This window comes from Paraburkholderia sp. LEh10 (assembly GCF_017814945.1).
GTDB lineage: Bacteria > Pseudomonadota > Gammaproteobacteria > Burkholderiales > Burkholderiaceae > Paraburkholderia.
This window is the reverse complement of sequence record NZ_JAGIPX010000054.1, coordinates 1-53,679: the sequence shown is the minus strand read 5'-3', so window position 1 is coordinate 53,679 and position 53,679 is coordinate 1. Positions and strand designations below refer to the sequence as shown.

At 64.2% G+C, this 53,679-nt stretch carries 53 protein-coding genes, 1 pseudogene and 1 riboswitch; of the genes and pseudogenes, 31 read left to right on the top strand and 23 right to left on the bottom strand.

Features of this window, described 5'->3' with window-relative positions:
* Positions 1-691: 691 nt before the first annotated feature.
* On the bottom strand, positions 692-1,657 hold the full coding sequence (locus J8I87_RS32775; RefSeq protein WP_209936363.1) for a LysR family transcriptional regulator: 966 nt from the start codon (positions 1,655-1,657) through the stop codon (positions 692-694).
* A 148-nt stretch (positions 1,658-1,805) separates the two neighbouring features.
* Here J8I87_RS32775 and rhaM point away from each other — a divergent pair, with 148 nt between their 5' ends.
* From rhaM to rhaS, 6 genes are all read left to right on the top strand, one after another.
* Positions 1,806-2,132, top strand: coding sequence for an L-rhamnose mutarotase (gene rhaM / locus J8I87_RS32770; protein ID WP_209936362.1), 327 nt, complete (start codon positions 1,806-1,808; stop codon positions 2,130-2,132).
* Positions 2,133-2,178: 46 nt separating this feature from the next.
* Complete coding sequence (locus J8I87_RS32765; protein ID WP_209936361.1) at positions 2,179-3,072, top strand: amidohydrolase family protein; 894 nt, start codon at positions 2,179-2,181, stop codon at positions 3,070-3,072.
* Between the two features lie 31 nt (positions 3,073-3,103).
* Complete coding sequence (locus J8I87_RS32760; RefSeq protein ID WP_209936360.1) at positions 3,104-4,630, top strand: sugar ABC transporter ATP-binding protein; 1,527 nt, start codon at positions 3,104-3,106, stop codon at positions 4,628-4,630.
* Positions 4,627-5,688 (top strand): ABC transporter permease, encoded by a 1,062-nt coding sequence (locus J8I87_RS32755; protein ID WP_209936359.1) that lies wholly within the window; start codon positions 4,627-4,629, stop codon positions 5,686-5,688. The genes J8I87_RS32760 and J8I87_RS32755 overlap by 4 nt, the downstream gene beginning before the upstream one ends.
* On the top strand, positions 5,681-6,709 hold the full coding sequence (locus tag J8I87_RS32750; protein WP_209936358.1) for an ABC transporter permease: 1,029 nt from the start codon (positions 5,681-5,683) through the stop codon (positions 6,707-6,709). Before J8I87_RS32755 ends, J8I87_RS32750 begins: the two co-directional genes overlap by 8 nt.
* 80 nt (positions 6,710-6,789) lie before the next feature.
* Positions 6,790-7,797, top strand: coding sequence for a rhamnose ABC transporter substrate-binding protein (gene rhaS / locus J8I87_RS32745; RefSeq protein ID WP_209936357.1), 1,008 nt, complete (start codon positions 6,790-6,792; stop codon positions 7,795-7,797).
* Positions 7,798-7,875: 78 nt separating this feature from the next.
* Here rhaS and J8I87_RS32740 read toward each other — a convergent pair whose 3' ends face one another.
* Both J8I87_RS32740 and J8I87_RS32735 read right to left on the bottom strand, forming a co-directional pair.
* On the bottom strand, positions 7,876-8,532 hold the full coding sequence (locus J8I87_RS32740; RefSeq protein ID WP_209936356.1) for a response regulator transcription factor: 657 nt from the start codon (positions 8,530-8,532) through the stop codon (positions 7,876-7,878).
* A gap of 134 nt (positions 8,533-8,666) precedes the next feature.
* Positions 8,667-9,161 (bottom strand): hypothetical protein, encoded by a 495-nt coding sequence (locus J8I87_RS32735; RefSeq protein ID WP_209936354.1) that lies wholly within the window; start codon positions 9,159-9,161, stop codon positions 8,667-8,669.
* 153 nt (positions 9,162-9,314) lie between these two features.
* On the opposite strand from J8I87_RS32735, the gene J8I87_RS32730 reads away from it, so the two are divergent.
* Both J8I87_RS32730 and J8I87_RS32725 read left to right on the top strand, forming a co-directional pair.
* Positions 9,315-9,557 carry a hypothetical protein gene (locus tag J8I87_RS32730; protein WP_209936353.1) on the top strand — a complete coding sequence of 81 codons (243 nt, stop codon included), beginning with the start codon at positions 9,315-9,317 and terminating at the stop codon, positions 9,555-9,557.
* A gap of 66 nt (positions 9,558-9,623) precedes the next feature.
* A complete protein-coding gene (locus J8I87_RS32725) occupies positions 9,624-9,827 on the top strand; it encodes a hypothetical protein (protein WP_209936352.1) in 204 nt (67 codons plus the stop codon).
* A gap of 120 nt (positions 9,828-9,947) precedes the next feature.
* Here J8I87_RS32725 and J8I87_RS32720 read toward each other — a convergent pair whose 3' ends face one another.
* On the bottom strand, positions 9,948-10,154 hold the full coding sequence (locus tag J8I87_RS32720) for a hypothetical protein (RefSeq protein ID WP_209936351.1): 207 nt from the start codon (positions 10,152-10,154) through the stop codon (positions 9,948-9,950).
* A gap of 169 nt (positions 10,155-10,323) precedes the next feature.
* Here J8I87_RS32720 and J8I87_RS32715 point away from each other — a divergent pair, with 169 nt between their 5' ends.
* The 5 genes from J8I87_RS32715 to J8I87_RS32695 all read left to right on the top strand — a co-directional run bounded on the left by J8I87_RS32715 (position 10,324) and on the right by J8I87_RS32695 (position 16,324).
* A complete protein-coding gene (locus J8I87_RS32715; RefSeq protein WP_245254332.1) occupies positions 10,324-11,262 on the top strand; it encodes a hypothetical protein in 939 nt (312 codons plus the stop codon).
* Positions 11,263-11,306: 44 nt separating this feature from the next.
* Positions 11,307-12,509, top strand: coding sequence for an HlyD family efflux transporter periplasmic adaptor subunit (locus tag J8I87_RS32710; protein WP_209936350.1), 1,203 nt, complete (start codon positions 11,307-11,309; stop codon positions 12,507-12,509).
* 5 nt (positions 12,510-12,514) lie between these two features.
* Positions 12,515-14,635 carry a peptidase domain-containing ABC transporter gene (locus J8I87_RS32705; RefSeq protein WP_209936349.1) on the top strand — a complete coding sequence of 707 codons (2,121 nt, stop codon included), beginning with the start codon at positions 12,515-12,517 and terminating at the stop codon, positions 14,633-14,635.
* On the top strand, positions 14,628-15,929 hold the full coding sequence (locus J8I87_RS32700; RefSeq protein WP_209936347.1) for a TolC family outer membrane protein: 1,302 nt from the start codon (positions 14,628-14,630) through the stop codon (positions 15,927-15,929). Before J8I87_RS32705 ends, J8I87_RS32700 begins: the two co-directional genes overlap by 8 nt.
* A gap of 176 nt (positions 15,930-16,105) precedes the next feature.
* Positions 16,106-16,324, top strand: coding sequence for a hypothetical protein (locus J8I87_RS32695; RefSeq protein ID WP_209936346.1), 219 nt, complete (start codon positions 16,106-16,108; stop codon positions 16,322-16,324).
* Between the two features lie 77 nt (positions 16,325-16,401).
* Here the strand turns inward: J8I87_RS32695 and J8I87_RS32690 are convergent, their stop codons facing one another.
* Entirely contained in the window at positions 16,402-17,328 is a 927-nt protein-coding gene (locus tag J8I87_RS32690; protein WP_245254331.1) for a dihydrodipicolinate synthase family protein, read from the bottom strand.
* 2 nt (positions 17,329-17,330) lie between these two features.
* Complete coding sequence (locus J8I87_RS32685) at positions 17,331-19,043, bottom strand: IlvD/Edd family dehydratase (protein WP_209936345.1); 1,713 nt, start codon at positions 19,041-19,043, stop codon at positions 17,331-17,333.
* A gap of 331 nt (positions 19,044-19,374) precedes the next feature.
* Between J8I87_RS32685 and J8I87_RS32680 the strand changes: the two are divergent.
* The 4 genes and pseudogenes from J8I87_RS32680 to J8I87_RS32665 all read left to right on the top strand — a co-directional run.
* A pseudogene (locus J8I87_RS32680) lies at positions 19,375-20,664 on the top strand (glycine betaine/L-proline ABC transporter ATP-binding protein); the annotation flags it as partial.
* Positions 20,657-21,562 carry a choline ABC transporter permease subunit gene (gene choW, locus J8I87_RS32675; RefSeq protein ID WP_209936343.1) on the top strand — a complete coding sequence of 302 codons (906 nt, stop codon included), beginning with the start codon at positions 20,657-20,659 and terminating at the stop codon, positions 21,560-21,562. The pseudogene J8I87_RS32680 and the gene choW, both read left to right, overlap by 8 nt.
* Before the next feature lie 136 nt (positions 21,563-21,698).
* Positions 21,699-22,676 (top strand): GlxA family transcriptional regulator, encoded by a 978-nt coding sequence (locus tag J8I87_RS32670; RefSeq protein ID WP_209936342.1) that lies wholly within the window; start codon positions 21,699-21,701, stop codon positions 22,674-22,676.
* 26 nt (positions 22,677-22,702) lie between these two features.
* A complete protein-coding gene (locus J8I87_RS32665) occupies positions 22,703-23,644 on the top strand; it encodes a choline ABC transporter substrate-binding protein (RefSeq protein WP_209936341.1) in 942 nt (313 codons plus the stop codon).
* A gap of 235 nt (positions 23,645-23,879) precedes the next feature.
* Here the strand turns inward: J8I87_RS32665 and J8I87_RS32660 are convergent, their stop codons facing one another.
* The 3 genes from J8I87_RS32660 to J8I87_RS32650 all read right to left on the bottom strand — a co-directional run bounded on the left by J8I87_RS32660 (position 23,880) and on the right by J8I87_RS32650 (position 27,310).
* The gene (locus J8I87_RS32660; RefSeq protein ID WP_209936339.1) at positions 23,880-25,028 is read right to left on the bottom strand and encodes a CmpA/NrtA family ABC transporter substrate-binding protein; all 1,149 of its coding nucleotides are present in this window, start codon (positions 25,026-25,028) and stop codon (positions 23,880-23,882) included.
* A gap of 10 nt (positions 25,029-25,038) precedes the next feature.
* Complete coding sequence (locus J8I87_RS32655; RefSeq protein WP_209936338.1) at positions 25,039-25,614, bottom strand: ANTAR domain-containing response regulator; 576 nt, start codon at positions 25,612-25,614, stop codon at positions 25,039-25,041.
* Positions 25,615-26,020: 406 nt separating this feature from the next.
* Positions 26,021-27,310, bottom strand: a complete 1,290-nt coding sequence (locus J8I87_RS32650; RefSeq protein ID WP_209936337.1) for a cyanate transporter — start codon at positions 27,308-27,310, stop codon at positions 26,021-26,023.
* Positions 27,311-27,501: 191 nt separating this feature from the next.
* Between J8I87_RS32650 and J8I87_RS32645 the strand changes: the two genes are divergently transcribed.
* Positions 27,502-28,209 (top strand): GntR family transcriptional regulator, encoded by a 708-nt coding sequence (locus J8I87_RS32645; RefSeq protein ID WP_209936336.1) that lies wholly within the window; start codon positions 27,502-27,504, stop codon positions 28,207-28,209.
* A 107-nt stretch (positions 28,210-28,316) separates the two neighbouring features.
* Here J8I87_RS32645 and infA read toward each other — a convergent pair whose 3' ends face one another.
* The 3 genes from infA to J8I87_RS32630 form a co-directional block, all read right to left on the bottom strand.
* A complete protein-coding gene (gene infA, locus J8I87_RS32640; RefSeq protein WP_209936335.1) occupies positions 28,317-28,580 on the bottom strand; it encodes a translation initiation factor IF-1 in 264 nt (87 codons plus the stop codon).
* A gap of 126 nt (positions 28,581-28,706) precedes the next feature.
* Positions 28,707-28,991, bottom strand: a complete 285-nt coding sequence (locus J8I87_RS32635; protein ID WP_209936333.1) for a hypothetical protein — start codon at positions 28,989-28,991, stop codon at positions 28,707-28,709.
* Positions 28,992-29,521: 530 nt separating this feature from the next.
* Positions 29,522-29,740: a hypothetical protein gene (locus J8I87_RS32630; RefSeq protein WP_209936332.1), complete on the bottom strand. Its 219-nt coding sequence runs from the start codon at positions 29,738-29,740 to the stop codon at positions 29,522-29,524.
* Between the two features lie 182 nt (positions 29,741-29,922).
* Here J8I87_RS32630 and J8I87_RS32625 point away from each other — a divergent pair, with 182 nt between their 5' ends.
* Positions 29,923-30,324, top strand: a complete 402-nt coding sequence (locus J8I87_RS32625; RefSeq protein ID WP_209936331.1) for a hypothetical protein — start codon at positions 29,923-29,925, stop codon at positions 30,322-30,324.
* Between the two features lie 7 nt (positions 30,325-30,331).
* Here J8I87_RS32625 and J8I87_RS32620 read toward each other — a convergent pair whose 3' ends face one another.
* Complete coding sequence (locus J8I87_RS32620) at positions 30,332-30,913, bottom strand: histidine phosphatase family protein (RefSeq protein WP_209936330.1); 582 nt, start codon at positions 30,911-30,913, stop codon at positions 30,332-30,334.
* 82 nt (positions 30,914-30,995) lie between these two features.
* A riboswitch (cobalamin riboswitch) is annotated at positions 30,996-31,071 on the top strand.
* A 61-nt stretch (positions 31,072-31,132) separates the two neighbouring features.
* On the opposite strand from J8I87_RS32620, the gene J8I87_RS32615 reads away from it, so the two are divergent.
* From J8I87_RS32615 to J8I87_RS45810, 4 genes are read left to right on the top strand one after another with little or no spacing between them, the layout of a single operon-like run.
* Entirely contained in the window at positions 31,133-31,351 is a 219-nt protein-coding gene (locus J8I87_RS32615; RefSeq protein ID WP_209936329.1) for a CbtB-domain containing protein, read from the top strand.
* Between the two features lie 21 nt (positions 31,352-31,372).
* Complete coding sequence (locus J8I87_RS32610; RefSeq protein WP_209936328.1) at positions 31,373-32,131, top strand: CbtA family protein; 759 nt, start codon at positions 31,373-31,375, stop codon at positions 32,129-32,131.
* A 28-nt stretch (positions 32,132-32,159) separates the two neighbouring features.
* Positions 32,160-33,110 carry an AEC family transporter gene (locus J8I87_RS32605; protein WP_209936326.1) on the top strand — a complete coding sequence of 317 codons (951 nt, stop codon included), beginning with the start codon at positions 32,160-32,162 and terminating at the stop codon, positions 33,108-33,110.
* Positions 33,111-33,119: 9 nt separating this feature from the next.
* Positions 33,120-33,248, top strand: coding sequence for a hypothetical protein (locus tag J8I87_RS45810; RefSeq protein WP_280923121.1), 129 nt, complete (start codon positions 33,120-33,122; stop codon positions 33,246-33,248).
* An 86-nt stretch (positions 33,249-33,334) separates the two neighbouring features.
* Here J8I87_RS45810 and J8I87_RS32600 read toward each other — a convergent pair whose 3' ends face one another.
* Both J8I87_RS32600 and J8I87_RS32595 read right to left on the bottom strand, forming a co-directional pair.
* Positions 33,335-34,579: an NAD(P)/FAD-dependent oxidoreductase gene (locus J8I87_RS32600; RefSeq protein ID WP_209936325.1), complete on the bottom strand. Its 1,245-nt coding sequence runs from the start codon at positions 34,577-34,579 to the stop codon at positions 33,335-33,337.
* A gap of 115 nt (positions 34,580-34,694) precedes the next feature.
* A complete protein-coding gene (locus J8I87_RS32595; RefSeq protein ID WP_209936324.1) occupies positions 34,695-35,474 on the bottom strand; it encodes an ABC transporter substrate-binding protein in 780 nt (259 codons plus the stop codon).
* Positions 35,475-35,782: 308 nt separating this feature from the next.
* Here J8I87_RS32595 and J8I87_RS32590 point away from each other — a divergent pair, with 308 nt between their 5' ends.
* The 3 genes from J8I87_RS32590 to J8I87_RS32580 all read left to right on the top strand — a co-directional run bounded on the left by J8I87_RS32590 (position 35,783) and on the right by J8I87_RS32580 (position 37,759).
* Positions 35,783-36,772, top strand: a complete 990-nt coding sequence (locus tag J8I87_RS32590; protein ID WP_209936323.1) for an ornithine cyclodeaminase family protein — start codon at positions 35,783-35,785, stop codon at positions 36,770-36,772.
* 83 nt (positions 36,773-36,855) lie between these two features.
* On the top strand, positions 36,856-37,500 hold the full coding sequence (locus tag J8I87_RS32585; protein WP_209936321.1) for a transcriptional regulator: 645 nt from the start codon (positions 36,856-36,858) through the stop codon (positions 37,498-37,500).
* A gap of 61 nt (positions 37,501-37,561) precedes the next feature.
* Complete coding sequence (locus J8I87_RS32580) at positions 37,562-37,759, top strand: DUF1653 domain-containing protein (protein WP_209936320.1); 198 nt, start codon at positions 37,562-37,564, stop codon at positions 37,757-37,759.
* A 104-nt stretch (positions 37,760-37,863) separates the two neighbouring features.
* Here J8I87_RS32580 and J8I87_RS32575 read toward each other — a convergent pair whose 3' ends face one another.
* From J8I87_RS32575 to J8I87_RS32565, 3 genes are all read right to left on the bottom strand, one after another.
* On the bottom strand, positions 37,864-38,223 hold the full coding sequence (locus J8I87_RS32575; RefSeq protein WP_209936319.1) for a 2Fe-2S iron-sulfur cluster-binding protein: 360 nt from the start codon (positions 38,221-38,223) through the stop codon (positions 37,864-37,866).
* Positions 38,224-38,228: 5 nt separating this feature from the next.
* The gene (locus tag J8I87_RS32570) at positions 38,229-39,365 is read right to left on the bottom strand and encodes a VIT1/CCC1 transporter family protein (RefSeq protein WP_209936318.1); all 1,137 of its coding nucleotides are present in this window, start codon (positions 39,363-39,365) and stop codon (positions 38,229-38,231) included.
* Between the two features lie 98 nt (positions 39,366-39,463).
* Entirely contained in the window at positions 39,464-41,413 is a 1,950-nt protein-coding gene (locus tag J8I87_RS32565) for a sigma-54-dependent Fis family transcriptional regulator (RefSeq protein ID WP_209936317.1), read from the bottom strand.
* Positions 41,414-41,709: 296 nt separating this feature from the next.
* Here J8I87_RS32565 and J8I87_RS32560 point away from each other — a divergent pair, with 296 nt between their 5' ends.
* Positions 41,710-41,976, top strand: a complete 267-nt coding sequence (locus J8I87_RS32560) for a DUF2964 domain-containing protein (RefSeq protein WP_209936316.1) — start codon at positions 41,710-41,712, stop codon at positions 41,974-41,976.
* 261 nt (positions 41,977-42,237) lie between these two features.
* Complete coding sequence (locus J8I87_RS32555) at positions 42,238-42,528, top strand: DUF1488 domain-containing protein (RefSeq protein ID WP_209936315.1); 291 nt, start codon at positions 42,238-42,240, stop codon at positions 42,526-42,528.
* 157 nt (positions 42,529-42,685) lie between these two features.
* Here J8I87_RS32555 and J8I87_RS32550 read toward each other — a convergent pair whose 3' ends face one another.
* The 5 genes from J8I87_RS32550 to J8I87_RS32525 form a co-directional block, all read right to left on the bottom strand.
* Positions 42,686-43,987, bottom strand: a complete 1,302-nt coding sequence (locus tag J8I87_RS32550; protein ID WP_209936314.1) for an NCS2 family permease — start codon at positions 43,985-43,987, stop codon at positions 42,686-42,688.
* Positions 43,988-44,441: 454 nt separating this feature from the next.
* Entirely contained in the window at positions 44,442-44,693 is a 252-nt protein-coding gene (locus J8I87_RS32545) for a DUF4148 domain-containing protein (protein ID WP_209936313.1), read from the bottom strand.
* Between the two features lie 167 nt (positions 44,694-44,860).
* Positions 44,861-45,640, bottom strand: a complete 780-nt coding sequence (locus J8I87_RS32540; RefSeq protein WP_209936311.1) for a slipin family protein — start codon at positions 45,638-45,640, stop codon at positions 44,861-44,863.
* Positions 45,637-47,454, bottom strand: a complete 1,818-nt coding sequence (locus J8I87_RS32535; protein WP_409518852.1) for an NfeD family protein — start codon at positions 47,452-47,454, stop codon at positions 45,637-45,639. Before J8I87_RS32535 ends, J8I87_RS32540 begins: the two co-directional genes overlap by 4 nt.
* Positions 47,455-47,532: 78 nt before the next feature.
* Positions 47,533-48,600, bottom strand: a complete 1,068-nt coding sequence (locus tag J8I87_RS32525) for an AraC family transcriptional regulator (RefSeq protein WP_209936308.1) — start codon at positions 48,598-48,600, stop codon at positions 47,533-47,535.
* A 245-nt stretch (positions 48,601-48,845) separates the two neighbouring features.
* Between J8I87_RS32525 and J8I87_RS32520 the strand changes: the two genes are divergently transcribed.
* The 3 genes from J8I87_RS32520 (at position 48,846) to J8I87_RS32510 (ending at position 53,489) form a co-directional block, all read left to right on the top strand.
* Positions 48,846-49,991, top strand: a complete 1,146-nt coding sequence (locus J8I87_RS32520; RefSeq protein ID WP_209936307.1) for an acyl-CoA dehydrogenase — start codon at positions 48,846-48,848, stop codon at positions 49,989-49,991.
* Positions 49,992-50,097: 106 nt separating this feature from the next.
* A complete protein-coding gene (locus J8I87_RS32515; RefSeq protein WP_209936305.1) occupies positions 50,098-51,804 on the top strand; it encodes an AMP-binding protein in 1,707 nt (568 codons plus the stop codon).
* 155 nt (positions 51,805-51,959) lie between these two features.
* Positions 51,960-53,489 (top strand): CoA-acylating methylmalonate-semialdehyde dehydrogenase, encoded by a 1,530-nt coding sequence (locus tag J8I87_RS32510; protein WP_209936304.1) that lies wholly within the window; start codon positions 51,960-51,962, stop codon positions 53,487-53,489.
* The last annotated feature ends 190 nt before the right edge of the window (positions 53,490-53,679 follow it).

Below are 53,679 nucleotides of genomic sequence, written 5' to 3'. Positions count from 1 at the left end.
GGGGCGGCACTTACTTTCTTTGCCGCGGCAAAGAAAGTAAGCAAAGAAAGCCGCTCACCCCGCCAATGCTTGACCCTCGCCCACGGGCTCTCAACGTCCCCGCACTTCGCATGGCAGTGTGTTGACTTTGCCCGTTGCCCACGCGCTGATTGAATGCCTCACCCGCTCCACGCGCTCATACAGCGGCTACCCGTCCGTGATGCTTCAGTGCCCTGTGCGGCAAACATATGTCGGTTGTCGCGCCTCACAGGGCAGCGCCCGAACTGTGCAGGCACGTCGCGCAGCGAAGGTGTCCTGATTGCGCGAAGGCCTACATAGGTTTGCCGCGCAGGGGCGCTGGATAATCGAGGGCATGGCTTGCAATGCGGGTACATGAAGCGGGTGAGGCGCAATCAGTGCGTGGGCAACGGGCGTGGGCGAGCACACTGCCGCGATAAAAACGGGGATGGTGAGAGCCCGTGGACAAGCGTCAAGCATTGGCGGTGTGAGCGGCTTTCTTTGCCTCCTTTCTTTGCCGCGGCAAAGAAAGGAGGTGCCGCCCCGCACAGGGGCAACGCCCGCGCCGCGAGGCGCTATCGCGGATGCCAGCGAAAGCGGCAAAACAATGCCAGCGAAAGCGGCAAAACAATGCCAGCGATAGCGGCAAAACATTGCCAGCGCTAGCGGCAAAACAAACCGCAAAGTCCAAATCCTAGTGCACTACCAAACCCCCATCATTGGAAAGCCGATGCGAATGCACCCGCAGCAGTTCAACAAACCGCTGCGCCGGCTCAGCGAGAGCCTCATCCTTGCGAGTAAGGAGCCCAAACCCAGCAAGGCTCTTCCCAATCTCAACAGGCAATCCGACAAGCAGCTTGCCACGCACGTGGTCCCTCACCACGGACTCAGGCAACATCGCAACGGCATCATAGTTCTCGAGCAATTGCAGCGTCGCAAAGATCGACGCACATTCAGTCAGATTGGCTGGCGTGCCAAGCCCCGCGCGCGCCAGTTCCTCTTCGAACAGCACCCGCGCCGGACTCGTGATGGGTTGCGCAACCCACGGCCAGTCCATCAGCTCGGCAAGCGTGACCGACTTGCGCTTCGTCAGTGGATGCACCGCGCGCACGACCAGCACGAGCGTCTCCCGCGCGAGCGGCTCAAAACTGAAATCGTTATGCTGCAAAGGATCCGTCAAACGCCCGAGCGCCAGATCCACTTCGCGCCGGTGCAGCAATTGCACCACCTGATCGCTGGTTTCGCCAAGAATGCATACATGCAAAAGCGGCCGCTCCGTTTTCAACTCGGCGACAGCCATCGCCAGCAGGTCGGGCGCGGCGCCCATGATCGCGCCAACAGTCAACTGCCCATGGCCGCCTTTGCGCTTCACGTCGAGGTCTTCGGCAAAGCGCATCAGCTCAGCAAGCGCGCGCCGCGCGTACGCGAGCGTGACGACGCCGAGCGGCGTCGGCTGCATGCCGCGCGCGTTGCGTTCGAACAGCAAAAAGCCAAGCGCTTGTTCGATATCGCCGAGCATGCGGCTCGCGCTGGGCTGCGCGACGTTGATGGCATCGGCAGCCTGATGAACATTGCGGGCATTGTCGAGAGCGACGAGCAGCGCAAGATGCTTGAACTTGAGCCGGTTGACGAGGGCGACGGTGGCGGCGTTCTGGCTCATGAAAGGTCGGCTGTGCGATTCGGTTTGAGTATCGCCCAATCCCAACAACGGATTGAGATGCTATCGACGCCCGAATTATAGTCGTAGCGAGACGCTGCCAGAGAGAGCGGCCAATACGACTGAACAAGAGACTGGAGACAAGCCCGGCATGGAGACAATCGCTTTCCTGATGGTGCTGAACCCCGGCATGCGCGACGAGTACGAGCGCCGGCACCGTGAGATCTGGCCGGAGCTCGTCGATGCGCTGCACAACGCGGGCGTGCGCGATTACCGGATCTTTCTCGACGAAGCAACCCATCATCTGTTCGCGATACTCACGCGCACGGCCGATCATTCGATGGAGTGCCTGCCCGAACTCGCCGTGATGCGCAAATGGTGGGACTACATGGCCGACGTCATGCAGACGGCGCCCGACCATACGCCGCTGCAAGCGCCGCTCGTTCCAGTATTTGAGCTGACACATCCCTTCAACTGAATCGCGAGGTTCGCGGCGCGCATGCGCACGCGACGAAGGACGCGCCATGAAAGTTGTCGACCCGCACATTCACCTGTGGGATCTGAAGACGCATCGTTACCCGTGGCTCGACAATCCGGGTGTGTCGTTCGTCGGCGATGCGCGTGCGCTGAAGCACGACTATCTGATCGCCGACCTGATCGAGGACGCGAACGGAATCGAGTTGCTCAAGTGCGTGCACGTCGAGGCGAATCACGATCCGCAAGATCCCGTCGAAGAGACGCGCTGGCTGCAATCCGTCGCGGACGCTGCGCTCTCACGCTCGATGCCGAACGGTATCGTCGCCGCCGTCGACCTGTCCGCCGACAACGCCGCCGAAGTTCTGGAAGGGCACGCCGCCTTTGCCAACACGCGCGGGGTGCGGCAAATCCTCAACGTGCATCACGACAAGCTGTACGACTACGTGGGCCGCCATTTCATGCGCGACGCCAGATGGCGAGAGAACTTCAAGCTGCTGCCGCGACATCGGATGTCGTTCGACATCCAGTTGTATCCGTCGCAGATGGAAGAAGCGGCCGCGCTCGCCAAACAGCACGACGACACGCAGTTCATCGTCAATCATGCGGGCATGTTCGTCGACCGCGATAGCGTCGCCGGTTATCGCGCGTGGCGCGAAGGGATGAAGACGCTCGCGCAATGCCCGAATGTCGCGGTGAAGATCAGCGGACTCGCGATGTTCGATCATCAATGGACGGTCGAAAGCCTGCGGCCTTATGTGCTCGAAACGATCGACACGTTCGGCGTCGAGCGCGCGATGTTCGCGTCGAACTTCCCGGTCGATGGGCAGTTCGGCACGTATGACGAGCTGTGGCGTGCGTACGCATCGATTGTCGGCGCGGCAAGCGGGATGGAAAAGGACGCGCTCTTCGTGCGCAACGCCGAACGCTTCTATCGAATCTGAATTCACGCAGTCGCAGCATGAAGGAGGGAGCGTGCAGCAACATACTCAGGAAGTGCCGAGGCTGGAACTGCGGTACGCGAGCAAAGCGTTCGGGCGCGTGCGCGCGCTATCGGACGGCGAGCTCGTGCTGCGGCCCGGCGAAGTACATGCGCTGCTCGGTGAGAATGGCGCGGGCAAATCGACGCTCGTGATACTCGCGGGCGTCCATCAGCCGGATACGGGCGAGTTGTTCATCGACGGCATCGAGCGCCGCTTCGCCACGCCTGCCGAGGCGCGTGACGCGGGACTCGCCGTCATCTATCAGGAACCGACGCTGTTCTTCGATCTGTCGATTGCCGAGAACATCTTCATGGGACGGCAGCCCGTCGACCGTTTAGGACGCATCCGGCACGACGCGATGCGCCGCGAAGTCGATGGGCTGCTCGCGTCGCTCGGCGTCGAGCTGCGCGCGGAGCGCCTCGTGCGCGGGCTGTCGATCGCCGATCAGCAGGTGATCGAGATTGCGAAGGCGCTGTCGCTGAACGCGAACGTGCTGATCATGGACGAACCGACGGCGGCGTTATCGCTGCCCGAAGTCGAGCGGCTCTTTGCGATCGTGCGCAAGCTGCGCGAGCGCGATGTCGCGATTCTGTTCATCACGCACCGGCTCGACGAAGTGTTTGCGTTGACGCAGCACGTCACGATCATGCGCGATGGCGCGAAAGTGTTCGATGCGCCCACCTCGGAGATGACGACGGAGTCCGTGGTCGCGAAGATGGTCGGGCGCGATCTGGAAACGTTCTATCCGAAGGCGGACGTGCAACCCGGCGATGTGCGTCTGTCGGTGCGCAACCTGACACGCGTCGGCGTGTTCAAGGACGTGTCCTTCGACGTGCGCGCGGGCGAAATCGTCGCGCTCGCGGGCCTCGTCGGCGCGGGCCGCAGCGAAGTGGCGCGCGCGATCTTCGGCATCGATCCCGTCGACTCGGGCGAGGTATTGATCGCGGGCAAGCGTCTCGCGATGGGCAATCCCGCGGCGGCCGTGCGCGCGGGCCTGGCGCTCGTGCCGGAGGACCGCCGTCAGCAAGGGCTCGCGCTCGAGCTGAGCATTGCGCGCAATGCGTCGATGACGGTGCTCGGACGGCTCGTGCGTCACGGCCTGATTTCGACGCGCAGCGAAACGCAGCTCGTGACGCGCTGGGGCGCGCGGCTGCGCCTGAAGGCGAGCGATCCGTCCGCGCCCGTCGGCACGTTGTCGGGCGGCAATCAACAAAAGGTGGTGCTCGGCAAATGGCTCGCGACGGGTCCGAAGGTGCTGATCATCGACGAGCCGACGCGCGGCATCGACGTCGGCGCCAAGGCGCAAGTGTATGGCGCGCTGTCCGAGCTCGTGCAGGAAGGCATGGCTGTGCTGATGATTTCGAGCGAACTGCCCGAAGTGCTCGGCATGGCGGACCGCGTGCTGGTGATGCACGAAGGCCGCATCAGCGCCGAGATCGCGCGCGCCGAAGCGAGCGAAGAGGGGATCATGAGCGCGGCGCTCGGACAATCGGCGGCATTACTGGGGCGTGCAGCATGATCCGGCATTCGACTACTTCTCATGCGGCGTCGATCGGGCACGCGCCGCTGCAAAGCACGGGAACGGGTCCGGGCGGCATCGTCGGGACGATTGCGAAGAGCCGCGAGACGACGCTCTTCATCGTGTTGATCCTGCTGATACTCGGAACGTCGCTTGCGCGGCCGCAGTTCCTCAATTTGCAGAACCTGCGCGACGTGCTGCTCAATGTATCGATCATCAGCTTGCTGACGGCGGGCATGACAGTCGTGATCCTGATGCGGCACATCGATCTCTCCGTTGGCTCGACGGTCGGGATTAGCGCATACGCCGTCGGCAGCCTGTATGTCGCGTTTCCATATATGCCCGTGCCGGTGGCGCTCGCGGCGGGCGTCGCAATCGGGTTCGTCGCGGGCGGGATCAACGCGCTCCTGATCGCGGTGGGGCGTGTGCCTTCGCTGGTGGCGACGCTATCGACGCTTTACATCTTCCGTGGCGCCGACTACGCGTGGGTGCACGGCGGCCAGATCAACGCGACGAGTCTGCCCGACGCGTACTCGCGTCTCGCGACGGGCACGCTGCTCGGCATTCCGACGCTCGCGCTGGTCGCCTCCGTCGTGCTGTTCGCGCTGTCGTTCTATCTGAAGCACTTCCGCGCGGGACGCGAGCACTATGCGATCGGCTCGAACCCCGAGGCGGCGCGGCTCGCCGGCGTCAATGTCGAACGACGCGTGATGTCGGGCTTCTTGCTGTCGGGTGCGATTGCGGGCTTCGCGGGCGCGCTGTGGCTTGCGCGCTTCGGCACCGTCGATGCCAGCACTGCGAAGGGAATCGAGTTGCAGGTCGTGGCGGCCGCCGTGGTCGGCAGCGTCGCGATCACGGGCGGCGTCGGCACGATACTCGGCGCGACGCTCGGCGCGCTCGTGCTCGGCGTGATCAGCATCGCGCTCGTCGTGCTGCACGTGTCGCCGTTCTGGGAGCAGGCGATCGAAGGCGCGCTGATCGTCGCGGCCATCGCCGCCGACACGCTGCTCGCCCGCTCCGTCGCCAAACGCATGATGAGGAAACGCGGTCATGGCTAAACCCGATTCGGCGCTGCTCACGCGCAAACGCGAAACGCCGCTGCGCTGGGAAACCTTGCTGGTGATCGTGCTGATCGTGTCGCTCGGTCTAGGGCGCGCGCTGTCGCCCGTGTTCCTGACGGGCGCGAACCTCAGCAACGTGCTGGCCGACCTGACCGAGATCGCGTTGATGGCGCTGCCGATGACGCTCATCATCGTCGCGGCGGAGATCGATCTATCCGTCGCATCGGTGCTCGGCGCATCGAGCGCGCTGATGGGCGTGCTATGGCACATGGGCTTGCCGATGCCCGTCGTGATCGCGCTCGTGCTGCTGTTCGGAATGATCGCAGGACTGTTGAACGGACTTGTGATCGTGAAGCTGAACCTGCCGTCGCTCGCGGTGACGATCGGCACGCTCGCGCTGTTTCGCGGTCTCGCGTATGTGCTGCTCGGCGATCAGGCCGTGGCCGATTTCCCCGCGGGTTATACGGCATTCGGCATGGAGACGCTCGGCGGCACCTTCATACCGCTGCCGTTCGTCATCTTGATCGTGTGCGCGGTGCTGTTCAGCGTGCTGCTGCAGGCGACGGCTTTCGGCCGCAGCCTCTACGCGATCGGCGCGAACTCGACGGCGGCCGCTTTTTCGGGCATCGAGGTCGCCAAAGTACGGCTGCGCCTGTTCGTGCTGTCGGGCTTCATGAGCGCGCTTGCCGGCATCGTCTACACGCTGCGCTTCACGAGCGCGCGCGGTGACAACGGCGAAGGCTTCGAACTTTCCGTGATCGCGGCCGTGCTGTTCGGCGGCGTGAGCATTTTCGGCGGGCGCGGGTCGATGGTCGGCGTGCTGCTGTCGCTGCTCATCATCGGCGTGTTGAAGAACGCGCTCACGCTCGACGACGTGTCGAGCGAAACGCTGACCATCGTGACGGGCGCGCTGCTGCTCGCATCGGTGCTGATTCCGAACCTGGTCGCGCGCTGGCGCGCGATGCGCGACCGCAAGCTGATCGCCGCACAGACATTGGCGAAGCCGGCTGCGCGATGAATCTGTTCCCGATTGAGCCGTTCATCATCGATCGACAAACCCGGACAACACAAGTCCGATTCACCACCAGGAGACAACACATGAACAAACCACTGCGTCACGCGGGAGCGGTGATGCTCTGCGCGGCCTGGCTGGCCGTCAGTGTCGCGGCGTCGGCTGCCGGCATCAAGACGGACCTGAAGATCGCTTTCGTGCCGAAGCAGATCAACAACCCGTACGAAGTGATCGCCGACGATGGCGGCATGGCTGCCATCAAGGAGTTCAAGGGGCAAGGCAAGGTGGTGGGGCCATCGGACGCGGGCGCTTCGTCGCAAGTGTCGTACATCAATACGCTGACGACGCAGCGCCAGGACGCGATCGTCATCGCGGCCAACGATGCGAACGCGCTCGTGCCGTATCTGAAGAAGGCGATGTCGCAAGGGATCAAGGTCGTGACGTTCGACTCCGACACGGCGCCCGAGGGCCGCCAGCTGTTCGTGAACCAGGCGAACGCGGAGAGCATCGGGCGTGGCCAGATTCAGCTCGTGTCGAAGCTGATGGGCGGCGAGGGCGAGTTCGCCATTCTCTCGGCGACGCCGAACGCGACGAACCAGAATACGTGGATCAAGTGGATGCAGGAGGAGTTGAAGAAGCCCGAGTATTCGAAGATGAAGCTCGTGAAAATCGCGTACGGCAATGACGACGACCAGAAGTCGTTCGTCGAGACGCAAGGCTTGTTGCAAGCCTATCCGAACCTGAAGGCGATCGTCGCGCCGACGTCGGTTGGCATCGCGGCGGCGGCGCGCTATATCTCGTCGTCGTCGAGCAAGGGCAAGGTCGCCGTGACGGGCCTCGGCACGCCGAACCAGATGCGCGCGTTCGTCAAGAACGGCACCGTGAAGGCGTTCCAGTTGTGGGACCCGGGCCAGTTGGGTTATCTCGCCGCGTACGCTGCGGCGAATCTGGCGTCGGGCGCGATCTCGGGCAAGGAAGGCGAATCGTTCGATGCGGGCAAGCTCGGCAAGCGCACTATCGGCGCGCAAGGCGAGATCATTCTCGGGCCGCCGACTACGTTCGATGCGAGCAATATCGACAGCTTCAACTTCTGACCTTCAGCCAGACGCTCGACGAAAGCGGGGCCGCTCGCATCAGCGTCCCTGTTTCTTTCGATGCGCTCCGATGACTTTTCAGGCGAGCCCGTTATCCTGCGCGTACTTGACGAGCTCGGCGTTCGTTCGCAGCCTGAGTTTCTTCATCGCGGTCGTCTTTTGCGTCGCGACGGTGGAGATCGACCGATGCAACTGCCGCGCGATGTCGGTCAGCGCAATGCCTGCGACGAACTGGCGGACCACTTCCAGTTCTTTCTTCGTCAAGCCCGGCTTGTGGGGCTCGCTGCCGTCACGGGCGGAGTGCCCCAAACGGTTGCGAATTCTTTCTGAATAGTACGGACGGTGATTGCGCATGATTTCCTGCGCGGCCGTCTGGAATTCCTCGACACCCTCGCATTTGTCCACGATGCCCGCCACACCCGCGCGGCTCAGCCGGTAAAGGACATCGTCATTGTTGAGCATCGTGAACACGAGGATGGGCACGCTCGGGTGATGCCGGCGCAGCCGGGCAATCAAGTTGAGTCCGTCCGTTTCGCTCTGGGTGCTGTCCATCGACAGGTCGGTGATGATCAGATCCCATGCGCCTTCGCCGAGCGTATTCAGCAATTCATGTCCGGATCTCGCCGCCGTGACGACGGCGAAGCCCGGCAAGGTGCCAAGCGCATTGGCGACGGCATGTCGAATAACGGGGTGGTCGTCGGCGATGGCAATCCTGACGTCGCAAGTAGCGTTCATGTTATTAACCAAAGCGGTTTCGGATATACCGTCGTTGAAGTCGAGAAGCCTGGCGGAACAACGTCGCAGTCTGAGCGACTGGAATAGGCAAGTTCTCAGGTCGGACAGATTCTATCTTGTGAAGCGGCGATGAATCAAACCGTGTGAATAGGCGTCTTATAGATTTTTTGCAAAATCAATAATTGAACAGATCTGGATCGTATAGTAATCCGAAAAAAATAGAAGAATTCCGATAGCGAGGCATCGCGTGCAAAGGGATAATTTCGCGCTCGGAAGCTTCTGGCAAAGATAGATGTTTGACCGTTCCTAAATTGGATGGAAGGTAAATGGCGGTGCGGAATAGGTTTTCTATTTGCCTTGCGATGCTCGGCCTGATGTTCGATGCGTCGAGTGCGCACGCTGATGCGGGTGTCGACAGGCTCGATATGACTCGATCGTCCGTCGAAAAGGATCGGCCTGCGGGGCACAGGCCGGTCAGTGCGCGTCGCGCAACCCGGCTCGTCCATTTGCGGCATCGGCATCCGAATGCGAAACGGGTGCGGCTGGTCGCCGCGCGATCCGCGCACAGGCCATTTGCTTTCCATTGCCGGCATTGCTTGCAGGTGAGCTTCAGTGGCGTTCGTCTGCATCGGCCGGTTCTGCATGCGTTACGCGACCCTCAACGGGCTGCGCCGGCGGCTGGCCCGCTTGCGGCGACGCGTTGCGCGGACGGATGTGGCGCTCCGGGTGACGATTTCGTTTCACATGACGTGGCCGGTTCCGTCGACAGTGAGCCGGTGGCCGTGCGTCCTCAGGCGGTCGATTACGGCGGCTGGTTCGGGGGTGAGCGTCCCGTGGCCGTCAGCGCCGAACAAAGCGCGCCTTCCGTCGAGCAGACGATCGCGTCGAACGTCGCGACGGCGGATCAGGTGGATGGAGCAGCAAAGCTGATGCTGCTGATTGCGGCGGCGCCTGCTGCAGCCACGGTGTCTCGCTGGAACGCATCGTTACCATCAGGGGACAGTGTCGTGGCTGTGAAGTACTGACGGGGCCAATTCCGTCAGTGGTGCAATGAAGAAAATGTTTTTAGGGGCCTCCTTAAGGAAAGCAATATGGAAAGAGTAGACCGTAGCGCATTGGCAAATGAAAAGCTGGAGTTGGCTGGCGGCAGCAGTTCAAGCTCCAGTGCCAGCTATAGCTCGAGCACCAACACCATCTCGATTGTGGTGATGGCCAGCAGCAGTTCATCGGGCAAAAGTGGCGGCGGCGGTGTCAGCGGTGGCGGCGGCAACGTTCCGCATCCACCCAGGCATTAAACGATTGTTGGCGCGCGATGACCATTGGACGTTGTCGTAACCGGCATCGTGAAATGCTCGTTGCGCCGATCAGGTATTAGCGGAGTCGTTCCGTTAAGTGTGCAGTAGAAAGTAGTTTGTTCAATTCCAAAACAAGGAAAAGAAAGTGCAAAAAGTAGACCGTAACGCATTGGAAAAGGCGACGCTGGCGGGTGGTTGCTGCAAGTCGTCGACGAGCAAGAGCACGAGCACCAGCACCAGCACGAGTTCGAGCACGAACACCATCACGATCGTCGTCAGGAAGTAAAGCGTTGAGCGGCAGCCGTCGTCGGCTCGCAAGAGCCGCATGGCGCTGCCGCATTCGACGTTGACGGCAAAGTGCCTAATGAGCCCCACGCCGGCGCGTGGGGCTTTGCGTTTTGCGTCTTCGCTCGTCGTCGACATCGGATGACCTGATGCCCTAAACGCGCTCCACAAGAAACGCCGCCATGTACGTGCGGCAATTCAGGCTAACCCTATGAGAATATCGTCGTGGCTGCGCTGGCCGCGCGCGATGCGGCGCGCACGGCTCGTCGTACTTCGCGCAGTGATGTCCCGCGTTCCGCTTGCCGCACTCGAGCCCATTGCAAACGCACTCTCGATGCCGCGGGCGCTGCTCGATGCGAATCGCCGTGCGCGTGGTCGCGAGCGCGCCGATTTCGGCCGCGACGTGATGAAACTCACGACACTGCGCAATGGCCGCCTGCTCGCCGCTCCGGCGTTGGAAAAGCTGATCGACCAGCGCCTGCATTTCGGACGCCAGCGCCGGCTCGACGAAGCTTGGCCCGATCTTCAGCGCATCGCCGGTTCGCTTGCGCAAACCATCGCGGGGCTCAAGCGGCAAGCGCCGGGACGTCCCATCATCGTGTCGCCGTTTCATTACGTATCGCAGTACGCAAACATCTATGTGATCGACGATCTGCGCGCGAAGCTCGGGCTTGCGCGAATCGGCGTCGTGTCGGGCGTGCCGCGCGATCTCTACGGCAGCGACGACGCGATGATTCCTAACATCGACGTGCTGTACACCTACGACCAAGACAATCGCAGCGGCCTCGGCCTGCAGGTCGCGCGCTCGCTCAGGCGCAGCGGCGTCGTCGTGATCTTCGCCGACGTGCCGCCATACACGCTTCATCGTTATCCGATGGAGACGATAGGCGTGTCGATCTTCGGGCAGGCCGCGTGCATTCACAACGGCGTGTTCCGCATGGGCGCGCCGCTCGACGCGATCCTGCTGCCGTTCTACCTGCGCTTTGAGCGCGGCAGGTTTAGCGGCACGGTGCTGGAACCTGTATCGCTAAAAGATCCATGCGCGCCGCAACGGGTCGCGCGTGACATCGAGCAGGCGCTGATGAACAACTTCGACCGCTCGCTCATCGCCGGTCATCCTTCGCTGTATGCGTTTGCGCCCGCGAAATAGGCGTTGACGAATCGATGCGGGCTGTAGCGGCCGCGCAAAACATCATGGAACCAACCAGTCTTCCCCAATTCAACGATGTGCGGTGGCGATGGATCGCGTACGGCGCGTCGGGCGTCGTCGTTGCCGCCGTCGCGTTCGGTTTTCTGCACGAAGTCGAGCTCAAGCAGGACGTCCAATGCGAGATCGTGTCGCCATCCGATGTCAAGGTGCAGGGCCTGAGCGGTCTCGTGTCGACCGTTTATGTGCGCCCCGGCGAGCGTGTGATGCAGGGCATGCGGCTCTTCAGCGTGCAGCGCGATCTTTCGCTCACGAGCGACGGGCAGCGGCGTCCCGCGTTTGACGAGCAGATGCGCGATCAACAGGTCCGCACGGCCGACCAGCAATACGAGCAGCGCAAGGCGCAGCTTGCGGCGCAACTCGACACGGCGAACGCGACGGTCGCCAGCCGCCGCGCGGAGATGAGCGCGCTCGACGAACAGATCGCGCAGAACCGGCAGCTCGTGAACGAGGCACAGCAGAAGCTGAGCCGGCTGCAATCGGTGTCCGACTACGTGACGGCTGACCGCATCGAGCAGGCGAGCGTGGACACGCATCAGATGAAGATCTCCGTCGCGCAAGGTGTCGCACGGCGCCGGCAACTGGATGGAGAGATCGCGGCGCAACGTGGCACACAAAGCGATCTGGCGGCGCAACTGAAGGAGAACGACGCGCGCCACGCGCGTGAGATTCAGGACATCCGGATGCGCTACGAGCAGTCGCGCCAGGATTCGACGATCTCCGCGCCGAAGTCGGGTGTGGTCACGTTTTCGAGTCTCGTGCCCGGCCGCACGCTCGACGCCGCCGATGTCGCCCTTGTCATTTCGACCGACAACCAGGGCGCGCTGCGCGCCGCGCTGCGCATTCCGTCGCGCCGCCGCGGCTTCGTGCGGACGGGGCAAACAGTGCGCCTCAAGTTCGATGCGTTTCCATACGTCAGGTTCGGCAGCTACGAGGCGCGCATCGATGCGATCTCGCAGACCACGGTGCAGTCGCCGATGTCGCCGGCGCCTGCGTCGCCCGCCTCGCCGAAAGACACGGGCGACGGCGACTTCATGGCCTGGGCGACGTTGCGCGGCAAGACATTCGACTACGGCAGCCAGCATTTCGACATCCTGCCCGGCATGCGCGCGACGGCGAGCATCGTGGTCGAGCGCAGAACGATTGCGCAGTGGGTGCTGGAGCCGTTGTTCCGTACGATCAGAGGTTGAAGGCAATGCGCGTGATTTATCAAAACGAAGTCGCGGAATGCGGCTATGCGTGTCTTGCGATGGTGCTCACGCATCTTGGCCGCGCGACCGAGGTGCGCGAGTTGTCCGCCTACCGGCCCATCTCCGCGAACGGTCTGTCGCTGATGGACCTGTACGACATGGCCACCGAATTCGGGCTGGCGGTGCAGGCGTACCGTTTCGGCATCGATGACCTGCCGGCCGTCAAGCGCGGCTCGATCCTGCATTTCGGCGGCGCGCATTTCGTCGTGTTCGAAAAGAGCGGGCACGGCTATGTGCAGGTCCTCGACCCGGCGACGGGTAGGCGGCGCATTTCGATGGACACATTTGCGTCGGCTGTGTCGGGTTTCCTGCTCGAATGCTCGCCGACGCCCGCGATGCCGCGCATCCGCGCGAAGTCCCAGGTGCCGAGGGCGCTCGCGCGTGTGCGCGCGCTGAACCCGGACTTGCGGCGGCATCTCGCGAAAGTCATGTTCGTGATGCTGGGGAGCCAGTTCGCGATTCTCGCGGCGCCTTACCTCGGCAACCTGACGCTTGACTATGTCGTCGCTGCCGACAACATCAGCCTGCTGAACGTGCTGGTGCTGACGTTCGCGGGCATCTTCGCGGTGGGCGCGCTGAGCCAGTATGTCGAGGTGCGTCTCGTCGAATTGCTGCATCAGCGCGTGCAGATCAACGCGACGCAGGGCCTGCTGGGGCATCTGCTGCGCAATCCGATGTCGTGGTTCGAGAAGCGGCACGTCGGCGATGTGTTCGCACGCGTGAAGGCGCAGGACGAAATCAGCGTGCAGGCAACGCGCACCTTCACGCGTATGTGCGTCGACGCGACGGTCGGTGTGCTTGCGCTGGCGCTGATGCTGATTCAGAGCCGGATGCTGACGGGCGTGGCGCTCGCGATGTTCGCCGTCTATCTGTCGATCGCGATCGGCATGTTCGCGCCGATGCGCGACAACCATGCGCTCGTATTGGAAACATCCGCCCGCTGCGACGATGCGCTGATCGAGACGATCCGCGCGGCGTCGCTGATCAAGCTCGCGCAAGGCGAGACGCGGCGCACGGCGATGTTCATGACGAAGTATCGCGAGTACGTGGCGTCGCTCTTGACCGACAACCGTTTGCGCAGCGCGCGCGATGCCTTCCTGAAGGCCGTGCAATACGCGGACACGATAGCGATCACATGGGTCTCCGCGCGGCTGATGCTGGGCGGAAAGATATCGGTCGGCGTGTTCTACTCGTTCCTGATCTACAAGTCGTTGATGTCGGAACGCTTCGCATCGCTGGTCGATGGCGTGTTCCTGCATTTCATGCTGAGCGTGCCCGTCGCGCGCGTGGACGACATCGCCGAATGTGAAGGGGAGCGCTATACGCCCGCCGCCGACATGCAGCGCGCGGCGGAAGTGCGTTCGTTCGAGCGCATCGAAGTGCGCGACGTCACGTTCAGCTACGGGGTATCGGACCAGCCTGTGCTGAAGAACGCGAGCATCGACATTCACGCGGGCGACAAGATTGCGATCACGGGTCCATCGGGCGCGGGCAAGTCGACGCTCTTCAAGCTGTTGTCCGCCGCCGAGCCATTGCAGCACGGGCAAATAGCATTGAATGGCATCGCATGGCCGAACCTGAGCGTCGACGAAATACGCCGTCACGCCGCGCATATGCGCCAGGGCGATCTGATTCTGCACGGATCGATCGCGGACAACGTCTCGCTGTTTTCGGGCAGCATCGACGAAGCGCGCCTTCAGTCGACACTCGAAGACGCCGGCCTGTGGAGCGACGTGATGCGTCTGCCGATGCGCACGCGCACCATCATCAGCGATACGATCGCGAATATTTCCGCAGGCCAGCGGCAGCGCCTGCTGCTTGCGCGTGCGTTGTACCAGAACCGCAGCCTGCTGCTGCTCGACGAGCCCACGTCGAATCTCGATCCCGCTTCCGTCAGGCAGATCGGCGCACTGTTGCAGCGGGTCGATTGCACCGTCGTCGTCATTACGCACGACATGGCGCTCGCCGCGACGTTCAATCACCGCTACCGGCTCGTCGATGGCGCGCTCGTGCGTGAGGCTCCGGACTTCAGTCACTTCGATGCAGTCGATACATCGCATGTCTAGATTCAGAACTTCGATGATTGCCGCCATCGTGTTTTGTATGGCAGGGCCGGGCGCGCGGGCCGCCGATCTCGTCACTGTCGTTCAACAGGCGCTCGGCCACGATGCCGATCTCGCGCAGGCGCGCGCCGCGTTCGTCGCCGCGAAGGAGGCCGTGCCGCAGGCGCGCGCGGCATTGCTGCCGCAGCTTTCGGGCGGCTGGGGGCGCACGTACAACAGCATCGAGATGCAAGGCCTTCCGCGTCAGTCGTACTGGCAGAACGGCTGGACCGTCTCGCTGACCCAGCCGGTCTTCGACTGGACGAGATGGACGACATACAGGCAGGCCGACTACGTCGAAGCGCGCGGCGCGGTGGATGTCGACGGTACGCAGCAAGCGGCACTGTTGCGCGCGGTGCGAGCCTATTTCGATGAGCTCGCCGCCGAGGACGAGGTCGAGCGCGCTGCCGACTACGCCGCCGCCGTCGATGCGCACATCCAGGTCCTGCAACGCAATCGTGCGGCGGGGGAAGCAACCGTCGTCGACGTGAGCGAGGCATTGACGACCCGCGAGCAGGTGACGCTGCAACAGACCGACGCGCAGAACGCACTGAGAACGAAGCGCCGCGCGCTCGAACAGACAACGGGCGCGCCGTTCGAGATGCTCGCGAGACTGCCCGATGCGCTCGCGCTGCCGCGTCTTGCACCCGAAGATGCCGACGCATGGGCGGCGCAGGCGAAGGAGCATGGCTACGCGGTCCAGCAAAAGCAGCTCGACTGGCAGATCGCGAAGCTCGATGTGAGCAAGGCAGAAGGTGCGCATTATCCGTCCGTCTACGCGACGGGCAGCTATACGCCGGCGGGTGCGGCGTCGGGCTATTCACGCCCGACCACGACGACAACGGGCATGTTGTCCATTTCGATTCCGCTGTATGCGGGCGGCGCGATGCAGTCGAAGGTGCGCGAAACCGAGGCGCTGCTGGACAAGTCGCACGAAGCGCTCGTCGGCGCGGCGCGTGCCGCCGATGGTTCCGCGCGCGACAACTATGCACGCTATCAGCAAGGACGCGTGCGCGTCGACATGCTGACGCATCTCGTCGCATCGTGCCGCGAAACGCTCGCGGCAACGCGCGTGGGCTACAGGGTCGGCACGCGCACGAGCACCGACGTGCTGCGCGCAATCGACACGCTGTACGCGATGCAGCGCGATCTGTTCGCCGCGCGCTACGACACCATCGTCGCGTTGATGCAATTGAAGGGCGATACGTCGACGCTCGGCTTCACGGACGTCGTGCAGATCAACGCGGTGCTGCATTGAAAAGCAATGAACTGCAGCGCAACGAACGCTTCGGGTAAAGAAGTGTCAAGAATGCGCCGTGCTGCGTAAGAGGCGTCAACGCTTCTTCAGGCGGCGCGTTTAGAGCGATGACCTTATCAGGTCGGGGCGGCTAATCAGCCGTTTAGTTAAATCCAGGGTTTTGAGGAATCAAGTCAATGAACAAGCACATCATCGCCGCCGCTCTGGCAGGTCTGTTCTCGGTCGCCGCATTTGCTCAGGCATCGGCCCCCGCCGCTACGGAAGCAGCGCCGGCAGCTGCATCGGCACCGGCCGCGAAGCACCATGCAAAGAAGCATCATGCAAAGAAGCACGCACACAAGAAGGCGGCGCCCGCAAAGGCAGCTAGCGTTGACGCAGCATCGGCAGCGCAGTAATTAGCGGGATCACCTGGCGTTACACGCTGGGTTTAAAGGAGGAAGCGCGGACTGAGCCGCCTTCCTCTTTTTTTGCGTCAACCGTTCGACGTGCGCTGGTTGGAAAGCGGACCGAGCGCGGTTGCGAAACGGCGCGCGCATTCCAGACCGAATGACGTGGGGCGCATGCCGCGATCACGTACGACATCGAAACCCATGCGCCACGCGGCGATGCGCTTGCCATAACAGGTCAACGCATCGAGCGACTGCATCACGAAGACGATGGACGGCAGAATGCGTTCATACAGCGTTTGCGCCTTCGCCTCGTCGCCTGCGGCAAACGCGCTGTAAATCGCGGCTTGCCAGTCGAAGGTATCGGGCGCGACGATCAAGCCCGCGCAACCGGCGCGCAGATTGTCGATCAGTTCCTGTCCGCCGCGCCCATTGAAGACAGGCAACATGCTGCTTTGTTCGCGCAGCCGTTCGATCGTCGATTGAACGATCGTGGCGGGGCCTTCGCCTTTTAGCCACTGGAATTGCGCGTACTGCGCCGCGAGCGCGACGAGCGATTGCACCGACAGGCCCACGCCCAGATACTCGGGCGCATTCTGAATGCCGACGGGCACGCTGACGCGCTGCATGATGTCGGCGAAGAAATCGAAGTAGAACGATTCGGGCCTGTCGCGTATCGATGGCGGTTGCAGCACCAGCGACGACGCGCCATGCTCGACGGCATCGTCCGCCAGCGCGAGTTGCGCATCGACAGTGTCGCCCGTGATCGTCACAGCCAGCGGCACGCGGTTCGCGAGATGCTCGCTCGTCCACGCGATAAAGCGGTGCTTCTCCTCGAGCGACAAACGGTTCACTTCCGTCGCAAGGCCGAGAATCACGATGCCGCTTGCGCCAGCCTCGATCGCGCTATCGATCTGCGCATCAATTGCGCGCCGCTCGAGCGCGTCGTTTGCGTCGAAATAAGCGTAAAGCACGGGCCAGATGCCGCGCGGCCAGAAGCGTGCTTGCGCCATGATCAATGCGAGTCGCGCGGCACGGGCGCGCCGCTCGCGCCGACGAGGAAGTCGAGGTCCGCACCCTGGTCGGCCTGCAGCACGTGTTCGACGTAAAGCCGGTAGTAGCCGCGCGCGGGCAGTTCAGGCGCTTGCCATGCCGCGCGCCGCCGTTCGAGTTCTTCGTCGGACACGTCCAGATGAAGGCGCCGTGCCGCGACGTCCAGCTCGATCATGTCGCCCGTTTGCACCAGCGCGAGCGGCCCGCCTGCCGCCGCTTCGGGCGACACGTGCAGCACGACGGCGCCATAGGCCGTGCCGCTCATGCGGCCGTCGGAGATGCGGACCATGTCGGTGATGCCTTTTTGCAGGACCTTTTTCGGCAGCGGCATGTTGCCGACCTCGGCGAAGCCCGGATAGCCTTTCGGCCCAGCGCCCTTGAGCACCATCACGCAATGCTCGTCGATATCGAGCGATGCGTCGTCGACTTTCGCGTGCAGTTCCTCGACGTTCTCGAACACCACCGCGCGCCCGCGATGCTTCAACAACGAAGCCGTCGCCGCGGATGGCTTGATCACCGCGCCATTCGGCGCAAGGTTGCCTTGCAGCACGGCGATGCCCGCTTGTGGCTTGAACGGTTCGTCGAAGGTCGTGATCACTTTCTGATCGTAGTTCGGCGCATCGCAGACGTTGTCCCAGATGGTTTTGCCGTTGACGGTCAACGCGTCGCGATGCAGCAGACCTTGCTCGCCCAGTTGCCGCAACACGGCGGGCAAGCCGCCCGCGTAGTAGAAATCTTCCATCAGATACTCGCCCGAGGGCTGCAGGTTCACGAGGCAAGGCACGTTCGATCCGAGCTCCCAGTCTTCGAGCCTGAGATCGACGCCGATGCGCCGCGCGAGCGCGATCAGGTGCACGACGGCATTCGTCGAGCCACCGATCGCCGCGTTCGTGCGGATCGCGTTTTCGAAGGCCTCGCGCGTGAGGATCTTGTCCATCGTCACGTCGTCGCGAACCATCTCGACGATGCGCCGTCCCGCCAGATGCGCGAGCACCTGGCGGCGCGCATCGACGGCGGGAATGGCGGCGTTGTGCGGCAGGCCGATGCCGAGCGACTCGACCATCGACGCCATCGTCGATGCCGTGCCCATCGTCATGCAGTGGCCGCGCGAACGGTTCATGCACGATTCGGCATCGATGAATTCCTGCTGGCTCAGCGTGCCCGCGCGGACCTCTTCGGACATTTGCCACACGCCCGTGCCCGAGCCGATCGTGCGGCCGCGAAACCGGCCGTTGAGCATCGGCCCGCCCGACACCGCGAGCGCGGGCAGATTGCACGACGCCGCGCCCATCAGGAGCGCGGGCGTGGTCTTGTCGCAGCCGACGAGCAGGATCACACCGTCGAGGGGATTGCCGCGTATCGACTCCTCGACATCCATCGATGCGAGGTTGCGAAACAGCATCGCCGTGGGCCGCAGATTCGATTCGCCCAGCGACATCACGGGAAACTCGAGCGGCAGGCCGCCCGCTTCGCGCACGCCGCGTTTGACGTACTCGGCGAGTTCGCGGAAATGGGCGTTGCAGGGCGTGAGTTCGGACCATGTATTGCAGATGCCGATGACCGGGCGGCCGTCGAATTCGTCGTGGGGTATGCCCTGGTTTTTCATCCACGAACGATGGATGAAGCCGTCCTTGTCGTTCCTGCCGAACCAGCTCTGCGAGCGGAGCTTGCGCATGGTGTCTCCCGTTTCTGTGTCCTCGGCATGGGCTGCCGTTGCGACACAGCTTAGCCTATTCGCCGCGCGAAGCGGCGGGCCGCAGGCGCTGTCACGACCCGCGGCGCGAGCCAGTTGCGCTGCAACAGAGCACGCATCGGCGAGCATGCCGCGCGGCCGTCAATGCCCGGCTGCACGGGCGCTAGCCGCTGCGGACGTGGCATGCGATCCTCATCGGACGCGGACCTTACCGAAAGCGACATGGACGCTTCCTCATCATGCACCGCAACATCGTCATAGACCCTTGTCACGCAAGGCTCACATCGATCCGCTAACGCGCGTTCGCTTTTTCGCGTGTCGTATTTCCGCAAGCGTCTGTCGTAATTAGTCGGCTAAGCGGGGTTTTTTCTAGCAACTATGTAGTCACACATGTGCGGGCCGGCGCCCGCACCACGAGGAGATGGACTCGATGAAATCCCCAAAGGTCGTGGTCGAAGGTTTATGTAAGGTTTTCGGGCCCAACCCGAAACTGGCTCAGGACATGCTCTCGCGAGGCGCGTCGAAAGACGAGGTGTTCGCCAGGACGGGGCATGTGGTGGGCGTTCACAATGTTTCCTTCGATGTGCAGGAAGGCGAGATTTTCGTGCTGATGGGCCTGTCGGGTTCCGGCAAGTCCACGCTGATCCGCCTGATCAACCGGCTCGTCGAACCGACGGCGGGTAAGGTCATTATCGACGGCCGCGACGTTGCCGCGATCAGGCGTTCCGAACTGACCTCGCTGCGCCGCACCGATATGAGCATGGTGTTCCAGTCGTTCGCGCTGATGCCGCAGCGCACGGTGCTGTCGAACGCGGCGTTCGGTCTCGAAGTAGCGGGCGTCGGGCGCAAGGAGCGCGAGAAGCGCGCGCTCCAGGTGCTCGAGCAGGTGGGCCTCGCGACGTTCGCGGGCAAGCTGCCGTCCGAGCTCTCGGGCGGCATGCAGCAGCGTGTGGGGCTTGCGCGCGCGCTCGCCGTGAATCCGTCGCTGATGATCATGGACGAGGCGTTCTCCGCGCTCGATCCTCTCAAGCGCAAGGAAATGCAGAACGTGCTGCTGGAACTGCAAAAGAACCAGCGCCGCACGATTCTGTTCGTGTCGCACGATCTGGAAGAGGCGCTGCGCATCGGCAGCCGCATCGCGATCATGGAAGGCGGCCGCGTGGTGCAGATCGGCACGCCGCAGGACATCATCGCGAATCCTGCCGACGAATATGTGCGCGCGTTCTTCGAAGGTGTCGATACGAGCCGCTATCTGACGGCGGGCGATCTGATGCAGGCGAACGGCGTGCCGCTCGTGCGCGATCTGGATCAGACGAGCGTCGCCGAATCGCTGAACGGCAACGCCGAATATGCGTTCGTGCTCGATGCGCAGCGCCGCATCCGCGGCTTCGTCACGCGCGATGCAATCGGCAGCGCGACGCCGTCGCTGAAGAAGGTCGAATGCATTTCGCGCGGCGCGCCGCTCGAACATGTCGTGTCGCGCGTGTGCGCAAACACGACCGCTCTGCCCGTGGTCGATGACGAGGACCGTTACTGTGGTTCCGTCGATCAGGCCGCTGTTCTGAAAGTCATTACGCGCAATCGAGGTGGTGCCCATGTCTGAGATCATTCCACTCGGCCGCTGGGTCGACCAATCTGTTCACTATCTGCTCGACCACGACGCGAGCACGTTCGATTCGATCGGCAAGGCGATCGAGAGCTTTGCCGCGATGATCGAACATGGCTTGCAAGCCATTCCGATGTGGGCGCTGATGGCGTTCTTTATCGCGATCGGCTTATGGCGCGTGGGCTGGCGCTTTGCGATATTCGCGACGGCTTCGCTATTGCTGATCTACGCAACAGGGTTCTGGGATCAGACCGTCATCACACTGGGTCTGACGCTGTCGTCGACCTTGATCAGTCTCGTGTTCGGCATTCCGCTCGGCATCTGGGCTGCGAAGAACAAGCATGTGCAGATGATCGTGCGGCCGATTCTCGACCTGATGCAGACGATGCCGGCGTTCGTCTATCTGATTCCCGCTGCGATGCTGTTCGGACTCGGCCGCGTGCCGGGGATTCTCTCGACGGTCATCTTCGCGATGCCTCCCGCTGTGCGTCTGACGAGCCTCGGCATCAAGCACGTGAACCGCGAGATCGTCGAGGCAGGGCAGGCGTTCGGCTGCACGCCGTGGCAACTGCTGTACAAGGTGCAGTTTCCGAATGCGCTGCCATCGATCATGCAGGGCGTGAACCAGACCATCATGATGGCGCTGTCGATGGTGATCATCGCGTCGATGGTGGGCGCGGGCGGTCTCGGCAACGACGTGCTCGCGAGTATTCAGCGGCTCGATATCGGGCTTGGCTTCGAAAGCGGTCTCTCTGTCGTGTTGCTGGCGATCATTCTGGACCGCATCACCGAGAGCTTCGGCCGCTCGCCAGGCACGGCTGCCGCGCCGCGCTTCGCCGGTCTGCGCAGCGTCATGCGTGTGCGCCGCGAACCGCCCGTGGTCGCGCAAAGCTAAGTCTCTGTCGTATTGACCCAGGCGCCGGGTTCCCGGCGCGTTTGCAATAGAACCAAATAGTGGTCGTCCCGCGAGAGCCCGTGGGCTTTCGCGGTGGCCAAACACATTCATTTCTTTGTGCATCACGGAGCGCGACGTGACGTCTACCCGGGCCGAAGCGCCGTTGTCGAATCTTGCGCATGTGGGTTTTCTGACGCTACCCAGTTTTTCGATGATCGCGTTCACGAGCGCGGTCGAAGTGCTGCGGATGGCGAACTATGTGTCGCGTGCGCAGCACTACCGCTGGTCGGTGATCACGCATGACGGGGTGCCTGTGCGCGCGAGCAACGGCCTGACCGTCAAGCCGACGTGCACGCTCGAAGAAGCGGGCATGCCGGATGTGCTGATCGTGTGCGGCGGCACGCAGATCCGCAATGCCGTCGATACCCATGTGAAGACCTTGCTTGCGGATGCCGCGGCGCAAGGCGTGCCTTTGGGCGGCATCTGCACGGGTGCCTATGCGTTGATGGCGGCGGGACTGCTCGACGGTTATAGCTGCTCGGTGCATTGGGAAGACCTGTCCTCGCTGCACAGGGAGTATCCGCATGTGCGCTTCGCCGACGAGCTGTTCGTGATCGACCGCGACCGCTTGACGTGCACGGGCGGCACTGCGCCGCTCGATCTGATGCTCAATCTCATCGGCAGCCGCTTCGGGCAGAATGTCGCGGCGCAGGTGTCGGAGCAGTTCATTCTGGAGCGCATCCGCAGCGCGAGCGATCCGCAGCCGATACCCGTCGATGCGCGCGTCGGCTTTTCGCGCGCCGAGCTGATCGAGGTGGTACGGCTGATGGAGGCGAATATCGAAGAGCCTTTGTCGCTAGAAGAACTCGCGCGGCTCGTGCAATTGTCGCAGCGTCATTTACAGCGGATGTTCAAGGTTTATCTGAGCGTGTCGCCCACGCATTACTACCTGTCGCTGCGCTTGCGGCGCGCGCGCGATCTGTTGCGCACCACGGACGCATCGATTGCACGCGTGACGGCCGTGTGCGGTTTTCATTCGCCATGCCATTTCAGCAAGGCGTATCGCGCGCAGTTCGGCCACGCGCCGAGCGTCGAGCGCCGCCAGGCGAGCTAGCCACCCATTATTACGAGGAGAATGCAATGAAACGCAAGCTGATGATGGCGGCCGCCTTATTGACGACGGCCGCCGCGACCGCGCACGCGGCCGATCCCGCCGTGTGCCGCAATGTTCGCTTCGCCGACGTCGGCTGGACTGACATCGCCGCGACAACGGGCCTCGCGTCGACGATCTTCCAGGGTCTCGGCTACAACCCGACCAAGACGATTGCATCGGTGCCGATCACGTTTGCCGGCATCAAGAGCAAGCAGATCGACGTGTTCCTTGGCTACTGGGCGCCGACGATGGACCCGATGATCCAGCCGTTCGTGAAGTCCGGCTCGATCAAGGTGCTCGCGACGCCGAACCTGACGGGCGCGAAGTACACGCTGGCCGTGCCGGACTATGTGTACAACGGCGGCTTGAAGAACTTCAACGATATCCAGAAATATGCGGACAAGCTCGACGGCAAGATCTACGGCATCGAGCCGGGCAATGACGGCAACGCGCTGATCAAGAAGATGATCGACGGCAACCAGTACGGGCTGGGCAAGTTCAAGCTGGTTGAATCGAGCGAGGCGGGCATGCTGGTCGAAGTGAACCGCGCGATCCGCGACAAGAAGTGGATCGTGTTTCTCGGCTGGGAGCCGCATCCGATGAACGTGCAGATAAAGATCGATTATCTGGCGGGCGGCGACGACGTGTTCGGGCCGAACTACGGCGAAGCGAAGGTGTTCACGGCGACACCGCCTGACTATGCGCAGCGTTGCCCGAATGCGGCGAAGCTCGTGTCGAACCTGCAGTTCACGACGGCCATCGAGAATCATGTGATGGTGCCGATCATGAACAAGGAAGATGCGAACAGGGCCGCGCTGACCTGGTTGAAGGCGAATCCACAGGCGCTGGATAAGTGGCTTGCCGGGGTGCAGACTTTCGACGGGAAGGAGGGGTTGGCGGCTGTTCGCGCTTATATCGCGGCGCATTGATTTTTTTGTCTGCGACGCTGGTTGAGTGATTCGACCCGCGTGGCATTGGCGATGTGATTGTTTTGCAATGCGCAAAGCCCTCCCTTACACAGCGGGGTTTTGCGCCCGATTTTGCCATCGCTTGCTTTTAGCTACTTTTCTTTGCAGCCGGCAAAGAAGTAAGTGCCGCCCGCACAAAAGAGCAAGGCGAACCGCATCGCCGCATGCCCGCGCAGGGCAAAGCAGACACCAACTGTCACGCCCGGATCTCAAACCCCTTCAAATACCCCTCATCCACACTGCCATCCCACTCACGCCCATCAATCAACCGCGCGGCGCGCAATGGCGGCAGGAACTGCGAACTCAATCCCACATTCATAGCCGCTTCGCGATACAACGCGGTCTGGTTGACCTCGCGCGCAATTTCCGCGAAATCGCCTCGCCAGTGCGTCATTCTCCAGCGCGCGTACTGCATGAAAAACCACGCACCCTCCGAAGGATGCGGATAGTTGACCAGCCCGTCCTCGAAGAACAGCACGGGCCGCCTCGTGTCATCGAAGCCGGCCTTGAGCAAACGCGGCGCAATCGAGCCGGCAGGCACGCCAAGAAACGCGTCAGCAGCAAGCCTCTGCGCAATCTCCGCGCGATGCTCGTCGTCATCGAGCCAGCGGCACGCTTCGAGCATCGTCTGCACGAGCGCCCGCGCCGTGTTCGGATAACGCGTGACGAAATCGCGCCGGCTGGCAAGCACTTTCTCCGGATGATCGGGCCACACTTCGCTCGTGTACGCAATCGTTCTGCCGACGCCGCGCTCCTGCGCGACTGCATTCCACGGCTCGCCCACGCATAGTCCGTCGAGCCGGTCCTGTTCGAGCGCGTCGACCATTTGCGGCGGCGGAATCACGACGCTCTCGATGTCGCGCAACGGATGCACGCGCTGCGACGCGAGCCAGTAATACAGCCACATCGCATGTGTGCCCGTCGGGAACGTCTGCGCGAAGACGGGCTTGCGTCCGAGCGTCGCGAGCGCGGCGGGCAGCGTCCTGTGCTCGTCGAGCGCGGCAGCGAGGCGGTTCGAGACCGTGATCGCCTGACCGTTGCGGGCGAGCACCATCAACACGGCCATATCCGTCTGTGGACCACCAAGGCCCAACTGTACGCCGTAGACAAGCCCATACAGCGAATGCGCCGCATCGAGATCGCCGCAAAGCAGCTTGTCGCGTATCGCCGCCCATGACGGCTGCTTCAGCAGTTCGATCGTGAGCCCGTGTGCGTGGCCGAATTCGAGCAGCTTCGCGGCGACGAGCGGCGCGGCATCGCTCAACGCGACGAAGCCAAGACGCAAGTGCGTCTTCTCGAGCTTGCCCAAGTCGGCGGAAGAAGTGATGTGAGGGGATGTGTTCATGAGCAGCGCTTCAATCTGGCAATCCGGCTGCGGCGACGATCTGACGTGCGACCTCGGCAAGCTTCACGCCCTGGTTCATCGCGCGCTTGCGCATCGTCGCGTACGCCGCGTGTTCGGGCATCTTCTGCGAGTCCATCAGCAGGCGTTTCGCGCGGTCGATCAGCTTGCGCTCGGCAAGCTCGTTCTCGGCCTGGGCGAGACGCTCGCGCAATTGCGACTCTTGCGCGAAGCGCGCGAGCGCGACTTCGAGTATCGGCGCGAGCCGTCCCGTCGCGAGCCCTTCGACGAGATACGCCGTCACGCCCGCGCCGACAGCGTCGCGGATCAACTGCTGGTTCGCGTCGTTGCTGAACATCAGCACGGGGCGCGGCGCGGTCGCGTTCATCACGGCAAGCTGTTCGAGCGTGTCGCGCGACGGCGATTCCGTGTCGATGATGATGACGTCCGGCCGCTCGCTTTCGACCGTCTTATGCAGCGCCTGCGGCGAGGCTGTCGCGGCGAGCATGTCATAGCCGAGCCGCGCGAGCGCATCGCGCAACTCGCCGATGGGCTTATCGGTGTCGGTTACGAGCAAAACGCGCAACATGGATTGAACGGCATCAGGTGCTGTGGGTTAGTTATACCGCGATCGGAACGCGAAGTCCGAAGCGGCGAACGTCGAACGTCATTGCCCGACTGATGGCGGCCGTCTTCAGCCCCACGCGACGACGTGCGCGAGTCTGTGCCGCTTTACCGATTTTTTGCGTGGTTGCGTTTTGCAGCCGCCCCGCGACGTATTGCTACCTTGCGCCCTTGCATGGAGTCACCGGGTACTGCAACTTGCATGCCATTCGGCAGAGACCGCGCGAACGCTGAATGACGCCTTCAAGCGGCGTAAAGGGCGGCTCGAATTGCACTGCGGGAGTGCGCGCTGCGCGGTGCTGCACTCGTTTAGCGCATGCCGGGTGTCGAGGGCGCGTCGCGCGATAACCCGCGTGGCCGCGCACATCGTCTTATCGCGAACCGAGCCACCGCGCGTAGCTGCGCGGCGAGAACGCGACAGTCAGTGCGATCATCGCGGAGATGCACAGCGCGAGCATCAGCCACGCGGCGGCGAACCCGCCCGTGAGGTCGCGCAGGCGTCCCGCGACGACGGGCGCGATCGCCGCGACGATGAAACCGACCCCTTGCACGAACGCGACGAGTCGGCCGGCGATCCGATGATCGTCGGAATGATCGAGCGCCGTCACGAGCGTCAGCGAGAACGTGCCGCCGAGGCCCGCGCCCGCAATCGCGACCCACGCGAGCGGCGCGGCGTCCGGATACGTGAGCAACCCGGCGATGCCCAGCAGCTGCGCCGACAGGCCGGCGACGAGCCACGGCCGGCGGTCGCGGAACGACGACGCGGCGAGGGGCAGCAGCAACGCGGAGGCTGCCTGGAAGACGGTCATCGCCGCGAGCAGCGATCCGCTGTGCGCGACGCTGGCGCCGCGCTGCTGGTAGTACGCCGGTAGCCACGCGACCAGCGTCGTATAGCCGCCGTTGACGAGGCCGAAGTGCAGGCCCAATGCCCATGCGCGGCGCTTGCGCCACATCGCGACGTGCGGTGTCCGCGTTGCATGCGTTGCCGTCCGGTGACCCGTCCCGCACGCGCCGGCGTGCCTTTCCGAATACGACCTGGAAGATGATGCAAGGCGATTGAGCGCGAACCAGCAAGCGCACGCGAGCGCAGCGGGCACGGCCCATACGGCGAGGCCCGCATGCCACGAACCGGACAGCTTCGCGGCATAGGGGCTCAGGCTCGCGCCGAGTCCGCCGCCGCCCATTATCGACGCCGAGAACAGGCCCATCGCGAGCGGCACGCGCGCATGGAACCGCTGCTTCATCACGCCTGGCAACAACGCCTGGATGGCCGCGACGCCGATGCCCGCGAGCAATGCCGTCATCAGCAGCGCCGCGCCGCTCGATGCCGCAAGCCGCGCGGCGCACGCACAGGCGATCGCGAGCAACCCGAAAGCGACCCCGCGCGTTTCGCCGACCACGCGCGTCAGCATGCCCGCGCCGAACGCGCCGAGGCCCATCGCGACGACGGGCAGGCTGGTCAGCAGCGAAGCCCCCGAAAAGCTCAGGCCCGTGGCGGCGCGGATCGTCGCCATCAGCGGACTCACCGACGTCAGCAGCGGCCGCAGGTTGATGCCGATCACGACGATGGCGGCGAGCCATATCGCGTCCTGCCACGACAAGGCCGGGGAAGCCGCGCGGCGCGCGATGCGTGGAGTGTCGATGCCGGGAGTCTGGTTCACGGGTTGGCCCTGCCGAAGAGTCGAAAGCGAGTCGAACTGATGGTTGACCATAATACATTAAAATGGTTAACCATTTTCGACAAAACGCGATCGCGGGTATTTGCGCCGGGGCATCGATGCATCGTGCAGGGAAGGCCGTCGATGGCTACAATACGGCCGCTTGCCGCCGCACTACTTCCATTCAGCACGATATGGCCTCACGCCCGAACACACCGCCACCCGCCGCCGACGACAACGTCGAGGAGCGCATCTACGCGTCGATCACCGCGGCGCTGCTCGAAGGCCGCCTGCGCCCGGGCGCACAGCTCGTCGAGCGCGACCTCGCGGCCGCGTTCGGCTGTACGCGCGGCGCGTTGCGCAAGGTGCTCGCGCGGCTCGGGTTCGAAGGCAAGCTGGTGCTGGAAGCGAATCGCGGCGCGTTCGTGCCGTCGCCGTCCGAAGAAGACGTGCGGCAGGTTTATCGCGCGCGCCAGATCGTCGAGGCAGGGATCGTCACCGCGCTATGCGGCGCGCTGTCCGCGCAGGACAGGCGTTCGCTCAAGGCGCATGTCGCGAGCGAGAAGAAGGCGCTGAAGGCAGCGCGGGTGGATGAGCAGGTGCGGCTCGCCGGGCAATTCCATGTGCTGCTCACGCAGATCGCGGGCGGCGCGGATTTGCAGGGCTTCGTCGCGCAACTGGTCGCGAAGACGGAGTTGTACAAGGCGCTCTATGATCCGTCGAAAGGCACGACATGTTCCGCCGACGAACACGCGCAACTCATCGAAGCCCTCGACGGCGGCGATCTGCGCGCCGCCCTCGATGCGATGCGGGTGCATCTCGCGGAACTGGAAGAGCGGGTCGTGACGCGCATGCGGGCGAGCGTCAACAGCGACGATCTGGGCTCTGTGTTTCGCGTGTGAGCCAGCGACATGCGTTGCACATGCCGCGTTTAGTGTGCAGATGGGCTGCGCCCGTCGCGCGCTGTCGGCTGCTGCCGGCGCGACGACGACGCTGAGCCTATCGAGCGTCAGCGGCGGCGCATCGGCGCGCTGCGCGGGGCGCTGCTGCGTTCGTCCTTGTGACGGAAGTTGATGCGTCCTTTGGTGAGGTCGTAGACCGACAGTTCGAGCGTCACGCGATCGCCCGCGAGGATACGGATGTGATTCTTGCGCATGCGGCCCGATGCATATGCGCCCACCACGACGCCGTTGTCCAGCGTTACGCGGTAGCGGCTGTCGGGCAGTACTTCGTCGACAATGCCATCCAGTTCAATGAGTTCTTCTTTCGCCATGCAAACTCCTGGTCGATGAGGGAAGGGCGCCGCGCGCACGGCGCGCAGCGGGTCTTACGCGGCAGTGCGAACGCTGCCGCGGCGATGCGTGAAGCGATGCAGGCGCGCCGCGGGCGGCGCACCTGTTCAGAGATCGGCGACCGTCTGTCCGTCGATATGGCCGTCGATCACGCGTGCCGCATGTTCGATGCACGCGATGCGCGCCTTGCCCGCGCCTTCGAACGGGCGGAAATGGGCGAGGCGGAACACGCGGCCATCGGCGGTGGGATTCGTGCCGACACGGCAGATGCGCACCGACGCGTCATAGCCGCTGTCGATCGAATTGCGGTGCGTGACGCCGTTCGCCGTACGGCGCGGATAGATCAGCGGATGAATTTCGTAGCCTTTATAGGTCTTGACGCCTTGAGTCATATGCATGCTCCCGTAATGCAGGCTGCCGGCGCGCGCAGATGGATGATCGATGCGCGGCAACCACGGCGGCCAGCGGCGCAGCACCGAGGGGCGCGCCGCAATGGAAAAGTTGGCGTGAGCCCGATGCGCTGGCTCGAACGCAGCCGCGATAGACGCGGAACCGAAAGAAAAATACGCCGACGCCGCACAGGCACCGAGCGCATTGGCAAAAGCCACCCGGTTTGGCGTACGCGCACAGCGCATGGCCTGAGTGACGGAGATTGCCGCTGGCTGACCGCAGATCGCAGCGATGCGGCGGAACGGCTGGGATGCAGCGCGATTAATTCAACGCGACGAAGAGGTTGAGGCGCTGCGGTTAAGACGATGCTGGATATTGCCGGTGAAGCTGCTAACGCTGCATGAAGGCTGTAATAAGGTGCCACAAGCAAAACGCTGCATTGCACATATTATGCCCTAAAAACAGGGCCTTGTGTAGCAGAAACTTTCCTTTGCAGAGAAGCTCGGAGCAGGACGCTTTGGCGGGCGCACGCTCAGTCCGCGCCTCGCGTCATGCGTTTTTGCAACTCGCGCGTGGCAGCGACAGGAATGCGCGCGTCGTCCCACCTGGCGAGCCACTCCACTTCTTTCGACGTGAAAATCTGGCCGTGATTGCGCAGCGCGTATTGCAGCGAATCGATGATGTGATTGCGAATGATCTCGGGCGTGCGTGCGTCGTCGAGCACGGTGCGAAACGCTTCGAGCGTGGCCATCGGTTTGCCTCTTGTCGGTGAACGCTGGTGAAAGACCTGTCCGTTATCGCACGTCAAAAAGCGCGCTGCCACGCGGTCAAAATTCACGCTGCCGGCGAGCCGCACCCCATTTCGCGTTTGCGGTGGGCATGCGCGTTGCGCCGCACACGATGCCCGTCATTCCAGACGACACGAGGCACTTCATGACACTCGGGAAGATTGCGCCGCTGGCGCTGTGGACGGTCGCGCAGCTGTCGGTCGCCGCGACGGGTGATGTATCGTGTGGCGTGCTGTCGGGCGTGCGCGGCGCGGCGGGCGCATCGGGCGCGAGCACGGCGAGCGGCTTCGCGCTGCGCGACGGCGAGCCCGTCGATTTCATCGCGGGCGGCAAGGCCGTGCGCGGGACGCTGCATGTGATGACGGATGGCGGCATCTACCGTGCGTACTGGCAGCCGCAAGGTCGCCCCGAACGCTACGTGCTGGCGAACGCGGGCACGGATGCCGTGCGCCTGATCGCGACGCCCGCGCAAGGCACGCCTGCCGCCGACGGCATGCCCGGCACGACGCTCAATCCGCAGCAGGTCCTGTCATGTCCAGCCTTGTGAGCGTGCGTCATGCGTGCGGCGTCGGGCGATGCGCGGGCCACCACGACCAGCCGCGCTCGTTGCGCTGCAATTCGACGACGGATAGCGGCGCAATCTCGATGCGCGCATACGCATCGGACGGAATGCGCAGCACGTGCGCGAGCGCCGCGCGGATCACAGGCGCATGCGTGACGGCCACGACGGTGCCGTCGCAATCGAGTGCATCGAGCCAGTTGCTCACTCGCAGCTTCAGCGCGTCGAACGATTCGCCGCCATGCGGCGCGGCCGACGGATCGCGCGTCCACGCCGCGAGCGCGTCGGGCTCCGCGCTTGCGATGTCGATCAGACGCTGCCCGCGCCAGCGCCCGTAGTCCGCTTCCGCCAGTTCAGGCGCAACGGCGGCGTCGAGTCCAAGCGCGCTCGCAGTCTCCAGCGCGCAGGCAGCCGGACTGCTCAGCGCCAGCCCGGCATTCGTCAACCGTTCGTTCGATGCGCGAAAGGCGCTGGCCTCTTCAATGGCCCGCGCGTCGAGGGGATCATCGTCGGGAAACGCGCCTTTGCGTTGCGCTGCCGTCGCGGGATGGCTGATCAACAGCAGGCGTGTGCGCATGAAAAGCCCATCGTCGAAGGGAAGAAAGAAAGTGAAAAGCGTTCGCGCGTTTCGCGCGTAGAATAGACGCCACTCGAAGCGCGGAAGCCGGTGCAAGACCGGCGCGGTCGCGCCACTGTAATCGGCAGTACAGGCAACATGCAAGCCGGAAGCCAGACCCAAGCTTCGACTTCATCCTCAATCGACTATCGGGGCGCGCAACCCCAGGAGATGCCCGTCATGAACGACGCAGTCCTCGACCACGCCGGTCAATCAACTCAACCCACCCCGATTCCGCTGCGCGAGCTACTGCCGTGGGCGATCTTCGGCGGTTTGCTGTTCCTGCTCGCGCTGTACTTCATCGGCGCCGAACAGGGCGCAACCTCACTCGTTCCAGGCATGTACGTGCATGAGTTCGTGCACGACGGCCGCCATCTGCTCGGTTTTCCTTGCCACTAATTCCGTAGCGGAGTCATCACCATGGTTGGGAAGCTGTTGATGCGAGGGATGCTCGCAGGCATCGTCGCGGGTCTGCTCACGTTCGCGTTCGCGCGCGTCGCGGGCGAGCCGCTGGTCGAAACGGCGATCTCGTTCGAAGAAAAGATGCATGCGGCGCACGATCACGGCGGCGCGAATGCCGACGGGCATGAAGACGAAATTGTCAGCCGCGGCACGCAGGCGGGCCTCGGCCTCCTGACGGGCGTCGTCGCGTATGGGATGGCCTTCGGCGGGCTGTTCGCGCTGACGTTCGCCTATCTGTACGGGCGAGCCGGCAAGCTCGGCGCGCGCGCATTGTCGGCGTGGCTCGCGCTCGGCGCGTTCGTCGCAGTCGTGCTGGTGCCGACCATCAAGTATCCGGCGAATCCGCCATCCGTCGGCGACCCGGAGACGATCGGCACGCGCACGGGCCTGTTCTTTCTGATGATCGCGACATCGCTTGTCGTGATGGTGTTTTCGATGAAGGTCCGCAAGCATCTGGTGGCGCGGCTCGGGCAGTGGAACGCGTCGATCGTCGGCGGCGTGGTGTTCGTTGCGATCGTCGCGGCGGTCGAGGTCGCGTTGCCTGTCGTCAATGAGGTGCCCGCTGAGTTTCCGGCCGTCGTGCTGTGGAAGTTCAGGATGACGGCGCTTGGGATGCAGGCGGTTATGTGGGCCGTGATCGGGCTGCTGTTTGGGGCGATGGTCGAGCGTGGCGAGCGGGCGGCTCGTGGCGCGGTGGGCGGGAAGGCTTATTTGTAGCGCTTCTGCGCGCCGGTCTCCACGCTTCATGCTGTCCACCCTCGAAATCCTGCTCCCTGTCTTCGCGCTGGTGTTCGCGGGTTTCTTTTGCCGGCGCCGCGATCTCCTGGGCCCCGCGGCCGCATCGGAACTCAACCGCTTCGTCGTATGGCTTGCGCTGCCCGCGCTGCTGTTCGACACGATGGCCCATTCGACATGGCGCGAACTCGACCAGCCCGCCTTTATCGCGACGTTCTCGCTGGCCTGCGCGGCTGTGTTCGGCGTGGTGCTGGTCGTGCGCGTCGCGAGCGGGCGGCATCTCGCGGACGCGAGCGTCGATGCGATCGCGGCCTCGTATCCGAACACCGGCTATGTCGGCTTTCCGCTCGGGCTGCTCGCATTCGGCAAGGCTAGCCTGACGCCGACGACGATTGCGACGATCATCGTCGCGTGCGTGCTGTTCGCGCTCGCGATCGTGCTCATCGAAATCGGCTTGCAGACGGAGCGCACGCCGCACAAGCTCGGCGCGAAAGTGCTGTGGCGGCTGATGAAGAACCCGCTGATCGCATCGCCGATTGCGGGCGTGCTGGTCGCGAGCGCCGGCGCGACGCTGCCGCAGAGCGCCGAGACCTTTCTGAAGCTGTTGAGCGGCGCGGCCAGTCCGTGCGCGCTCGTGAGCCTCGGGCTCTTTCTGGCGGAAAAGCGTCCGGCGGCCGAGGAAGCGCAACGGCCGCTCACCGCGTTCGTGCTGACGGCGATCAAGCTGATCGCGCAGCCCGCGCTCGCGTGGTGGATCGCCGCGCGCGTCTTTGCGCTGCCCGCGCTCGCCGTCGATATGGCCGTGCTGCTCGCCGCGCTGCCGGCGGGCACGGGGCCGTACATGCTCGCCGAGTTCTACGGGCGCGAGGCCCGCATTACGTCTCAAACCATTTTGCTGTCGACGCTCGGCTCGCTCGTGTCGTTGTCGCTGCTGCTGTTCCACATGCACGCGCCCGGCTGACGGCATGAAGTGACGCAGCAGAGCGCCGCGCCCGTCGAAGAGAATGCAGCGACGGCGGCCGCGCTCGCCGATGAGGCAAAGCGCTTGAGCGAGCTGACGGCTGCGTTCAAGGTGGCGGTGGAGGGCTGGTCGCGTTGAACGGGCTTTTCCGCGCAGCGCTCATGCGAACCGCTCAGGCAAACAGCTCAGGCGAACCGCTCAGGCGAACCGCTCAGGCAAACCGCTCAGGCAAACCGCTCCACCCGATAAGGTCTCGGATCGGTAAAGGCCTTCTCCCCCGTCATCATCTCCGCGAGCAGCCGCCCCGTGACCGGCCCAAGCGTCAGCCCATGATGGTTATGCCCGAACGCGAACCACAGCCCGCGATGACGTGGCGCCGGGCCGATCACGGGGCGCATGTCGGGCGTGCAAGGACGCATGCCGAGCCACGGCTTCGGGTCGACGCGCTCGCCGAGTCCGAACGCCGCGCGCGCGAGCGGCTCGACGCGTTCGAGCTGGATGCCTGTCGGCGGCGCGCCGCGCTGCGCGATTTCTACGCCCGTCGTCAGGCGCAGGCGGTTGCCTTCCATCGGCGCGACCACATAGCCGCGTTCCGTATCGACGATGGGCACCGACAACATCTGCCGCGCGGGACGATAGTGCATGTGATAGCCGCGCTTCGCGCGCAGCGGAATGCGATAGCCAAGCGGCTCGAACACGGTGTCGGACCAGGGGCCGAGCGCGAGCACGACTTCCGTCGCACTGATCGCGCCTTGTTGCGTGTCGACCGTCCACGCATCGCCTGATGCGCGCAAGGTCGTCGCGTCGCCGTTCAGGAACGTGCCGCCCTGCGCTTCAAACAGGTGCGCGTAACCTTTGACCAGCGCGCCCGGGTTCAGCACGCTCTTCGGGTCTTTCCAGTGCAGCGCGCCGCAGATGCCTTCGCCTACGCCCGGCTCCTGCGCGCGCAGCGCGGCGGCGTCAAGCACGCTCACATGCAGGCCGTGCTCGCGGATCGCGTCTTCCGATGCTCTCGCCTCGCTGTCGAATGCTGCGCGCGTCCGGAATGCTTCGATCCAGCCGCCGTCATGCACCAGCTGGCCGATGCCCGCGCGGGCGATCAGCTTGTCGTGTTCATCGACGCACGCGCCGATTAGCGGCAGCATGTCGCGCGCGGCGGCGGCGAGGCGCTGCGGCGCCGATTCCCACCAGAAGCGCGCCAGCCACGTTGCGTAAGCGGGCAGCGCCTTGTAGTCCCAGTAGAGATCGGTCGACTGGTTGCGCGCGTAGCGCAGCAGCGTGCCGAGCTTGCGCGGAAAGCCATACGGCACGATCGACGAACGCTCGATCAGCCCTGCATTGCCGAAGCTCGTCTCTTCGCCGGGCGCGCGGCGGTCGACGAGCGCGACGCGCCGTCCGCGATCCTGCAGATGCAGCGCCGACGATACGCCGACGATTCCCGCTCCCAGCACGATGACGTCGAAATCCATAGCGATGAGGGTTGTCCTTGAAGGTGGCGCGTGAAGAAGCAGAAAGCGCAACGAGCGCGTGTCGCCACGCGCTCGCACACTGAAGCCGCAGCACTGGCTGCGGCTGAGAAGCGTATCACTTCGCGATGATGTCGCGCTTGAAGTACTTCTGCGAGAGCGCCGTCAGCGTGCCGTCTTTCTTCAGTTCGGCGAGCGCGGCATCGACCTTCGCCTGCAACGCCTTGTCGCTTTTGCGCAGACCGAAGCCCGTGCCTTCGCCGAGCGTCGACGGATCTTTCAGCGGCTCGCCGACGATCTCGTAGCCCGCGCCCGCCTGCTTGCTCAGAAAGCCGTCCTGCGCCGTCTGCGCTTCCTGCACGGCGGCGTCGAGTCGTCCCGCGACGAGGTCCGCATATACCTGGTCCTGATCCTGATACGACACGACCTGCACGCCCGCATTCGCCCAGTGCTTTTTCAGGAAGTCTTCCTGCGACGAGCCCTGCAGCACGCCGACGCGCTTGCCTTGCAGGCTCTTCACATCGGGCAGCAGACCCGAGCCGTGCTTGGCGACCATCACGATGGGCACGACATAGATGGGCGGCGTGAACGCAATGCTTTCCTTGCGCTTGGCCGTGATGTTCATCGCCGAATTGATCACGTCGAACTTGCGCGCCTGCAGCGCGGGAATCAGGCCGTCGAACGCATTCTCGACCCACACGCACTTTACTTTCATCTTCGCGCAGACCGCATTGCCGACGTCCACGTCGAAGCCTTCCAGTTGGCCCGACGCCGTCTTGCTTTCGAACGGAGGGTAGGCGGCTTCGATGCCGAAACGCAGCGTGTCGGACGATTGCGCATGGGCGGCGCCCGCAGTCAGCGCAAGGACGGCGGCGGCAAGAGAGAGCTTCAGGTTCATGACGGTTCCTGTGTTGATGATCGGACCACGCGCAGCGGCAGCGGTGCACGTGAAATATAGACGGAAAGTCCAGTATGGACTATAGGGAATACGATAATACAGTAGTCAAAAATAGGGGATCGCATTGCGTCGAGCCTTGCTGGAAACGGGTAAGCGCCGCAAAAAGTCGGCTTGAACGCGCTGGCGAAGCGCATGAAATCCGCGTCCGGGCGGAGAATTTCTGTCTCGATCGGTTGAGTCTCAAGTAGACTATAAGTCTACATTTAGCCCGTATCGACGTCTCTCGCGTCGCACAGGAGAAAAATCCGATGATGTCCGCCTTGCCCCTTGCCGTGGATGAACAGATGGTCCGCGATGCGTTGCCCTCGCTCGACGTGCGCGGCGCGCTCACTGCGATGTTCCGCGCGCTCGCCAGTGCCGACGCAGTGCAGCCGCCGCAAACGCTGACGCTGTTTCCGAACGGCGCCGGCGATTTCATTACCTATCTCGGCGCACTCGCCGATGCCAAAGTGTTCGGCGCAAAGTTGTCACCGTATATCGTGACGGGCGGCAAGCCGATCATCACGGCATGGACGGCGCTGATGTCGATGGAGACCGGCCAGCCGCTGATGTGGTGCGACGCGGGCCTCCTGACCACGGAACGCACAGCGGGCACGACGGCACTCGCCGTCGACCAGCTCGCAAGCGCCGACGCAAAGCGGCTTGCGTTGATCGGCGCGGGCAGCGTGGCGCTCGCGCATCTGCGGCATGTCGCGCCGCTGCGCGCGTGGGAATCGATCCGCGTGTATTCGCCCGGCCTCGCAGCCCATGATCGCGCGGATGACTCCGTCCACGCGGCAAAGCGCGCCGCCGTGCTGGCCACCGATGCGCGCGCCGAAGTGAGCGCGAATATCGAAGCGTGCGTGCAGGATGCGGACGTCGTGATGCTCTGCACGTCGTCGGGCACGCCCGTGCTGCCGCGCGGTGCGCTGCCGAAGCCCGCGCTGATCACGTCGATCAGCACGAACGCCGCGAACGCGCATGAAATCGACCCCGCGTGGCTGCCGGAGATGGACGTGTATTGCGACTATCGCGCGACGACGCCTGCCAGCGCGGGCGAGATGAAGCTCGCCGCGCAGCACGGCTGGCTGCCGGCACAGGTGAAGGGGGACTTGCCGTCGCTCGTCGCGGGCTCGTGCGAAAAGCCGGCTTACCGGAGGCATGCGTTCTTCCGCTCGATCGGCCTAGGGCTCGAGGACGTCGCGATCGCGAGCGAGCTCTATCGACATCTGACGAGCCGTCCGACGCGCGCACAATAGCTACAATGTCGATCAGCCGCCGCCGTGGCGTAAGTGTCGTCTCGCCGCGGCATGACACCAACACCGCAGAGCACCGCCCGCCGATGCGCAAAACGAAATCGTCCCCCGTCAAGGACCTGCTGCTGACCCGCTATGCACCCATCGCGGACGGCATTGCCGCGCTGTTTTTTCCGTACGCGGAAGTCGTGATCCACGACCTGCACGACCAGACGGTGCTGTATCTCGCGAACAATCTGTCGAAGCGGGAGATCGGCGACGATTCCGCTTTGGAAGAGACGGAGCATTCGGCGCGCGAGCGCGTGATCGGCCCTTACGAAAAGCTCAACTGGGACGGCCGCCGCATGCGCTGCGTGAGCAACGTGCTGTTCGACGACAACGGCCAGGCGGCGGGCATGCTGTGCATCAACTTCAACATCGCGGTGTTCGAAGACGTGCGATCGACGCTCGATCTGTTCATCAAGGGCGCGGGCGTCGTCGCGCAGCCGGAGGAGCTGTTCCGCGACGACTGGCAGGAGCGCATCAACACGTTCCTGCACGGCTGGCTGCGCGAACGGCAGATCGGCCTGAACGGCCTCACGCGCGAGCACCGGCGCGAACTGGTCGAAGCGCTCTATGCGGAAGGCGCGTTTCGCGGCAAGAGTTCGGCGAACTATGTCGCGAACGTGCTTGGCATGGGGCGCGCAACGGTTTATAAGCACCTGAAGCAGATGAAAGAGGGCGCAAGCTGATGTGCCCGGAGACTTGCGCTGCGCTGCTTCATCCGTTCCAGACATCTTCGAGGACACGACCGTGACCGTGCGATATCGACACTACAAAGGCGGCATTTACGAATTCATCTGCGAGGCGACGCTCGAGTCCGACCCGAGCGTGACGATGATCGTCTATCGGGCCGAGAACGGCACCATCTGGACACGGCCCGCATCGGTGTTCTTCGAGATGATCGAGCACGAAGGCGATACGGTCGCGCGCTTCGCGCCCATTAACTAGCCCATCGACTAGCCCATCGACTAGCCCATCGACTCGCTTCTGCGCGTTCCGGCAGCGAGCGTCGTGCAGCGCACACGGCGGCACTTGCGGCCAGTGCGTTCCGGTCAGCGCCGCGTGGGCGGAAGGTCGGCGGCGTCGGGCACGTCGATCACGAGATCGCTCTGCGCGACGGCCACGCACGGCAGGATATAGCCCTCCGCCTTTTCCTCGATGCTCACGCCCGGCCATTCGATCGTGTAGCGCACGCGGCCCGACGTCATCTTGCACAGGCAAGTGCGGCACGTGCCGTTGCGGCACATCCGCGGCAAATGCAGGTTCGCGAAGCCCGCCGCTTCGAGCACCGTCAGCGATTCAGGTGCATTGAATGTGCGCCCGAGGGGTTCGACGCGCACCGTGAAGGTTCGCGCTTCGCTTTCATGCGTTTCGTGCAGCGCCTCGCTGCGGGACAATTGTTCGCTCGACATGTTGCTCACGAAATCGACACACCCAGAAGCCGCCCGACGCCGAACGTGAAGGCGGCCGCGATCATTCCGATCACGATCTGACGAAACGCCGAGAACGCCGCACCCCGTCCGTTGAACAGCGACGTGAAGACACCGACGGCGGCGAGCCCGAACGCGCTCAACGCGACGCACTGGCCTATTGCCGCCACGCCGTGCGCCCACAGGAACGGCATCACGGGGAAGATCGCGCCGAGCGAGAACAGGCAGAACGATACGCCCGCCGCCGACCACGGGTTGCCGCCCAGTTCCGCGGGATCGAGTCCGAGCTCTTCGCGCGTGAGCGTATCGAGCGCCTTCTGCTTGTCGCGCATGATCTGCTGCGCGACGCGCTTCGCCTCGTTCGCGTCGATGCCCTTCGACTGGAAGATAAGCGCCAGCTCGTGCTCCTCGGCCTCCGGCGTGTGCTCGATCTCGTCCGCTTCCTTCGCGATCTGCGTGCGCGCCAGCTCGCGCGCGTTCATCACCGACAGCCATTCGCCGAGCGCCATCGAGCACGCGCCCGCGATCAGTCCCGCGAGCCCCGTCAGCAGGATTGCCTTGTTGCCCGTGCCCGCGCCCGCGACGCCCATGATCAGGCAGAAGTTCGACACCAGGCCGTCGTTCGCGCCGAGCACGGCCGCGCGCAGATCGTTGCCCGACGTGACATTTCTGTGCCACGACTCGGCGGCGGCGATCTGCGCGCCTTTCGACGGCGTGGCGCGCTCGCCTTTGACGTCGGCGACGATCTGCTGCACCACGGCCGCGTGATGCTGTTCGTCCTTCGACAACTGCGCGGCGTCGGGCTGGTTCGCGTACTTGTCGCGGTCCGCATATTCGGCGGCGGCGAGCGACGGCAGCACGAATTTCGGCCCGAACGTATGGATCATGCCGCGCATCAGTTGCGTCTTGACACTGTGGCGGTGCGCACGCACGCGCACGCCATTCGCGTGCAGCTTGTCCGCCCAGAGGTTCGCATGGACGCGCTCCGCGCTCGCGAGCTGACTGAACAGCGTGCGGCGCTCGGGATTTTTTTCGACGCGCGACAGCGTCTCGTACAGCGCAGCGCTGTCAAGTTCGTCTGCGAGATTGGTGCGAAAGCGTTTGAGTTCGTGCCGGGAGGCCATCGATCGATGCGCGACCGGGGTCGGATAGTCGTGGGGTCAGGACGAAGCTTAGCGCAGCGCGGCACATCGCGCTGCACCGCGAACGCTGCGCCCGCGCGTCAATGCGTCGTGCGCATCCGCACGTATCGGTACACCGTGTTGCGCGCGAGCCCGAGTTCGCGCGCCGCCGCCGAAATGTTGCCGCCGTTGCGCGCGAGCGTCTGCTCGATCAGCGTCGCCTGCAGTTCTTCCATGCGCGCGGGCCGCGACGGGGCGGGCAAAGCCGCCGTCGGCGCGCCACGCGCGGATTCGCTGGGTTGCGGCTCGCAGTCTTGCAGGAAATCGTCGGGCAGATGCTCGATACCGATTTCGATGGCGCCTTCGGCCATGATGCCCGCCGTGCGCAGCACGTTCGTGAGTTGCCGCAAGTTGCCCGGCCAGCGGCAGCGCGCGAAGTGCGCCAGCACCTCCGGCGACACGTGTGCGGGCATCCGTTCGCTGTCAGGTTCCTCGCGGCGCAGCCGGGCCAGTATCCGTTCGACGAGTATCGGAAGGTCGGTGCGCTCGGCCAGTGCGGGCAGCGTGACGACGAGACCGTTGATCCGGTAATAGAGATCCTCGCGGAAGGTGCCGTCCTCGATCATCGCGCGCAGGTTGCGGTGCGTCGCGCAGACGATGCGCACGTCGACGGGAACGGCGCGTGTGCCGCCGAGCGGCACCACGGAGCGCTCCTGAAGCACGCGCATCAGGCGCACCTGCTGCGCGAGCGGCATGTCGCCGATTTCGTCGAGAAACAGCGTGCCGCCGTCGGCCTGCACGATCTTGCCGACGCTGCCGCGCTTTTTCGCGCCCGTAAAAGCGCCGTCCTCGTAGCCGAACAGTTCGGCCTCGATCAGCGTATCGGGCAGCGAGGCGCAATTGACGGCGACGAACGGCGCGTCGCGGCGCGGCGATTCCCCGTGCATCGCACGCGCGAGCCATTCCTTGCCAGTGCCTGTCTTGCCCAGCACCAGCAGCGCGATATCGCGGCCGCGTACTTTCTCGACGCGGCGCAGCACGGCGGCCATCTGGGCGTCGCCCGTGTCCAGCGTGGCGAAAGTGACGGCGGCGCGCGGCCTGCCTGCCGGACATCCGGCCGACGCAGCCTGCGACGAAGCGGCGCGCGGACCGCCGCTGTCCGCCGAAAACACCGGCCGTGCCGCGTACTCGGCGCGCGCCAGCACGCGCACGCCGCTTGGCAGCGCCAGCGTGAGGCATTCGCCCGGTGCGCGCGACGCCTGTTGCAGCAACGCGGGGAACGCCATGCCGAACAGCGCTTCGAAAGGCTGCGCGAGCAGCGCGTCGAGCGGCTGCCCGAACTGGAACAGCGCGCTGCGGTTCGCGGCGAGCAGCCTGCCGTCGCCGCCGAATGCCGCGAGTCCTTCGAACAGCGTGCCGATGAACTCGCTGCGCGCATGAAAGCGCACGCGCACGGCTTCCGCAAACTGATTGGTGAACAGATGGTTTTCAATGATCTGCGCCGACATGCGCACCAGCGCGAGCGTGTGCTTGTTGAAGCCGCGCGGGTCGCCGCTCACGTCGAGCGCACCGATCGTGCGGCCGAACGGATCGGCAATCGGCACGCAGGAGCAGGTCAAGATGCGGTTCGCGTGCAGGAAATGCTCGCCGCCGTGGACGACGGTCGGCTGGCCGCCGGCCAGCGCGGTGCCGACCGCGTTCGTGCCGCGATGCGCTTCGGACCACGACACGCCGGGACATAGCGCAACGCGCTTCGCTTTCTCGACGAAGTCGCTGTCGCCGAGACTGTGCAGGATCACGCCGTTGCTGTCGGTGAGCAGCACCATGCTTTCCGTATCGACGATCTGCGCGTGCAGCGTCTCCATCACGGGCAGCGCGTGTGCATACAGCGACTGGTTGCATTCGACGAGATCGCGCAGCACGGCCCGCTGCAATGGTGCAAAGTCGGGGGCCTCGGAAGCGCGCAAGCCGAATTCGCGCGAGCGCGCATGCGCCTGCGCGAGCACGTCGGCGCGGCCCTCAACGGGCGGCGTGACGAAACGTTGGGTCACTGCATGTCTCCGCTAGTTGTAGTGCGCCGCTCGTGCGGCGGCGGCCGCTTCATTCCGTTCGTTGCGCGTTGCAGCATGCACAGCGTAACGGCCTTTGCGCTTTGCGCGCCCGCCTGAACAGCCGGTCTGCGCCGGCAATGCCGGGTTCATCTTACAGGAGGACGCGCGTCGCGTGTTCCGCTTGCCTTCTGCCGCAGAAGTGCAATCATCGTAGCAGGCACGCGTTCGCGCCGCGTGCCGCACTGGGGCGATGCCTGTCTGACCGCCCCGGCCAGCGCCAGTTCGAGGAGAACGTCATGGTGCGCATGGAGTTGAGAGTCGTCCTCGCCACGCTGTCGGTTTTCATCGCGTTAGGCGGCATTGGACTGTCCATCCACGGCTCGCTCTACTACCTCGACCGGGAGATCTGGGCGGGCGTGATCGCGATCGCGATCGGCATCGTCGGTTGCGTCACGATGCTCACGCTCTGGCCGCGCGACCTGCCGGGCAAGACGCCGCACGAGCAAGCCGCAGGCGACGCCGGGCCGCACGAACATCATCACCACCTGCCCACGCAGTTTTAGGCGCGCACTTTACGCTGCAACGCCGCATCGCCAGGGAGATTCGCGCAAGGCGGCTCTTCGTGTCACGCCGACGGGCAGTGGATGGCGGCACCATCCTGGTGTGTGGCGAAACAAAACTTGCGGCCTGCCGGATGTCGTCTACAGTGTTGAGATCAACCGCGGCGAGCGCTTGCGGTTGGCAGCCCGCGCTGCGATCCACAACGGAGGCGTGAACCGGGGCATGCGCGGCCCACGGCGGTGTCGTTCAACCAAGGTGTTCCCATGCAGATCATTTTCCCGAAAGAAGTCCCTGAGTACTCGGGGCGCGAGCTGACTCTGGCATTTCCGGCTATGGTCGATGGGCAAAGGGTGGAATGCATGATCACCGCTGAGGCGCTGGAAGACCATTTCGGTGCGGCATCGCCCCGTATCGAAGACATGCTGGGCGCGTTCTCGACGCACCGCGAACGCATCGAAGCGGCGACGCGGCGTCTGCTGTCGGAAACGCGCGCGCAATGCGTGGTGCTGCGCAGCGGCTATGTCCGCTTCTACGAGGCGAACTGGCGTACCTAAGCCGAACGGACGACTCTCGATTGCGGGCCGCTGGCCTCGCGGGTTGTAATGTCCGCGAGCGGGAGCGCTCGCGCCGCACGTCGGTTGATCATTGGTTAGATGCAAAAGAGAACGCGGCCCGAAAGGCCGCGTTGTCGTTTGATGCGCCGTTGCGTGCCTATTCGGAGCCGAGATAGAAGAAGCGGAACAGGAACACGGCCGCGATCACCCACACGACGAGCTTCACCTGACGCCCCTGGCCCGTCAGCAGCTTGAGCCCCGCGTAGGAAATGAAACCGAACGCTACGCCGTTCGCGATCGAGTACGTGAACGGCATCAGGAGCGCGGTGAGCGCGGCGGGCACGACTTCCGTCGCGTCGTCCCACGGCAGGTCGGCCATTTCGCGCAGCATCAGGCACGACACATAGAGCAGTGCGGGCGCTGTCGCGTAGCCGGGCACAACGCCCGCGAGCGGCGCGAAGAATAGCGCCAGCAGGAACAGCACAGCGACCGTGATCGCGGTGACGCCCGTGCGGCCGCCCGCCTGCACGCCCGACGCGCTCTCGATGTAGGCCGTGGTCGACGAGGTGCCGAGCAGCGAGCCCGCGAGGATGGCGGTGCTGTCCGCGAGCAGCGCGCGGTTCAGGCGGTGCATCTTGCCGTGCACGAGGAGGCCCGCCCGGTTCGCGACGCCCATCAGCGTGCCCGTCGCGTCGAACAGCTCGACGAGGAAGAACACGAGAATCACGTTGAGCACGCCCGTCGACAGCGCGGCCTTGATGTCGAGCTGGAACAGCGTCGGTGTGATCGACGGCGGCGCCGACACGATGCCGCGAAACTCGTTGCCGCCAAAGAAGAAGCTCAGGATCGTCACGCCGACGATGCCGATCAGAATCGAGCCGCGCACGCGCAGATAATCGAGCGTGACGATCGCGAAGAATCCGATGATCGCGAGCACGACATGCGGGTCGTGCAGGTTGCCGAGCGTGACCAGCGTCGCCGGGTTGCCCGTGACGATGCCCGCCGATTTCAGCGAGATGATCGCGAGGAACAGGCCGATGCCGCCCGTGATCGCGATACGGATCGAATGCGGAATGCCCGCGACGATCACTTCACGCACGCGAAAGAGCGTGACGATCAGGAACAGGCAGCCGGAGACGAACACCGCGCCGAGCGCGGCCTGCCAAGTAAAGCCCATCCCCTTTACGACGGTGTACGCGAAGTACGCGTTCAGGCCCATGCCGGGTGCGCAGGCGATCGGGTAGTTCGCCCAGAAGCCCATGATCAGCGACGCCAGCGCCGCGACCAGGCAGGTCGCGACGAATACCGAGTCCTTCGGCATGCCTGCATCGCCGAGAATCGCCGGATTGACGAAGATGATGTAGGCCATCGTGAGGAACGTGGTAACGCCTGCCAGCACTTCCACGCGCAGGTTCGTCCCTGCTTCGTCAAAGCCGAAATACCGTTTTACGGAGTCCATGAGCGAGTCTCTCGTCGTTTGAAATGTCGTTCGTCACTGCTTGTTGTTGCCGCTTCTTCTGCGCTGCTTCTGCTGCCGGGACGCTTCCATCCAACGGGTTGCCACGGGCGGATTTAATCACGACTGGTGCGCAACTAGCGCATTTGCCGCGCGTGCGTTGAGCCGATGCAACACCCGCGCCGCAGGCGGCGCGGGTGACGTTTCAGCGGCGAAGGGCCGTGATGATACCTGACGCGGCGCGTCGGGCAGGGTGACGAGGGGAATCGCGAGAGGCAAAGCGCTGGAAAAAACAGTCGCGCCGATGCGGCGGCAACTTCACTGTGAGCGTTCGACGGCCGTTACCTTCGCCGACGAGCGTCAAGTTGACAACGCAAATTGACAGTGCAAATTGACAACGCCACCCATGCCGCGCGTCGGCAAGACGCGCGTCAAGCGTGGCGAACGATACGGCGGATTATTGCTGCCCGCCTTGTGCCTGGGCGCGGCGTTGCGCGACGATGCGGCCCGCTGCGATTGCGTTGGCTGGGTAGTTGATCCAGTCGAGCGGATCGTAGCCCGCCTTGCGCCATTCGACGAGATCGGCTTTCACTTCGGCGCGAGTCTTGGGAGCGTTCTGATCATACGGGCGCGCAGTCTGCGCAAGCGCGGACGACATGGCGGCAGCGCCGATAAGCGCACCCAGAACCATACGAGGAATCAGTTTCATGGCAGGGGCCCGAAAAGTTACGATGACCCTTTATTTTAGGTTCTGTATTCGCAATGGGTAAGCTCGGTAAGTGAAATGAATCGTTGCTCACTTTGCGTCAATTGGAGTCCTTAAGGCGCGTTTGATGCATGCGTCGGCTGCCACGCGCCTGCGGCTATGAGCGTCGCTCAACCCATATGTTGAGAGGGCTTGCCCATGCGATCGAGCACGGCCGTCAACAGATCGACGGGCAACGGAAACACGATGGTGGAGTTCTTGTCGGCGGCAATGGTTGTCAGCGTCTGCAAATAGCGCAACTGCATTGCCTGCGGTTGTTGCGCGAGCATCTGCGCCGCCTGCAGCAGTTTCTGCGATGCCTGCAACTCGCCTTCGGCGTGAATCACTTTCGCGCGCCGCTCGCGCTCGGCTTCCGCCTGGCGGGCAATCGCGCGGATCATCGTCTCGTTGATATCGACATGCTTGATCTCGACATTCGATACCTTGATTCCCCACGCATCCGTCTGCGCGTCGAGCACGCGCTGGATGTCGGTATTCAACTGCTCGCGCTCGGACAGCAGTTCGTCGAGATCATGCTTGCCGAGCACCGCGCGCAGCGTCGTCTGCGACAACTGGCTGGTTGCCTCGAAATAACGCGCGACCTGAATCACCGCCCGCTCCGGATCGACGACGCGAAAGTACACGACGGCATTCACCTTGACGGAGACGTTGTCGCGCGTGATCACATCCTGCGGCGGCACGTCGAACACAACAGTGCGCAGATCCATGCGCACGACCTGTTGCACGACGGGAATGATGAGCACGAGGCCCGGTCCCTTGACCTTCCAGAAGCGGCCCAGCATGAAGACGACGCCACGTTCGTACTCGCGGAACACGCGCACCGACGAGGCGACGAGGATGATTGCCAGCAGGATCAGGATGCTGCCGAAGCCGAAAGTGAAACCCATCATGTGCGTTCTCCTTTTTGTGGGGTGTCGGTTGCGGGCACGACCGTCAGCATGAGACCGCGCCGCCCGGTGACGCGCACGGCGTGACCCGCCGCGAGGGGCGCGGTGCAGCACACGCGCCAGCGCTCGCCATGCACGCGCGCCCAGCCGACGCGTTCGGGCTCGCCGTGCAACAGGCTGTCCCGCTGACTGTCCGTCTTGCCGTCGGCGGGGTCGGCTGCGTCGGCGATGTTCAGCCCGTCGTCGAGCACGACGCCGACGCTGCCGATGATCGCCTCAGCGCCCGTCACGACAGGCCGGCGCCGCGAGCGCAACACCATGCCCGAAACACCGAAGATGAACAGCACGCTGAACACGACGACGGCGGCAATCATCGGCAGCGGAATGCCGTAGCCGGGCACGTCGGTATCGATCAGCATCAGCGCGCCGATCGCAAACGCGACGATGCCGCCGAAGCCGAGCGTGCCGAAGGTCGGCAGAAATGCTTCGGCGATCAGGAATGCGAGGCCCAGGAAGATCAGGCTTAGGCCGACGTAGTTGACGGGCAGCAGCTGCAGCGCGAAGAGGCCGAGCAGCAGGCTGATCGCGCCCGCGACGCCCGGCAGCACGAAGCCGGGATTCGCGAACTCGAAGAAGAGGCCGTACATGCCGATCATCAGCAAGATCAAGGCCACGTTCGGATCGGTGATGACGGCGAGGAAGTGGCTGCGCCAATCCGCTTCGAGCGTGACGATGGGCGCATGCGCGGTCGACAGGCGCTTCGCGCCCGCTGCCGTCTCGAAGGTGCGGCCGTCGAGTTGCCTGAGCAGATCGGGGATGTCACGCGCGATCAGATCGACGACTTTCTGGTCGAGCGCGTCGCGCGCCGACAGGCTCACGGCCTCGCGAACCGCGCGCTCGGCCCATTCGACGTTGCGGCCGCGCAGTTGCGCAAGGCCGCGGATGTAGGCGGTGGCGTCGTGAAGCTGCTTGCGCAGCTCCGTCGACTGGCTGTCCATCGCGAGCGGGGCGGAGGCGGCGTTGTCCTTTGCGGCGGGCGCGGCCGGGCTCGACGAAGGCGCCGCGCCCGGCAAGCCGGGCGGCTGGCCCGGTTTCGGCGCGTCCTGGCCGCCGATGCCCAGTTGCACGGGCGACGCCGCGCCGAGATTGGTGCCCGGCGCCATCGCGGCGATGTGGCTCGCATACGTGATGTAGGTGCCCGCGCTCGCGGCGCGCGCGCCGCCTGGCGCGATGTAGGTCGCGACGGGCACGGGCGACGCGAGAATCGCCTTGATGATCTGCCGCATCGACGTATCCAGGCCGCCCGGCGTGTCGAGTTGCAGGACTGCGAGCTGCGCGTGTTCGTCGGCGGCTCGGGCGAGGCCGCGCACGATGAAGTCGGCGGTGGCGGGGCCGATCGCGCCCGAGACGGGGATCACGACCACGCTGCCGGGCGCGATCGCGGACTGCGCGGCCTGGGCCGAATGCATGAGGGGTGTGGCGGCGCAAAGCGCCAGGACGAGCAGCAGCGCGTGACGCGTCAGCGCGTGACGGGCGCCGGAAACGACGCGAGCAGAAGCCGGGCGGGATGCAATGCGAAAGGCGGCAACGCCTGACGCCGCGACGCCTGACGCAGCAACGCCTGACGCAGCAACGCGTGAAGCAGCAACGCGCGACGCAGCAACGCCTGACGCAGCAACGCAAAAAGCCCACGCCGACGCAGCACACGCGCGAGCGGCCATGAAAGCGCCGGACGCAATGCGTGACGCGAAGCGCGCGCCGCAAGGGGCACGCCGCGCACCCACTTGCCGGAACGGGAGAAGCCGGTACGTTCTCATCGTCGACGGCCGGTGCGCCGCAACGTATCGATGTTCGCCGGGCGGCGCCTGGCCTGAAAGGGCTGGCCTGACTTAAGCTTAGTCGGATTCCGCCCGTTCCGCGCGACGGGACATACCCGCGTTCGCCGCGTGGGCGAGGGCGTTGACCGCCCGATAATCGGCCGGCCGCATTCCCGTCCACTTGCGGAACGCCCGATGAAACGCGCTCGGCTCCGCAAAACCGAGCGTCACGGCGATATCGGCAATCGACTGCCCGCCGCGCTGCAATTCCACGATCGCGATATCGCGCCGCAAGTCGTCCTTGATCGACTGATACGTATAGCCTTCCTGCTTCAGGTGCCGCCGCATCGTCGCCTCGGCGACGTTCAGGCGCTGCGCCATGTCGTCCGAGCCGGGCCACGCGGACATCGGCAGCGCGCGCAGCGTCTTGCGCACGCGCGCCGCAAGCGAGCCCGGATTGCGGTACTTGATGATGAAGCTCGCGGGCGCATCGCGCAGAAACGGCTTGACGGACTTCGCCGTCTGCACGACGGGCAGTTCGAGAAAGTCCGGCGCGAGATCGACATACGATTCGCTCTGTCCGAATGAGAGGTCGTCGCAGAACATCAGCCGGTATTCGTGCGCAGCGGGCGGCTCCGCGCAGCGAAAGCGCGCTTCGATCAGCGGAATGCGCCGCCCGACGAGCCAGCACACGAGACCGTAGACCACAATGAAGTACGTTGCATAAGCAAACATCGCGGGTTGCGGCGCGCCGTCGCGATGCGCGAACGCGAGGCGCACGCGGTCGTCGCGCCTGTCGATCTGCGTGGAGAGGTCGTCGAGCACGAGGCGCATGAAGCTGACCGCGCGCGTCAGCGCCTGGCCGCCGTTGCGCGCCGTCAGCGCCATCTGTGTCATTGCGATGAAGCTGCCGCTTTTCATCGCGTGCGAATCCTGGCCGAAGAACTCATCGTCGAGCGCGCGGGCGATGCTGGCCCACAGCGCGCCGTATTGCGCCGGCGTCACGCGGCTCTTCGGGCTCGCGAGCATTTGCGGCGCGATGCCCGCCGCCTCGACGATGCTGCGTTCGTCGACGCCGCCCGCGCGCGCCAGCGCCAGTGTCTCTTCGACGAGACTCACTGAGATCGTGCCTCTTTCCGCTTTCATGCAGTCGTGCGTCCTCTGGTAAATGCGCTCATTCGCCACGCCGCCGACGCCCGGCAGCGCCGCCATTTTGCCGCATTGCGGCCGTGCACGGAATGCGCATATGGCAAATGCGCTCACGCAGATTGATCGGACGCGGCATCGAATCCCGCGGGGGCGCCGCCTACACTTGATTCCAACCAACGCGCCGCATGTGCAGTGCAGCAGGCGCGGGATCACAGAGAACACGCGGAGACACAGGCGGCAACATGGACGAGTTCTATACCGACGAACAACGGATGATCCGCGACGCGGCACGCGACTTCTCAGTCGAATGCCTCGCGCCGAACGCGGCGCAGTGGGACCGCGAAGGGCAACTGCCCGCGGCAATCGTCAGGCAGATGGGCGAGCTCGGCTTTCTCGGCATGATCGTGCCGCCCGAATGGGGCGGCTCGTACACCGACTACGTCGCCTACGCGCTCGCGCTCGAAGAGATCGCCGCTGGCTGCGCGGCGTGCGCGACGATGATGAGCGTGCACAACTCGGTCGGCTGCGGGCCGATATTGAACTATGGCACCGGCGCGCAGAAAGACCGCTATCTCGCCGACCTCGCGACGGGCAAGCGCATTGGCGCGTTCTGCCTGACCGAGCCGCATGCCGGCAGCGAAGCGAACAACATCCGCACGCGGGCCGTGCTGCGTGACGACGAGGGGCTGGGCCAGTGGGTGCTCAACGGCAGCAAGCAGTTCGTGACGAACGGCTCGCGCGCGAGCCTCGCGATCGTGTTCGCCGTCACCGATCCCGACGCGGGAAAGCGCGGCATCTCCGCCTTCATCGTGCCGACGGACACGCCGGGCTTCAATGTCGGCCGTCCCGAGAGCAAGCTCGGCATACGCGCGTCCGACACCTGCCCGATCTCGCTCGACGATTGCGCCGTCCCCGAAGCGAACCTGCTCGGCGCGCCGGGCGAAGGACTGCGCATCGCGCTGTCGAACCTGGAGGGCGGGCGCATCGGCATCGCGGCGCAGGCGGTCGGCATCGCGCGCGCGGCGTTCGACGCCGCCCGCAGCTACGCGAACGAGCGTATCCAGTTCGGCAAGGCGCTGAAGGAGCATCAGACCATCGCCAACATGCTCGCCGACATGGCCACGCGCCTGAACGCCGCACGCCTGCTCGTGCATCATGCGGCGCGGCTGCGCAGCGCGGGCCGGCCGTGCCTGTCGGAGGCGTCGCAGGCAAAGCTGTATGCATCGGAACTGGCCGAAGAGGTCTGCTCGAAGGCGATTCAGATTCACGGCGGCTACGGCTACCTGGAGGATTACGCCGTCGAGCGGCACTACCGCGACGCGCGCATCACGCAGATCTACGAAGGGACGAGCGAAGTACAAAGAATGGTTATCGCGCGGCACGTTTGAGCGCAGAATAATCCGCCAATAGAGCGCATCCGCGCCAACGAGCTTTGCACAAGACGTGAGCGAGGCGCTAAAGCGCCAACTCCGTTCTACTCGCCAGGAGACGACGATGACGGCAGCCCAGGGCTTTTTCGATGCGCGCGACCTGTTGTTGCGCCACCGTACCGACTATCAGCGCGCGTACAGCGAATTCAGATGGCCGGAACTCGCGGAGTTCAACTGGGCGCTCGATTATTTCGACGTCGTCGCGAAGGGCAACGACAACCCCGCGCTGTGGATCGTAGACGATCCCGCGAAGGAAGGACTCAAGCTGTCGTATGCGCAGATGTCGGAGCGCTCGTCGCGAATGGCGAACTTCCTGCGCGCTCTGGGCGTCGGCCGTGGCGACCGCCTGTTGTTGATGTTGCCGAACCGCGTCGAGTTGTGGGATGTGATGCTCGCCGCGATGAAGCTCGGCGCGATCGTGCTGCCCGCCACCACACAGTTGTCGCCCGACGACGTGCGCGACCGCGTGCAGATCGGCGGCGCGAATTTCGTCATCGTCGATAGCGCGGAGACGGGCAAGTTCGACGGCCTCGACGTGCCGCTAAAACGCATCTCGGTCGGCGCGCCGCGCGACGGCTGGACGGATATCGCCGCCGCGTACGAGGCTTGCGCATCGTTTGCGCCCGATGGCGTCACGCGCGCCACCGACCCGATGCTGCTGTACTTCACATCGGGCACGACGTCGAAGCCGAAGCTCGTCGAGCATACCCATCAGAGCTATCCCGTCGGCCATCTTTCGACGATGTACTGGATCGGCCTGCAACCCGGCGACATCCACTGGAACATCAGTTCACCAGGCTGGGCGAAGCACGCATGGAGCTGCTTCTTCGCGCCGTGGAATGCACAGGCCTGCGTGTTCGTCTACAACTTCGCGCGCTTCGTGCCAAAGGAGACGCTCGACGTGCTGGTGCGCTGCAATGTGACGACACTGTGCGCGCCGCCCACGGTATGGCGCATGCTCGTGCAAGAGCCGCTCGCGTCGTACCCGGTGAAGCTGCGCGAGATCGTCGGCGCGGGTGAGCCGTTGAACCCGGAGATCATCGAGCGCGTGCGGCATGCCTGGAACATCACGATCCGCGACGGCTACGGCCAAACGGAAACGACGTGTCAGATCGGCAATTCGCCGGGGCAGCCGGTCGTGCCGGGATCGATGGGGCGTCCATTGCCGGGCTATCGCGTCGAACTCGTCGATGCCGACGATCATCCCGTGACCGAAGGCGAAATCGCGCTGCCGCTCGCGCAACGTCCGCTCGGCCTGATGACGGGCTACGCGAACAACGCGAAGGCCACCGAACACGCGATGCGCAACGGCTACTACCACACGTCCGATGTAGCGATGCGGCGCGACGATGGTTATCTCGTCTACGTGGGCCGCTCGGACGATGTGTTCAAGTCGTCGGATTACCGGCTCAGTCCGTTCGAACTCGAAAGCGTGCTGATCGAGCACGAAGCGATCGCCGAGGCGGCTGTCGTGCCAAGCAACGATCCCCTGCGCCTTTCGGTGCCGAAGGCGTTCGTGACCGTGCGTCATGGCTTCGAAGCCGGTCCCGAGCTGGCGCGCGACGTGTTCCGTTTCTCGCGCGAAAAGCTCGCGCCGTACAAGCGCATTCGCAGGCTGCAATTCAGCGACTTGCCGAAGACGATCTCCGGCAAGATCCGCCGCGTCGAACTGAGGCGGCGCGAACTGGAGCGCACGGATCAACCCGCGCGTCTGCCCGACGAGTACTGGGAAGAGGATTTCCCCGAGCTTCGCAACGGCAACGGCAACTAAACGGAACTGAAGAACAACCACAGGGCAACTAATGGCCAGCTAAGGCGCAACTAAAGCCCAATTAAAGCCCAACTAAGGGGCAACTAAAGCTCAACTGAGCGGCAACTGAGCGGCAACTCATGCCGCAACCGAAATTCAATCAGGAGAGATCCAGCATGAGCGCAATTCCCACGGCTGTCGAAGGCCAGAAGGTCGAGTCCGTCAAACTGCTTATCGGCGGCGAATTCGTCGAATCGAACACGACCGAGTGGCGCGACATCGTGAACCCGGCCACGCAAGAGGTGCTCGCGCGCGTGCCGTTCGCGACGAAAGACGAAGTGGACGCCGCAATCCGTTCGGCGCACGCCGCGTTCGCCACGTGGAAGAACACGCCGATTGGCGCGCGCATGCGCATCATGCTGAAGTATCAGGCGTTGATCCGCGAGCACATGCCGCGCATCGCGAAGACGCTGACGGCCGAGCAGGGCAAGACGCTGCCCGATGCCGAAGGCGACATTTTCCGCGGCCTCGAAGTGGTCGAGCATGCGTGCTCGATCGGCACGCTGCAGCAGGGTGAGTTCGCGGAGAACGTCGCGGGCAGCGTCGACACGTACACGCTGCGCCAGCCGCTCGGCGTGTGCGCGGGCATTACGCCGTTCAACTTTCCCGCGATGATTCCGCTGTGGATGTTCCCGATGGCGATCGTCTGCGGCAACACGTTTGTGCTGAAGCCTTCGGAGCAGGACCCGCTGTCGACGATGCAACTGGTCGAGCTCGCGATTGAAGCAGGCGTGCCGAAGGGCGTGCTGAACGTGGTGCACGGCGGCAAGGAAGTCGTCGATGCGCTGTGCACGCATGAACTCGTGAAGGCGATTTCGTTCGTCGGATCGACGGCGGTGGGCACGCATGTGTACAACCTGGGCAGCCAGCACGGCAAGCGCGTGCAGTCGATGATGGGCGCGAAGAATCACGCCGTCGTGCTGCCGGACGCGAACCGCGAGCAGACGCTCAATGCGCTGGTGGGCGCGGGCTTCGGCGCGGCGGGGCAGCGTTGCATGGCGACGTCGGTGGTGGTGCTGGTGGGGGCGTCGAAGGACTGGCTGCCGGAACTTGTCGAGAAGGCGAAGACGCTGAAAATCAATGCGGGCCATGAGCCGAAGACGGACGTCGGGCCAGTCGTGTCGCGCGCGGCGAAGACGCGCATTCTCGGCATGATCGAAGCGGGCGTGAAGGAAGGCGCGAAGCTCGTGCTCGATGGCCGCAGCGTGAAGGTATCGGGTTATGAGGACGGCAACTTCGTCGGCCCGACAGTATTTAGCGACGTCACCGTCGATATGGATGTCTACAAGACCGAGATTTTTGGTCCTGTGTTGTGCGTGATGACTGTGCCGACGCTCGATGACGCGATTGCGCTCGTCAATGGCAATCCGATGGGTAATGGCGTCGGGCTCTTCACGCAGAGCGGCGCGGCGGCGCGCAAGTTCCAGAGCGAGATCGATGTTGGGCAGGTCGGAATCAATATTCCGATTCCGGTGCCCGTGCCGTTTTTCAGTTTCACGGGCTCGCGTGGCTCGAAGCTCGGGGATCTTGGGCCGTATGGCAAACAGGTCGTGCAGTTTTATACGCAAACGAAGACGGTGACAGCGCGGTGGTTCGATGATGCGGCTGTTGCCGATGGCGTTAATACCACTATTAGTTTGAAGTAGGTTTTTTTGGTTGTCTGCGACGCGGGTCAGATTTGCTTTGTCCTTTTGGCGGGCGTCCGCATTGCGGTTTGCCTTGCCCTGCGCGGGCATCCGCGATAGCGCCTCGCGGCGCTGGCGTTGCCCCTGTGCGGGGCGGCACTTACTTTCTTTGCCGCCGCAAAGAAAGTAAGCAAAGAAAGCGGGCTCACAC

Coding starts and splice junctions, on each gene's coding strand:
- J8I87_RS32710 (WP_209936350.1), top strand. CDS start 11,307: ATGGAACCAACCAGTCTTCCCCAATTCAACGATGTGCGGTGGCGATGG.
- J8I87_RS32520 (WP_209936307.1), top strand. CDS start 48,846: ATGGACGAGTTCTATACCGACGAACAACGGATGATCCGCGACGCGGCA.
- J8I87_RS32660 (WP_209936339.1), bottom strand. CDS start 25,028: ATGAACACATCCCCTCACATCACTTCTTCCGCCGACTTGGGCAAGCTC.
- J8I87_RS32595 (WP_209936324.1), bottom strand. CDS start 35,474: ATGAACCTGAAGCTCTCTCTTGCCGCCGCCGTCCTTGCGCTGACTGCG.
- J8I87_RS32645 (WP_209936336.1), top strand. CDS start 27,502: ATGGCCTCACGCCCGAACACACCGCCACCCGCCGCCGACGACAACGTC.
- J8I87_RS32775 (WP_209936363.1), bottom strand. CDS start 1,657: ATGAGCCAGAACGCCGCCACCGTCGCCCTCGTCAACCGGCTCAAGTTC.
- J8I87_RS32700 (WP_209936347.1), top strand. CDS start 14,628: ATGTCTAGATTCAGAACTTCGATGATTGCCGCCATCGTGTTTTGTATG.
- J8I87_RS32740 (WP_209936356.1), bottom strand. CDS start 8,532: ATGAACGCTACTTGCGACGTCAGGATTGCCATCGCCGACGACCACCCC.
- J8I87_RS32615 (WP_209936329.1), top strand. CDS start 31,133: ATGAACGACGCAGTCCTCGACCACGCCGGTCAATCAACTCAACCCACC.
- J8I87_RS32610 (WP_209936328.1), top strand. CDS start 31,373: ATGGTTGGGAAGCTGTTGATGCGAGGGATGCTCGCAGGCATCGTCGCG.
- J8I87_RS32575 (WP_209936319.1), bottom strand. CDS start 38,223: ATGTCGAGCGAACAATTGTCCCGCAGCGAGGCGCTGCACGAAACGCAT.
- J8I87_RS32535 (WP_409518852.1), bottom strand. CDS start 47,454: ATGAGAACGTACCGGCTTCTCCCGTTCCGGCAAGTGGGTGCGCGGCGT.
- rhaS (WP_209936357.1), top strand. CDS start 6,790: ATGAACAAACCACTGCGTCACGCGGGAGCGGTGATGCTCTGCGCGGCC.
- J8I87_RS32725 (WP_209936352.1), top strand. CDS start 9,624: ATGGAAAGAGTAGACCGTAGCGCATTGGCAAATGAAAAGCTGGAGTTG.
- J8I87_RS32685 (WP_209936345.1), bottom strand. CDS start 19,043: ATGCGCAAGCTCCGCTCGCAGAGCTGGTTCGGCAGGAACGACAAGGAC.
- J8I87_RS32755 (WP_209936359.1), top strand. CDS start 4,627: ATGATCCGGCATTCGACTACTTCTCATGCGGCGTCGATCGGGCACGCG.
- J8I87_RS32510 (WP_209936304.1), top strand. CDS start 51,960: ATGAGCGCAATTCCCACGGCTGTCGAAGGCCAGAAGGTCGAGTCCGTC.
- J8I87_RS32765 (WP_209936361.1), top strand. CDS start 2,179: ATGAAAGTTGTCGACCCGCACATTCACCTGTGGGATCTGAAGACGCAT.
- J8I87_RS32540 (WP_209936311.1), bottom strand. CDS start 45,640: ATGATGGGTTTCACTTTCGGCTTCGGCAGCATCCTGATCCTGCTGGCA.
- J8I87_RS32705 (WP_209936349.1), top strand. CDS start 12,515: ATGCGCGTGATTTATCAAAACGAAGTCGCGGAATGCGGCTATGCGTGT.
- J8I87_RS32690 (WP_245254331.1), bottom strand. CDS start 17,328: ATGGCGCAAGCACGCTTCTGGCCGCGCGGCATCTGGCCCGTGCTTTAC.
- J8I87_RS32625 (WP_209936331.1), top strand. CDS start 29,923: ATGACACTCGGGAAGATTGCGCCGCTGGCGCTGTGGACGGTCGCGCAG.
- J8I87_RS32635 (WP_209936333.1), bottom strand. CDS start 28,991: ATGACTCAAGGCGTCAAGACCTATAAAGGCTACGAAATTCATCCGCTG.
- J8I87_RS32665 (WP_209936341.1), top strand. CDS start 22,703: ATGAAACGCAAGCTGATGATGGCGGCCGCCTTATTGACGACGGCCGCC.
- J8I87_RS32515 (WP_209936305.1), top strand. CDS start 50,098: ATGACGGCAGCCCAGGGCTTTTTCGATGCGCGCGACCTGTTGTTGCGC.
- J8I87_RS32585 (WP_209936321.1), top strand. CDS start 36,856: ATGCGCAAAACGAAATCGTCCCCCGTCAAGGACCTGCTGCTGACCCGC.
- J8I87_RS32570 (WP_209936318.1), bottom strand. CDS start 39,365: ATGGCCTCCCGGCACGAACTCAAACGCTTTCGCACCAATCTCGCAGAC.
- rhaM (WP_209936362.1), top strand. CDS start 1,806: ATGGAGACAATCGCTTTCCTGATGGTGCTGAACCCCGGCATGCGCGAC.
- J8I87_RS32555 (WP_209936315.1), top strand. CDS start 42,238: ATGCAGATCATTTTCCCGAAAGAAGTCCCTGAGTACTCGGGGCGCGAG.
- choW (WP_209936343.1), top strand. CDS start 20,657: ATGTCTGAGATCATTCCACTCGGCCGCTGGGTCGACCAATCTGTTCAC.
- J8I87_RS32545 (WP_209936313.1), bottom strand. CDS start 44,693: ATGAAACTGATTCCTCGTATGGTTCTGGGTGCGCTTATCGGCGCTGCC.
- J8I87_RS32630 (WP_209936332.1), bottom strand. CDS start 29,740: ATGGCCACGCTCGAAGCGTTTCGCACCGTGCTCGACGACGCACGCACG.
- J8I87_RS32590 (WP_209936323.1), top strand. CDS start 35,783: ATGATGTCCGCCTTGCCCCTTGCCGTGGATGAACAGATGGTCCGCGAT.
- J8I87_RS32750 (WP_209936358.1), top strand. CDS start 5,681: ATGGCTAAACCCGATTCGGCGCTGCTCACGCGCAAACGCGAAACGCCG.
- J8I87_RS32715 (WP_245254332.1), top strand. CDS start 10,324: ATGAGAATATCGTCGTGGCTGCGCTGGCCGCGCGCGATGCGGCGCGCA.
- J8I87_RS32720 (WP_209936351.1), bottom strand. CDS start 10,154: ATGCGGCTCTTGCGAGCCGACGACGGCTGCCGCTCAACGCTTTACTTC.
- J8I87_RS32655 (WP_209936338.1), bottom strand. CDS start 25,614: ATGTTGCGCGTTTTGCTCGTAACCGACACCGATAAGCCCATCGGCGAG.
- J8I87_RS32695 (WP_209936346.1), top strand. CDS start 16,106: ATGAACAAGCACATCATCGCCGCCGCTCTGGCAGGTCTGTTCTCGGTC.
- infA (WP_209936335.1), bottom strand. CDS start 28,580: ATGGCGAAAGAAGAACTCATTGAACTGGATGGCATTGTCGACGAAGTA.
- J8I87_RS32525 (WP_209936308.1), bottom strand. CDS start 48,600: ATGAAAGCGGAAAGAGGCACGATCTCAGTGAGTCTCGTCGAAGAGACA.
- J8I87_RS32600 (WP_209936325.1), bottom strand. CDS start 34,579: ATGGATTTCGACGTCATCGTGCTGGGAGCGGGAATCGTCGGCGTATCG.
- J8I87_RS32735 (WP_209936354.1), bottom strand. CDS start 9,161: ATGCAGACGAACGCCACTGAAGCTCACCTGCAAGCAATGCCGGCAATG.
- J8I87_RS32560 (WP_209936316.1), top strand. CDS start 41,710: ATGGTGCGCATGGAGTTGAGAGTCGTCCTCGCCACGCTGTCGGTTTTC.
- J8I87_RS32605 (WP_209936326.1), top strand. CDS start 32,160: ATGCTGTCCACCCTCGAAATCCTGCTCCCTGTCTTCGCGCTGGTGTTC.
- J8I87_RS32550 (WP_209936314.1), bottom strand. CDS start 43,987: ATGGACTCCGTAAAACGGTATTTCGGCTTTGACGAAGCAGGGACGAAC.
- J8I87_RS32620 (WP_209936330.1), bottom strand. CDS start 30,913: ATGCGCACACGCCTGCTGTTGATCAGCCATCCCGCGACGGCAGCGCAA.